Origin of the sequence: Komarekiella delphini-convector SJRDD-AB1 (genome assembly GCF_014831675.1) — a bacterium.
Taxonomy (GTDB): Bacteria; Cyanobacteriota; Cyanobacteriia; order Cyanobacteriales; family Nostocaceae; genus Komarekiella.
Genome location: NZ_VJXY01000028.1, coordinates 57,672 through 102,147, shown reverse-complemented (window position 1 = coordinate 102,147; position 44,476 = coordinate 57,672). Strand labels below are relative to the sequence as shown.

The following is a 44,476-nucleotide window of genomic DNA, read 5'->3' as shown; positions in this document are numbered from 1 at the left end:
GTTTCAACGAAAATATCGCAGGCTGGTAGTTCGATGGGAGAGAATTTCTGCCTGCTTCAACGCTTTTCTTTCTTTAGCCACAATTCACATTTGGATTCACAGAATTTTATTAGTGGGATAGATTCTTTAAAGATATTCCTGCTGCTCTAAATAAATGGTATCGTTTTCTCAAAAATGGTCGAGTCGTCGGATTTTCTTGTTGCTCTGAGAAATCTTGTGAAGCACCATTTATAATTGAGATTTGTGATAAACATAATATTCTGTTGACAAATATAAATGAGCCAACTGGAACCCCAGAAAAATGCCGTCAACTGCTAGCAGAAGCTAGTTTTCAAGAGATTGAAGTGAAAATTCAACAACTAGGTTTTTACCGCAGTTTTGAGCAAGCTAGAGACTGGAATGGAGAATGGTTTAATCCTAGAGAAAATCCTTTGTCCCAGGTTTCGGCAGAGCAAATGACACAATTGAAAGCAGAGTATCGTAAAAAAATTGAAGCAAAAGCAACTGAACAAGGTGTTTGGTACGAAAATCTGACTTTTTTCGTAACTGGTCGAAAGCCATGAAACTATTAGTAATTTAAATTTACATATATTAAAATACCATCAAATAAAAAGACTTGGAGTTAGATAACTTCCAAGTCTCAAATTTAACTTTTATTGAAATCGTACTTTTAATTACAGTGTTAAAGATTGAGGATTTGTCTCAATCAACTTCGCTAAATCTTGTAAAAATGCGGCAGCATGAGTACCGTAAATAATGCGGTGGTCAGAAGTTATATTTACCTGCATTTGTTGCCGCACGCCAAATAAACCGTCGGCTGTTGCCACCACTTGCGGACGAGATGCGCCGATCGCTAGAATTGAACCTTGTCCTGGCGGTAAAATCGCATCAAATTTATCTACGCCAAACATTCCTAAGTTCGACAGGGTAAAGGTACCGCTGTTGTATTCTTCGGGTTGGAGTTGTTTGGCCCTAGCGCGGTCTACTAAAGACTTCCAAGTGCGTGAGAGAGAATAAATATCTACTATGTCTGCGTTCTGCAATACTGGTGTAATTAATCCACCATCATCCATCGCCACAGCTACGGAAATATTAATGCCAGAATGATATACAGTGCCCTGGTCTGAATAGCTAGCATTTAGTAGTGGGTGTTTTTGCAAAGTCACCGCTACAGCTTTCGCTAGCAGCGCTGTCATTGTTACGCCTTTGGATTTAATTTGTTTGTAAAGTTTATCTAATCCATCTGTGGTAATTGTATAACCCACGTGGAAGATGGGCACGGATAGGCTAGCTACCATATTCCGTACTACGGCATTTTGCAGTGTAGTTAGGGGCACTACCTGACCAGGAACAACTGCTACCGTTGGTGCTGGTGCTGGTGTCCGAGGGGGTGGGGGCGCAACTGGGGTAGTTGGTGTAGGTGCTGGCGGAGCAACTAAGGTGGTAGCGGGTTGCTTACCTTTATTGACAGTTGCCTCTACATCCTCGGCAACAATACGACCGTGGGGGCCACTGCCTTTGAGAGTACTTAAATCAACTTTTAGTTCTTTAGCCAACTTGCGAGCACGGGGTGAAACCACAAGCCGTCCTTCTCTGTGGTTAGACCCATTTTGAGACGCCAAGGTAGGTGTTCCAACTGAAGCTGTCGCTGGGATTGGTTCGGGAGAGGAGGTAGCACTAGCAGCAGCGCCACCTGAGTTGGCAAGAGATTTTGCGGTTTCAATTTCAGCTTCCGTTTCCGCTATAAAGGCGATCGCAGACCCCACCGGGGCGGTGTCACCAGCTTCCACTATGATATGGGCAATGTATCCCTCATAAAAGGATTCCACATCCATATCTGCTTTATCTGACTCGACCACCACCACTGTTTCGCCTTTTTCCACTTTGTCGCCTGGCGATTTCACCCAGGAGACAATTTTGCCTTCGGTCATGGTGGAACTAAGCGCCGGCATAAATACTTCGTGAATGCTCATAGGGTGGTTTTAGAGGCAATAATTTATGGACTTTAACAGCTTTTACCAGATCGAATTGTATCTTGACAGGAGAATTTTGGTCGGGAGATTTTATATTTTAGGCTGAAGAGTAGGGGAGTGGGAGCAGGGGGGCTGAGGGGCAGGGGGGCAGGGGGAGTGGGGGAGAGAGGCAGGGGGAGTGGGGGAGAGAATAATTAATGATCAATAACTCTTGACTCTTAACAAATGACAAATGACAAATGACACCTATGATCCCAGGAACCTACATATGAGTTACAGGTCTATATACTAAAGCTATCCTCAATGGTTAGTTCAGTATGCCGTTTTCGTCGTTAAATGTTGGCTTTCAAAAACCACCATGAGTTTCTCATAACTCAACTAGGATTGCTATATATATTTATATTCTTCATAATTACTGTTCAATATACACAAGCTTCGTAACAGTAGAGGATGTGGGGTAGAAGTTAAATCTAGAATTCAAGATTGCTAATTGAACTTTTTGAAATTCCTGTTTAATTTTATGTCGGTAAAGTTGAAGTTGTTTTGGATTTTGATACTAAGTATCTTTGCCACTGCTGGTGCTGGACTTTATCTCACCCAGCACCAGCTATCTCCACCAATTTTTGAGACTAGTAGTGGGCAATCTCAGCAGATGGAAGCAGTGCCTCAGTCTCAGGAAGTTGTGGCATACTCAGAGCGTTCCGATTATAAAACTATACCTTTAGAAAGTATCAACTCAGGTTTACAAGGTAGCGATCCTGCTACTCTCGCCCTAAATGCTTTTGATGACATCGCGTCGGCGAGAGGAACGCGAAAGGTAGAGGTAGTTTATCCGCAACGAAATCATGCTTCAGTGACGATTACGCAAATCAAGCAGAGTGATGATTCAGTTGGTGCGATTAAATATCGGGTTGAGATGACAACCTTTGGGCGATCGCTTTTTATCAGCTCACCTCCGGTTTGGCAAATTGTCTGGGCTGGCTCCCAGATACAATGTTTGCCTGGGAGCCGTGCCCACAAAAAAGTAACACAAAGCTGTAATTAGTCATCTGTCATTGGTCATATAACAAATGACAAATGACAAAGCGAAAAGTTCTGCAGGAGGGTTTCCCTCCGCAGGAAACTTTTAAAGAGAGGACAACTGACAAATTTAAATATCGCCGCGAATTTCTTCTACAATGCCATCGCGCAGAACGATTTCGACCTGCATTTTGCTAATCAAGTTATCACCTGGTTCTACCCGGAAAAAGCCTTCCATTTGGAATTGATTGACTTCCTGATCTTGCTGGAGAAACTGCACTTGCTGGAGGTTTTGTAGTAATTGATTCTTTTGCTCTAACAGTTCACTTTTCTTTTGATTGACTTGGAGTTGGATATTGTCAATTTGTTGGAGGGTCTGGGGGCCAGGTGGTTGCAGACTTTGCTTTTGAATTGCGGCGATCGCTCTTTGTCCTTCAACGTCTAGCTGTTGCAATTGCTGATCACTTTGATTGATCTGCGCTTGTAGTTGCTGTTGAACTTCCTCTTTCCAGAGGGGAGTGACGATGACTTTGACATTAACGACGCGTTTTAGAAGCAATTGAGGTTTGGAGACATCCATAAAAGTTTCACGTTCACTCTATAGTTTGCGGGTGGAATTATCAGGCAAACATGCCGTCAATAATATCGCGATAGCGTTCGGTGACGATGTGTCGCCGAGTTTTCAGTGTTTGTGTCATCATGCCATTTTCAATGGAAAATGGCTCTAGAATGAACCTGAACGGCCCGATGCGATCATCAGGTCGATAGCCTGGACGGTTTTGCACTTCCTGATTTAGTTCTCGGCGAAACAAATCCTGGATTATTTTACTCTCCAGATCAACGGTAGTGGTGGATTCTGAGGAACTTGTTTCGGGTAGACGCAATTGCAGATTTTGACTTTGTGCCCATTTTTCTAAAGCTTCGAGATTGGGGACAATTAAGGCTCCAATACTACGTTGGTCTTGTCCAACCAGCATAATCTGATCGATGTAGGGCGATCGCAAACACGCATCTTCAATCGGCTGCGGCTCGATGTTCTCCCCATTACTTAATACAATCGTATCTTTTGCTCTACCAGTCAGCACCAAATCGTTTTGTGGTGTCAACAAACCCAAATCACCACTATCAAACCAACCTTCAGCGTCTATTGCTTTGGCTGTCGCTTCTGGATTTTGGTAATAACCTTGCATGATTTGGGGCCCCCTCAGCAGCACTAATCCCCGCTTACCCACTGGTAAAGGCGCTTTTGTTTCAGGATCTATAATTTTAGCCTCTGTAACAGGAAGTGGTTGTCCTGATGTACCAATCATATTCCGCCAAGGACGACGCACATGGGTGACAGGAGAAGTTTCTGTCAAACCATAACCTTGCAAAATCTGCACACCAATAATTTCAAAAAAGTTATCTATATGCCTTGGAAGCGCACCACCACCGCTAATCACTTGCTTGATTCGTGCTCCCGTTGCTTCCCGTACCTTGGCATAAACCAGTCGTTCTCCCAAAGCATGCAAAGGAAATAAAGCAGATGCCAGTATCTTAGCTGCTAATCGCTCGACAGATGAGGTATGAAGATTATCTAAACTCAACCCTTGGGCAATTCGCCGCGCTTTGATATATTTCTCACTAATACCCAGTAAAAAGTTAATTAGACGTTGCTTGTTTGCTGGTTGTTCGCGGAATTGCTTTTGCACTCCTTCATAAATTGATTCCCACAAGCGCGGTACAGCTACCATATAGTGGGGTTTAAATTCTTTTAAATCTCCTTTGAAAGAGCGCAAGTTAGTATAAACTTGCGTACAACCTTGAGATAGTAAATAATACTCAACTGTTCGTTCGTAGCTGTGCCAAGACGGTAGAATACTAAGAACAATGTCCCCCTTTTGCGGTTGCACTACTGTGCCAAAAGTTGTCACTTGGTGCATCAAATTGTTATAGGACAACATTACGCCTTTAGGTTTACCCGTTGTGCCAGAGGTATAAATTAGAGTTGCCAAAGCATCACGTTTTTGCCTGACTGGTACAAAATCATGGTTTGCTCCAATTTCTATCAACTGTGAAAAATTCAGCACCTTTATAGTCTGCTCTGCCGGTGGTGCTTCATCCGAAAGTAAAACTACTAGTTGAATGGGCAAATCGTTGAGGCGGTCTTGCAGTTTATTTAATGTTTTTAAATCCTCAAGTACCAGCGCTGTACTGCCGCTATTGGCTATGATAAACAGCAGTTCTTCTCGTTCTGCTTGGGAGCTACGCACCGCATCAACTCCTCCAGCAGTCATTATACCTTGATCTGCAATAAACCACCGAGGACTGTTGTCAGCAATTAGGGAAATGCGATCGCCAACTTTTACCCCTAATGCTTGCAACCCAGCAGCAAATTTTTGAATTTGCTCTGCTAATTGAATATAAGTAATTGTTACTTCTGGTTTCGCATGGGGGTTGTGGAGAACAACGGTATCACCAAATCGCTTTGCTGCTAAAGGCCAAATTTCTGGTAGTGATTCCACATTTGTATAATCTACCAAACGCTCTAAGGCCTGGCGTTCTCGTTGAGTAATGTTAGATAAAAAAGAATATCCAAGTTGATTTTTTGACATAGCACCGTACCAAAATCTACTATTTTGCTAGTTTTCTAGCTAATTTTGTTATTACGCTACAATATACGTCCTCATTATCCACATTGTCTTTTGTGTTTAATAATTTCAGGAATTCATTTGTTATATTTACAAAAATTTATGTTAAGATTCATTTATATAGATTGCAAGCAATAAATTGCCAAAAAATCGATTGCATATAGTTTTGCTTGCAGCTGATCACAGCTGCCGCCTATTTCTCGCAGGGGGTGATTACCTATGAACTTAATGAATGCGATATTGTTAACACTAATCAATACTGCCGCTTGTTTAGCATTACCTAGGCTCTTAACTATTGTTCTAGCTCCTAAGCCAAAATCTGCTGAACTATCACCGAAGCGTTTAAAACTACACAGAGCTAGAGTAGAACTTACCAACTTCCCATATTGTACAGTTTACACATTGACGGGTAGCCAATTTTGTAAGTTTAGTCCTCATTTTTGTGACAAGTGTTCTCCAAACTGATGGATAGTTGATAAGTAAAATCTCTACACTTCTGACTAATTATCAATTATCTCTTCAGGATGGATTCATTTTTGTTGTTTAAATTCAGTAAAGTATAGAGTCAAAGAGTTTTTTAGAAAATTACTATATAAAACTTATCATTACTATAGTTATGCTCATCTCACCCCTAAAAGGGGATGGGATAACACGAAAGACAGTTAACTGTTAACCGTCAACTGTCAACGGCGTCGGGGCGTCTTTCATCACCTACCGAAAAGGAATGGGTTTTCCCGACACCTTTTTATAAAAAATATATTTAGTTAGCTTATATCTGATAAAAGAAATATAAAATATTGCCTTGAAGCAAGTGTACTAGTTATGCCTCAAACTAAGAAATAGTACACACTGAACTTTTTTCAGGGGGCATTAGCTATGAATTTGATGGATGGTATATTTCTGACTCTACTAAACACTGTTGCCTGCCTTGCGTTACCAAAGCTACTGTCTATAATTTCGTCTGCTAAAAGCCAAAGCAATAAGCGATCGCAGTCTATCATGAGTTCACAAGATTCTAACTCTGAAATCCCCAGTTTTTCATAATATTAAGGAGATGCGATCGCCTAGTTGGTAGATTAGTGGTTGATAGTCAAGCTAACAACTTTTGCAAAGTCATCAGGGTGCTATCAATGTCCTCATGTATATCAACAGCCTTGACTTCAGCTTCGGCTAAGCGGGGAAAAGTATATGCCAACCCCAAGAAATAGAGCTATTTGGCTACTAGAACCTCATCAAATGCAGTATTAACAGAAACTTCTTTCCAAGCATCCAGATCTCCTTTTATAAACTCCAGTGCATTATCAATAATCTCTACTGCATCTGCTCCCAAAGCTAATCTTTGTGGTGGGTTATCACTATCAACTACTTTAATCATTGCTAAAGCAGCTTTTTTGGGATCACCTGGTTGTTTACCATGATCATCCAACATATCTTGACGACTTTGATTAACCAATTCTTTGTAGTCATCTATTTGACTATCATTGGCAACAAAAGAACGTTTAATAAAATCTGTCTTAAAACTACCAGGCTCAACTGCTGTGACTTTTATCCCAAACGGCTCAACTTCGTAAGCTAAAGAACCGGAAATTCCTTCTAGTGCCAGTTTACTACTGCCGTAAAATCCACCGGTTGGTTCTGCCATAAAGCAAGCTGTCGATGAAATATTTAGGATATGCCCACTGCGTTGCTTTCGCATATGAGGTAGTACTGCTCGAAGCGTTTCTAACACGCCAAAAAAGTTGATTTCAAATTGGTAGCGAACTTCCTCATCACTAACTTCTTCGACTACCCCTGCAACCTTATACCCGGCATTATTAACAAGTACATCAATACGTCCAAACTTGGCAATTGCCTGTTTTACTGCTTCCCGTACTTCTTCGGGTTTGGTGACATCAAGTTGTAGCGCTAATGTCTGATTTGGAAAGCTTGCTGCTAAATCTTCTATCTGCTGTGGGTTCCTTGCAGTTAGCACCACAGTTTCACCCCGCTCAAGCACTGTTTCTGCTAACGCTCGACCTAAGCCACTTGATGTACCCGTGATAAACCAGATCCGTGTTTGAGAAACTGAAGATGTTACCATAGAAATTCTCCATTTTTAACAAGCGTTACTAAGCTAAAAAAACTTGACATTGCAGCAGCAGAAAAATGCTTATATCTTGTGAGTGAGCATACAAAGCCCATCCAGTTCAGCAATCTCAATGTATATCTGTTTAAATGTTGCTAGATTCTTGCATTTTTTTCCGAAGACTAAGCGGCCTCATATCAGTCCAGACTTCTTTTATGTAATCTAGACATTCTTGCTTTAAACCATTTTTTCCAATATCCTTCCAACCAAGAGGGCTATCTCGCTCAGATGGCCAAATGGAATACTGTTCTTCGTGATTAACTACAACTTTGTAAATTGTTGTGTCTTCTTTGTCGTTTTGATACATAATTAACCTCTTGATATTTAATTAAATAAATATGTCTTGTAATCTGGCACTAATAATTACTGAGCCGAAAATTTTAATTATTATACTAGTTTTATATATAGCTATTTAATCTCTTTAACTTTAAGCAAATTCAAACTCTGAAATTCCAAAACTGTTAGTAATAATATAATTAACATAAATAAAATATCTGCTAAAAACATTCCATAATATATGCCTCTGACACCTGATATTCTTGAAAAGAATAGTATCATTGGCACAGTTAGGACTATACTTTTTAGCAAAATTACTACCAACACAGTTCTACCTTTGCCTATAGATAAAAAAAGAGTATTGCTAAAGAATGCTAAAGGCCATATTGGCATTAATATACTGAGGATTCTAAAATTTAACACGTCATCTTGTGTAAAATTTACGCTTGGCAGAATTAAATTTAAAAATGTTTTTGGTGATAATTGGAAAGGCAACCAAATTAATACTAATAAAATAGTTCCAATGATTGCAAAAGTCAAATATGCTTTTTTGATCCTGTCATAATTTTTAGCACCATAATTCATTCCAATTATAGGTTGTAATGCTTGTGCAAAACCAATAATGGGAATAAACACAATTGAAGTTAGTTTTCCCGTTGCTCCAAAAAAAGCGATATCACTGTTTGTTCCGTAATCAGAAATTGAATTAAAAATTACAAAATCTTGAATCAATATTGTTATTGGATAAAATAATTCTGATATTCCAACCGATATTATTTCACGTAGTAAATCTATGGCGATCACTAATTTTTTAAAATTAACTAAAATCGAACTTTTACCAGAAACAAAATAACTTAAGTTGGCAAGACTATAAACAACCATAGCCATAACTGTTGCCAGAGCAAGTCCTTCAGTTCTCCAATGAAATACACTGATAAATATATAGTTTAATATAATGTTAATAATTACAAAAAGCCAGTCAAATATTGTGCTTAGCCTAATCTTTCCTTCCGATTTTATAACTTGATTACAAGCTTCCGCTAGAATCAAAAATACTGATCCTAGGATATAAATCTTAAAATATTTTGTCCCTTCTAAAGCAACTTCACCACTTCCTCCAATAAATACAATTAATTCTTCACCAAAACTGTAACCAATAATTGTGATGAAAAATGATATGGCAACACTCATCACAATTAAGTTGCCAAATATTTTGGACTGAGTTTTGATATCTCCAGAACCAATAGCTCGACTGATAACAGAAGCAGAACCTACCCCAACTAACAGGGCAAATCCATTTATTATGCTTGTAAATGGTAGTGCAAGTGAAATACCAGCCAAAGCAGTTTCACCAATGAATCTTCCTGCAAACAAAGCATCAATAAAAGTGTTTAAACTAAGCATCAATATCCCCAAAGTACTGGGAATAGATAACTTAAACATTAGCTTAAAAAGATTACCTTGAAGGATTTCATTTGTAATTTGAGATTGTTTTTGTGAAGTCATTTTTTAATTTTCGGATCATTTATGTTTGCTTAACCTTAATCAAACGGCTAACGTGATACTGCCTTACTGCTTCTAACTCCATCTCTTTTGCTGAGTTAAATGCACTCATGACCTCACCACAAACTTCTACTCTGGCTTCGTAAGTACCTGATGTACTACTATCTGGAACTGCAAAATCAATACGAACTTCTACCCAGTCAGCATCCTGTTCTTGAGCAACCTCTTGCATCGCCAGTACTTTGCCTGCTTTCAAGTAATCTAGCCAACTCCAACCAGACTGCATCCAAATTTCGCGTTCAGCATTTTGCTCAAATTTGTTTAAACCAGTCCATCCTCGATAGTATTGACGCAAACCAAGAACTGAACCATTTCGCTGCACCAATAAATCCAATACATCTGGCTGTAAGTGTCCCCACAAATGGCCTTGGGGTAAATCAACTAAGGTAGGAGCAAACTGATGACCACCAAAATGAGTTGTTTGCCAAACTCTTAATTTTCCATTAGAAGCAGGAGCATATTCTTTACGTAATTGTCGATAGATGGGAGTTCCAAATCTGCCACAAGCAAGGTCAACTTGAGCATGGGTGCAAACCATAAGTTCACGAATGTGACTAGTTTGTTGTTGATATTGCTGAAATTCCGATAAATCGTTAGGTTGGTGCATTAAATGCTTGAATATTGCTGTCACCAAAGCAACGGCTTCGCTTTTTGGAACAACAAACTCCTGTTTCTCAAACTGAGAAAACAGCTTTGCAGGACGGTAATAGTAGAAAAGGCGGGTAAAGCTAGGATGAGAATACTCGCCATCAGGAGCAATTAGCATCGGTTTCAACTTGACCCCATGCTCAAAAATTAACTCTTCAAATAAACCCATCAATGACTGAATAGTTGGATTTTCTTGAAATATTTCTTGCGGCCAAGGTTGGGGAACTTCCATAATCAACCAATAATCGTAAGTACCTGCTGTCCCAATTGGATCTTCTCCATTGGCTTTAGAAACCAAGGAACAAAAACGACAGTCACTTATGGGAAATTGGTGAGGATGTTGAGTTGGCATCTTTACTATGTTTGCTCTAGTTGTTCTTCAAAAACAATGAAATAGCAGTAAATTACTAATCAAATCCCATTCCTTTTTGCATATCCTTATACAAGTTGTCATAAAAATATTGATGCGGTACCAATCTTTTATACAAGGCATATAGCCTAAGTTCCCATGATGATTGGGTGACAAAATATTGTCTTTTAGGTTTTTGAGCTTCCAGAGCCTCCAAAATCGTATTTGCCACTTTTTCAGGTGGTAAACCTGTGCTACGATTGTCCTCTACTGCTCCTTGCATATATATTTTGTAATTCTTGCCATATATAGCTTTAGTTTCGGGTGACATATTAGCTAATGTTTCCTGGTAACTAACTTCTACTTTGTCAGCTTGTTCTGGGGTTACTATTCCCCCTGGTAAAATGGAAATAACCTCAATTCCACTAGAAGATAATTCCATTCGTAAAGAATCTGTAATTGCCTCGATCGCAAATTTTGAAGCAGATAAGAGACTTCTATAAGGTAGAGCTAATCTGCCGCAAATCGCGCTGATATTAATAATTCGACCTTTAGCTTGTCGGATCATTGGTAAAAATGCTTGGGTAACTGCAATTTGACCGATAACATTTACTTCAAAGTTCCATCGGATATCATCTATGGGAATACATTCGAGTGGCCCATCTACTGCTACAACTGCATTATTAATTAAGGCAAATAATCCTTCATCGCCAATTGCTAGTAAGACCAATTCGGTAGCAGATTTTATTTCCTCCGCTTTTGTGATGTCCATAATAATTGGTGTTAAATTACCAGATGCAGCCTGCTTTAGTGAATGTGCATCTTTCTCAGTGCGGACTCCAGCAAAAACGCGATATCCTTGCTTGGCTAATAAAAGTGCAGTTACTCGACCTAAACCTGTGGATGTTCCTGTGATAACAACTGTGCCTTTATGACTGTTATTCATGTATTTTTATGCCTGAAAAAGGTAAATTTAGAAATATAATAAACAAAGTAAAAAATCCAATTCACTGGCTAAACTAAACCAGCAGCTAATGATTGCGACTGTCCTTGATCTTGACGGCGATCGCGCACGACCATTTTCACACCACTTGCAGGAGAACAAATCAAACCTGCAAATTTGGGACGTTCTGGACGCTTGCTAACTAACTCTAATTGATAGTGTGAAAGAATTGTTGCTAGTATAAGTTTCATTTCAAATAGGGCAAAATTTGCGCCAATGCATACACGAGAACCGCCACCAAATGGCAAGAATTCATAGGGAGAAAATTGCTTTTCTAAAAAGCGCTCTGGCTGAAATTGTTTTGGATTTGGATATAAATCATCACGCTGATGCGTCGAATAAATATTGCCAATAAGTATTGTTCCGGGATGCAGTTCGTACCCCATGATTTCAACGCTCGATTCTACCAACCTAGGAAATGTAAACAACTGGGTTGGATAAATTCGCAAAACTTCATTACACACAGCACTCAGGTAGGGGAGTGCAACAATACTCATAGGGTCTGGATTTTGACCAAGACTATCAAGTTCTTTTAGTAGTTTTTCTCGAATACCTCTTAAACAGTGAATCCAGTATAAAGACCAACTAATCGCAGTTCCCGAAGCATCACCAGCTGCAAATATAGGTGATAATAAAAGGTCACGCACCTCTTCATTGCTTAATGGTTCACCTGTTTCATCACGAGCCAATATCAGATCACCAAGTATATCTGTGCGTGAAAAATCTGCTTGTTGACGACGTTCTTCCACCTCAGTTGATAGTAATTGAAAAAGTTCTCGCCGTAAGTGAAGGAGGTATCCTTGTGGACTCCATCGACCTAAATCTTTTTCTCCAAAAATATTGCTAAGAATCTTAACTATAAGAGATTGTCTATCGAGTTTAAGCAAAGACGCAAATAAATGCTTAATTTTGTCATAGCGCTCTCCTTCGTGTAAACCGATTACCCGCTCTATACCCACTTGAAAGGTAATATCTTCAATGGTTGGGTATGCAACGAAATGTTTTCCAACCACCTGTTTACTCATCATCTTTTCTGTGAGTTCGCAGATACCTCGTCCACAGGCTTGCATCCGCGCTCCATGAAAAGCCTGCATTAGGAGCTTACGCCGATTTTTATGAATTAAACCATCAAGTTGCAAAACTCCTTGATTTCCGGTTATCAATGCGAAATCTTGGTTTAATGCACCTGTAGCAGAAATTTCCTTAGTATTTGTGAAAATCTCTTTTATTCCTGAAGGATTGCTAATGTAAACAATTGGTGCAGAACCAGACATTACAGTCACAATATCACCATAACGTTTGGAAATAGCATCCAAATAGCCAAAAGGATTAACCTCGAATTGCAGACCTAGCAACCATAAGGGTGTTTTCGGCCCTGGGGGTAGTTTCATCAGCCTTTTTTACTCCCATTGTTTATTACATTGCACATAGCATGATCAATACAACTTCTCAAATGTTTGGCTAATTCCTGAATATGAGGTTCAATGAAAATCGAGAAATGATCACCAGGAACTTCCATGACTTGAATAAGTTGATTAGAACATTTACCCCAACCTAGTAAGGAGTCATTAGTATGAAATTCCGAACTTTCAAAGTCATGAATAATCTCTTCTTTTGCTCTAAATAGAGTTATAGATTGAGGATAAACTAGCGGTACATAATCTCGCATAGCTTGGACATGAGCCTTGAAAAGCTTGTAATAACTGATAAATTCTTTAATTTCTGTCTCACTGAAGATAAAGTTTACTTTTTGATTAATCAAATCAAGTTGCTGATTAAGTGATAAATCCCGAAGTTCCTCAAAAGAAATTGAAAAATCTATATTATTATCGGTTTTTATTGATTCAGCCATGCGAAGTAAAAACTTTGCATCATCATCTTTTGTAGATTCAATGCGTGTTTCTGAAAGGATGGCATCAATAACAACTAACAAATCTACTGTTTCACCTTGTCTTTGTAATTGCTGCGCCATTTCAAAAGCAAGTATACCACCGTAACAATGACCACCTAAAAAATAAGGGCCATTTGGCTGCACTTTACGAATTTCTTCGAGATAGTTTTTTGCTGTATCTTCTACTGATATGAGTTCAGGTTCTTCTTGGTTAGGAGTATGTTCCAAGGCATAAAATGGATAGTCTTCACCAAGCCTTCTGGATAAATTAATATACTGATTAATACCTCCACCAGCACCATGTATACAAAAGAAAGGTATTTTGGAACCAGAAGAGTTAATTGCTACTAGAGGAGAATTAGAACTCTCGCGGAATGGCTGACTGACAATTGCAGCTAGTTTCTCAATTGTGGGATTTTCAAAAAGAGTAGATAGGGTAAGATTATGCCCAAATCTATCTTGGATTTGAGCCATTAAGCGTACAGCTAAAAATGAGTGACCACCCAAGTTAAAGAAGTTATCTGCCACCCCAATAGGGCTAGTATTTAGCAGCTTTTCCCAAAGTTTTGCTAATGATAATTCTGTGAAATTACGAGGAGCAATGACAGATTTAGTGATATTTGTCCGAATAACTTCATTTGTAGGAAGAGAATGCTTATCTACTTTGCCATTAGGTGTAAGTGGGAGTGAATCTAATACTACAAAGGCAGATGGTAGCATATAATTAGGCAATTTTTGTTGCAAATAGGGTAACAAATATGTAGCTATATCCTGTTTTTCTGTGACAACATAAGCAATTAAAGATTGATTTTCTTGCTCCTCATTACTGACAATTACCACAGATTCTTGCACATCTGGATATTGTGTAATAGTTGTGGCAATTTCATTCAACTCTACTCGAAAACCTCTGATTTTTACTTGTTCGTCATTACGACCTAAATATTCAAGATTACCATCGTTGAGATAACGCCCCAAATCGCCTGTTTTGAAAAGCTTTGTTTGGGGAACAAAGGGGTTATCAATAAATTTTTGCTGGGTTAATTCAAGACGATGTAAATATCCCCTCGCTAATCCATCACCACCAATATAAAGTTCGCCAATAATTCCTACAGGTGTTGGTTGTAAATTGCGATTCAACACATAGACTTGAGTATTATCGATAGGACGACCGATGGGGACACTATTTACTTGGTCTTGTAATAAACTGGTGTCGTAATAAGTGGCGTTGGCGGAAACTTCCGATGAGCCATAAAGGTTGATTAGTTTTGCAAATGGTATCAATTCTCTGAAAGTTTTAGCCAACTTAACAGATAGTGTTTCTCCGCTAGTTATCCAGAGTTTTAGTTGCAATAATTTCTTGGTCAGATTATGGTAGTTATCTAAAAGTAAGCGCAGTAATGAGGGTACAAGTATAATACGGGTAACTTTGTGATGTGCCAAATCTTCGATGAATAACTGCGGGTCTAGTATAGTTGCATTGCTGATAATTACTGTAGGAATTCCCTGAAGTAAAGGAGCAAAAATTTCCCATATAGAATCTACAAAGCTGATAGCTGTTTTCTGACAACAAACTTCTCCTGGGGTAAAAGGATAAGTTTTCCATAGCCAGTGTAAGCCATTCACTGTACCGCGATGAGTGCCAAGAACGCCTTTAGGAGTTCCAGTTGAGCCAGAAGTATAAATAATATAGGCAAGATTATCAGATGAAGAGATGTTAGTGGGATTTTCTGGACTTTCTTGAGCAATTTCGTCTTTGTGGATATCTAAGCAAACAGTTTTAGTCGAAGATAATGATAGTTTTTCTAATATTACTTGCTGGCTAATCAATACTGATGCTTGAGAATCAGAGAGCATAAAATTCAGACGCTCAACTGGATAACTCGGATCAAGGGGAATGTATGCACCGCCAGCTTTGAGGATAGCTAAAATTCCCACGACCATATCTACAGAACGTTCAAGACATAACGCAACCAGTGTTTCTTTCGTGACGCCTTGTTTTTGTAAATAATGTGCAAGTTGATTAACTTGATGATTAAGTTGACGATAGGTAATGTTTTCTAACTGGCTAACTAATGCTAAAGAGTCAGGCGTTAGTTTAACTTGCTGCTCAAATATTTGATGCAGAGTTGCATCTTGATAGTCTATATGATGATTAAATTTAAATAATAATTGCTCTTGCTCAGAAGTGGTTAGTAGTGATAATTCACAGAGGCGTTGCTCTGGATTAGCAACTATATTTGCTAATAAAGTCTGGAAACTGGTAATAAATCGGGTAATTGTTATTGAGTCAAAAATATCTGTATTGTACTCCAAGCAGCCTGTTAAACCCTCTTGAGATTCAGACATCGATAGAAAAATATCAAGTTGAGCCGTACCGCTATCAAACTCTAAAGCACGCAAGGTTAATCCAAATACCTCCTGCAAAGATGTTGGAGTATTTTGCAGGACAAACATGACTTCATAAAGTGGATTGCGGCTTAAGTCTCGTTCAGGTTGTAATTCTTCTACAAGTATCTCGAAAGGCAAATCTTGATGTGCATAAGCATTGAGAGTCACCTCACGAACTCGATGTAGAAGTTCGCGGAAACTGGGATTACCACTGAGGTTATTACGCAATACTAAAGTATTAACAAATAGACCCAGCATTCCTTCTAATTCGGCTCGGTTGCGGTTGGCAATTGGAGAACCAATTAAGATATCTTCTTGGTCTGTGTAGCGGTATAATAAAATGTTAAACGCTGCCAGCAAACTCATAAATAAAGTGGCATCTTCTCGCTGGCTTAATTGTTTGAGCGCATCAGTTAAGGCTGTTGATAACGTAAAGTATTGCTTAGCACCGGCAAAAGTTGTGACAGTAGGTCGCGGACGGTCTGTGGGTAACTGTAGTATAGAAAGCTCACCGCTTAGTTGTTGCTTCCAATAATTTAAGTTGGTTGCGAGGAATTTACCTTGGATGCGATCGCGTTGCCAAATGGTAAAATCTGCATACTGAATCGGGAGTTCGGGTAAACCAAAAAGCTGATTTGTAGAGAAAGCCGCATACAGCGTTGACAACTCCCGCAGGAACACACCACAAGACCATCCATCCGTGATGATGTGGTGCATGGTCAAGAGCAAAATGTACTCTTCTTCACTCAAGCGTAGTAAAGTTGCTCTGACTAAAAGTCCTTTAGCTAAGTTAAAAGGTTTTTTTGCATCTTCTGCTACAAGTTGTTTTACTTCTTCTTCCCAATCTTTACCAGACAAATGCTCAAGATTAATGATAGGTAATTCCCAAATTAATTTGGGTGTAATTTCCTGTACTGGCTCTCCATTTACAAGCCTAAAGTTTGTGCGCCAAATTTCGTGACGATTGAGGATTTCATTGAGGCTTTGTTGAAGTGCTGTAATACTTAGTTGTCCTTTTATATGAAAAGCAATGGGAATATTGTAAAAAGAACTCCCGTGATAGAGTTGGTCTATAAACCATAGTCTTTGTTGAGAGAAAGATAAGGGGATATTCTTAGATGTTTGGCGCTTGGGAATAGTATCAGCTTGAAATTTTCCTCCTTTCCATTTTTCTAAAAGGGCTTTTTTTGCGGGTGATAAATTTGAGTGCTGTTTGTCCATTGCTAGTATGTAATTAGATTACTAATTGCGATCGCAGTCCTATTTGATTTATGAAGTTACTCGCAGAGTAATCACAAATAATTTAGGATTGCTGTATTACTTAAGGGAGGTTTTCTGGCAAACAAAGCAAGCTATGTCTTCGCTTTCTCCAAAGTCCCTGGTATTATAGTAGTTAAATTCTGTGAAGCCCGCTTCTTTTAAAGCTGACTCAACTTCTTCTAAAAAGTGATCTTTTCTTAACCAAACGGTGTCTGAACGCTGCCAATTATTTTCGATCAATTCAAATCCTGTGACTTTGATTTCCCACATCCTTTCTTCAGGTTTATAGTAGAATAATTCCATTAATGAGCATTCATCATTCACATAAACAATATTAAAATTGTTGTTTTGAGCAGCTTCATGTAGCCAATCTGTTATTGGTATGTTGAACACAAACATACCATCATCTTTAAGCGCAGTATATACGTTTTTGAATACCGTTTTCAAATCTTCGTTGTTTAGAATAAAATGAATAACATCATTTGCTAAAACGGCATCAAAGGTAGGTGTTAGCTCAAAATTACGTATATCACTCAGGATAAATTCGCTTTCAGGTGCGTTTTTTCGAGCGTAGTCTAGTATCCTTTTAGAAGCATCGATTCCAGTAACTTTATATCCTTTAATGTTAAGCTGTTGTGCTAAATGTCCACAACCGCAGCCAAGTTCAAGAATATGCGCTCCCGCAGGAAGTTGTGATAATAATATTTGCTCTAAAGCAGGTATTATACCTTTTAGCAAATCTTCGGCTGTATTCTTGAATTCGTTCTGTAACCGAGCAATAGGTTCATAGTTGGGAAGATTACTGAGCAGAGACATAGACTATTTTTCCTGTTGTTAAGTGAAGGTTTGAAATTAAATAATTTAGTCGCTATTTCTTGAGTACGTTTGTAAATTTTAGACAAGCTAGATCATATATATGTGGATATCAATTGATTCCTGATCTCCTAAAATATAGGTTAATATTTGTTAGCTAAAAGAGCTTCTACTTCTTCCTCAGATAGTTCTGCAATTTTTTCCAACAGAAGTTGCTCAATCATTTCTGCTTGTTTAGCTGGTATCATTGCTTGCAATAAAAGGTCACGCAGTGGTAAGTCTATAGGAAATTTTGCTCGCAATCGAGAAACCAGTTGAGTTGCAATTAGAGAATCTCCGCCTAACTCATAAAAGTTGTCGTAAATACCAACTTCTGCAATTCCAAGCACCTCTTGCCATATTTCTGTAATTTGTTTTTCCAACTCATTTGTCGGAGCAACATAGGAATTAATCAGTTGTGGTCTGGAATAGCGTGGGGATGATTCTGCTTGATTGGAAGATTGTAAATTTGCTAGAGAATCGAGGTTAAATGCATATTTATGCCTAGCGTTTAAATCTACTGTAGAAACAATAATTTGAGTTCCTATCTCTAGAGAAAAGATTCTTTTAAATACTTCTATAGTTTCTGTTGGAGTAATGCCTAATTCCACCCCAGGTGCTTGTTCTCGTGTTTTTGGTTCTTGAGTGAAATTTAGCTGTAATTTATCCCAATTTATAATGTACCAGGGTAAAGAATTATTTCGGTTACGTCGGTTAGTAAAGCTATCTATTAAATGATTAGCTGCCGAATATAAACCTAAGCCGAATCCTCCTAAAATAGAAGATAAAGAAGAAAAGACAATACAGAAATCTAACTTTCTATTGTGTAATATTTGTTCTAATATAGTAATCTTACGGCGTTGGAAGTTAAATAAATTTTCTAATTCTATTTTACTAATTTCTGGAATCGAACCAAATAGTTTTTCGCGATGGATTCCAGTTGAATAAATCACCCCGTTAATTTGTCCAATATTTTCATCTGATAAACTTTTATGCATTTGTTCATGATTAGTTGCATCTGCACGGATTATCAAAACTTTTGCACCTAATTTTTCTAAGACTAGCAATTGTTTAATTTTGCAATTTACTTCATCTTCTTGAGTGTGAGTTTCAAGCCATTTAGAGAAGTCATTCTTTTCTGGAAAAGTTAAATCTTCGATAAATATGATTTTTGCTTGGAAAGTTTTTACTAAATATTCTGCAAGTACAATTTCAATACTTTCTAGCCCACCAGGAAATAAGTAAACACCCTGTTTGACCAACGGGATTTTTTCTTCAAATACTGTCTCTAAGGGAACTGGCTCAAATGTTTGTACCCAACGATAGGAACCACGATAAGCAACAACTAAGTCTGAGGATGCAGATGTTAACTCACTTAAAAGCTTGCCAATAATATTAATTTCACAGTCGTCTTGTTTCTCTATATCTAGGTGAGCAGTTAAAGCAATATCAATATTCCGACAGCTTATATTAGGATACTCTTGAGAAATTGTCTGACATAAACCTAATACTGTTGCTTTCTCTGGGTCTAAAATTTCATTTCCATTGACTTCTCGAATGTTATTCGATATGACCCAAAGTTGCAAGCTTTCATTAGTTTGCAATTTACTGAGGCTTTGTGATAAAAACAATAGACTATTGAACTCTACATAATTCTCTCTTTGAGTATTTTCAAGTTTACTGACGCTCCATAGGAAAACTATATTTTGTGGGGTTTTACCTAATCTAAGTAACTCTTCAAATAATGCATCATAATCTTTAGTTTTGCCTGAATTAATCGTATAAATATTTTCAGTTAGTTTATTAAAATCTTCTCCATGCTTAACTATAATAATATTCTTACCTTGAGTGCTCAAGGCATTAATTAATTTTTCGCCTAATCCCAAATTATCAACAAAAAACAACCAATATTCCTGGATAAATTCTATTTTAGAAGCAGATGAATAAGTAAGGAAAGAGCGTTTCCACGAAGGAATATAGAACCAGTTAGCAATATCTTGTTTATTATCTAATGTTGCTAGCTTACTATTTAAAGAAGGTGCTGAAGTCGTATCAATCCAGTATCTTTGTCGTTCAAAAGGATAAGTAGGTAAAGGTAGACGATGACGCTGCTCGTGGGTATAAAATCCTGACCAATCTATATCAACACCAAAAAGCCACAATCGGCCTAATGTCTGCAATAAAAAACTCACATCCGATTGTTGCTCTTTGACATGGCGTAAAGAGGTTAGTACGTGTTGTTTAGTATTGACATCTAAATGCTGTGTGGTGAACGTGCTTAATGTTCGTCCTGGCCCCACCTCTAGAAAAACACCTGCAAACTGCTCTAATAGTTGAGATATACCATCGGAAAATTTGATAGTTTGTCGTAAATGTTGGCCCCAGTAGTCAGGATTTGTGGCTTGTGCATCTGTAATCCAACTACCAGTTACATTGGAAATAAAGCCGATGCGTGGTGGATTGAGTTGAACTTTTTTGAGCAACTGCACAAACTCGTTTAATATTGGTGACATCATTTGAGAATGAAACGCATGAGATGTATGCAATAGCCGACATTCAACATCTTGAGAGGATAGTTGATTTTGTAGGGTTACGATCGCCTCAACTGTCCCAGAAACTACGCATGACGTTCGGGTGTTAATCGCTGCGATTTCTAGATTTTGAGTTAGCGATCGCACATCTTTTTCTGGAAGCGGAATCGCCAGCATACTCCCTGGAGGTAACTGTTGCATCAGTTGTCCCCTTTTTGCCATAATGAATAGGGCATCTTCGAGAGTAAATACACCTGCGATCGCAGCTGCGACATATTCCCCAATGCTATGACCAATCATTGCTTGTGGGTGTACTCCCCATGACATCAATAACTTAGCCAGGGCGTATTCAATCACAAATAATGCTGGTTGGGCGTAGATGCGAAGCAGCTTGTCGTCAGACATCGCTGTTTGTTGGAGTTTTTGGCTAGCTGCTTCAATTCCTTCTGATGGAAAGAGTAGATGACGGATATCAAGACCGAGGTGAGGTTGCAAAATTTCGGCGCAAGTATCTATATGTCTGCGATACGTCGGTTCAACTTCATATAGTTCTCGACCCATATTTACATATTGTGACCCTTGTCCTGAAAACATGAAAATAACAGGCTGTTCTCTATGCTCCTGACATACAGTAAAAATTCGTTGCTGCTCTTGTGTTTCTAAGACGCTAACAGCATCTTTAACACTCTGACACACTAACATTCGACGATAATTAAAAGCTCTACGACCAACTTTTAAAGTATGAGCAACATTAGCTAGATTTATATCTGGTTGTTTTAAATACGTAAATAAATTTGTAGTTGCAGTTTCTAAGGCTGTGTTAGTTTTGGCTGAAAGTAACAACAATTGCCAAGGTCTAGAGTCATCAAAATATTTTATTTCAGGCGCTTCTTCTAGGATGACATGAGCATTAGTTCCACCAAAACCTAACGAACTAATTCCTGCCCTCCGGGGAGTATTATTAGTTTTCCAATCAGTTAGTTTAGTATTAACATAAAAGGGACTATTTACAAAATTAATCTCAGGATTAGGAACTTCAAAATTGATACTAGGAGGTATTTTTTTAGATTTTAATGCTTGTACAGTTTTGATTAAACTTGCTATACCCGCTGCTATATCTAGATGTCCGATATTCGGTTTGACTGAACCAATAGCACAGAAACCATTTCTTTGTGTAAAAGCACGAAAAGCTTTAGTTAGTGCAGCAATTTCTACTGGATCTCCAGCAGCAGTTCCAGTTCCATGAGTTTCTATATAGGAAATATCATCAGCATCTATTCCAGCATTTGCTAAAGCTTCTACAATAACTTCAGCCTGACCAATTACACTAGGTGCTGTATAGCTAACTTTTAATGAACCATCATTATTGATTGCTGAACCTTTAATAACTGCATGAATGTAATCTCTATCTGCGATCGCATCTTCTAATCTTTTTAAAACGACTATTCCCAGTCCACTACCGAAAACAGTACCCTGTGCTTTAGCATCGAAGGCTCGACAATGACCATCAGGAGATAAAATTCCGTCTTCTTGATATAAATAACCTGACTTTTGCGGAACTATAATCGTAACTCCACCTGCTAAAGCGATGTCACATTCTTGATCTAATAAACTTTTGCAAGCTAAGTGTAAAGCAACTAATGAAGTAGAGCAGTAAGTTTGAATCCCTACACTTGGCCCTTTTAAATTTAATTTATATGAAATATTTGTGGTCAAAAAATCTTTGTTAAAAGTATAGTTATTGGAAAGATCTCTTGAATCAACATTTTTATATACATTGTTAAAAAAGTAAGTATTTGTGCTAACACCAGCATAAACCCCAATCAAACCTTCATAAGTTTCTGGGTCGTATCCAGCGTTTTCAAGAGCTTCCCAGGCACATTCGATAAAAAGGCGATGTTGAGGGTCAATTAGTTCAGCTTCTCTAGGAGTGTAACCAAAGAATCTGGCATCAAAATGCTCAATATCTTCTAATATAGGTGCTGCTTTAACATAATTCGGGTCGTGTAAAATTTCCTCTTCTAGATTTAAATTTGCTAAATCATTATTGGAGAAAAATGAGACAGACTCAACTCCATTTGTGAGATTATGCCAAAACTCATCGATATCCTTTGCACCAGGAAAACGACCAGACATCCCCACTATTGCTATGTCTATATTTGCTGTTTGTTCTTGTACTTCGGTACTCATGATTTTACTAACCAGATAAATTAATGGATTTTAGTTAGTTTGCATTTTCATTTGTCTTCTTCTTTGTCCTCGATTTAGCCTTTGTTCAAAAGTTTTTTCCTGAGAGTCTTTAGGAGTAAAAATCTTCGCCATAGAGCTGATGTTTGGGCATTCGTAAAGTTTGGCGATCGCCAAATTTGAATTAAATGCCTTATTTACAATTGTAATTAATTGAATACCTATGAGTGAATCACCACCAAGTTCAAAGAAGTTATCATAAATTCCTATCCGTTCAATACCAATAACTTCTTGCCAAATATCAACTAGCTTTTGTTCAATTTTACTTCGAGCGGCAATATAATCGTTACTTAGTTCAGGTCGGGGATATTTTAATTTGGATGTATTGACAGTTTCTAAAAATTCTAGCGATTGTATTTTTTTATCAGAATTGTACTGTTTTAAAATATCTAATAAATCAGAAGTAGATATTACAACTTGAGGCATTGTATTTCCCAAAATTCTGAGAAAGACATCTACACCTTCATTAGTTAATATACCTTGCTGAAGATTTTCTTTTCGTAATTCTTGGAGTCGTTGGGGTAATTCTGTATTTACTGCCATTCCAACCTCTTGCCAAGTATCCCAATTGATACTTGTAGTAATACCATTCGTAGCATTATGAGCAAAAGCATCAAGAAAAGCATTAGCTGCACAATAGTCTACTTGTCCAAATTCCGCTACGATTGAGCTATTTGATGATACTAGAATAAAGAAATCTAACTGAATATCTTTGACAATTGCATCAATAACTAGTGTCCCCTTTACCTTCGGAGCCAGAATACTTTCTGCTTCTTGTTGAGTTTTTCGCTGTATTACACCACCTCCAGGAACTCCAGCGGCGTGGATAACGCCATTTAGTTGACCAAATTGTTCTTGAGCTTGAGCGATCGCACTTTGCATTTGTTCTGTGTTGCTGACATCAGCAGCGATCGCTAAAACTTCTGCACCCAAATCTTCAAGTTTTTGAACTTTGCGAATCTTGCAGCTAATACTATCAGTCTCATCATGAGTAGCAAGCCATTTTTCCCACTCATCTTTTTTAGGCAAAGCAGAACGTCCTACTAACAGTAGTTTTGCCTGTACAGTTCGAGCTAAGTATTCTGCTAAAACAAGTCCTATACCTCCGAGTCCACCTGTAATGAAATAGACTCCCTTTTCTTTTAATCGAGGTTTTTCAATTTTAACTTTATCAAAGCGCACTGGCTCAAAACTCTGCACCCAACGATTCAAACCTCGGTAAGCAATTAACTTTTCAGGCTCATTAAGAGTTAGTTCTGTCAGCAATTTTTCTACAAGTTTTTCTTCTTGCCAACTACCGTTAGCAGGAAAAATAACATCAATACTACGACAGTTGATATTTGCATATTCTTGAGGAATAACTTTAATTGGGCCGAGCAAAGTGGCTTTCTCTGGACAAAGTGCTTCAGTTCCCGTCACTGGCTGTAGATTGTTAGAAATAACTGTAATTTGAATATCAGTAGTTTCTTGTTTTCCTAAAGCTTGGGCAATAAATAGTAAACTATAAAATCCAGTTTCTTGAGCTTGAGTAACTTTTTCAATTTCTACTTGGTTACATATAGGTGTGACATTCCATAAATGAACTATCATTTTTGGCAACTTGTTTTGCCTGAAAAGTTCTTGAAATAAAGTATCATAATCCTGATGATTTTGAGGATTAATAGTATATTCATTGTCTAGTGTGGTAAATTTGTCACCAATTTTTACGGTAACTACATCCTGGTTTAGTTTCTCTAGTTGTTTGACCAAGTTGATACCCAAGCCACACTCATCAATAAATATCAGACAAGATTTGTCAGTTTTTAAATATTGGCTATCGAGTTGTACTGGGGGTAAAGAAGGCTTCCAGAAAGGAATGTAAAACCAGTCGGCTATATCAGGTTTTTTACTCAATAATGCTGGAGTATGACTATCATTTTTTCCTTGCTTCGCATCAATCCAATATCTTTGTCGTTCAAAAGGATAAGTAGGCAAAGGCAGACGATGACGCTGCTCATGGGTGTAAAATTCTGACCAATCTATATCGACACCAAAAAGCCACAACTGCCCTAATGTTTCCAATAAAAAGCTTACATCCGACTGTTGCTCTTGAGCATGAGGTAAGGAAGTCAGTACATGTTGTTTAGCATTGATATCTAAATGTTGTTTAGTTAATGTGCTTAAATTTTGTCCCGGCCCCACCTCTAGAAAAACGCCTTCAAATTGCTCTAACAGGTGAGAGATACTATCGGAAAATTTCACATGTTGTAAATTTTGGTTCCAGTAGTTAGGATTTGTGGCTTGTGCATCTGTAATCCAACTACCAGTTTCATTAGAAATAAAGCTAATGCGTGGTGGATTGAGTTGAACTTTTTTGAGCGATCGCAGTCCTCTGTTTGCTACGATTCTTAAAGCATCTTCGAGAGTAAATACACCTGCGATCGCGGCTGCTACATATTCACCGATACCATCACCAATCATCGCTTCTGGGCATACTCCCCATGACATCAATAACTCAGCCAGAGCGTACTCAATCACAAATAATGTTGGTTGTAGTTGGTTAGCTGCTGTAATTTCTTCTGACGCAAAGAGTAGATGACGGATATCAAGACCGAGGTGGGGTTGCAAAATTTCGGCACATGTATCTACATATCTGCGATACGTCGGTTCAACTTCGTATAGTTCTCGACCCATATTTACATATTGTGACCCTTGTCCTGAAAACATGAAAATCACAGGGCAACGGCTTGGTTTATAGTGGTAACTAAAAACACGTTGTGGGTCTTCAAATTTAAGTAATTTAACTGCATCATTTCTGTCTTGACAAACTACTAAACGCCGATGGTCAAAAGCTCGACGACCAACTTGTAAGGTGTAAGCCACATCAGGCAAATTGATATCAGGATCTTGCTGGAGGTAAGCCGCTAAATTTGCAGTCGCACTTTCTAAGGCTGTGCTAGTTTTGGCTGAGAGTAATAGCAATTGCCAAGGGCGAGAAGCACTGGATGTTTCTATTACTGGAGCTTCTTCCAAGATTACATGAGCATTAGTGCCGCCAACCCCAAAAGAACTTACACCTGCTCTACGAGGTAAACCGTTAGTTTTCCACTCTGATAATTTGGTATTGACGTAGAAGGGGCTGTTAGCAAAGTCTATCTCTGGATTGGGTTTTTCAAAGTTTAAACTAGGGGGTATTTGTTGATGTTTTAATGCTTGTACAGTTTTAATTAAACCTGTCACACCTGCTGCTGTATCTAGATGTCCAATATTAGTTTTTGCTGAACCGATAGCGCAGAAGTTTTTTCGATTTGTGCTAGCACGAAAAGCTTGTGTAAGCGCCTTGATTTCAATTGGATCTCCTAAGGGAGTTGCAGTACCATGAGCTTCAATATAAGAAATAGTATCGGGTTCAACACCAGCTAAGGCAAGGGCTTCTAAAATTACTTCTCTTTGACCATTAACACTAGGCGCTGTATAACCAACCTTTAAAGAGCCGTCGTTATTAATAGCTGAACCTTTAATTACAGCATGAATAAAGTCTCCATCAGCAACAGCATCAACCAATCGTTTCAACACTACAATTCCTAAACCATCGCCAAACACTGTTCCTTTAGCTTTAGCATCAAAAGTCCTACAATGTCCGTCAGGTGAACAAAGAACTCCCTCTTGATACTGATAACCAGATTTTTGGGGTAACTTGGCGATGGAAACACCACCAGCCAAAGCTATATCACTTTCACCATTTAGCAAACTTTGACAGGCTAAATGTACTGCTATTAATGATGTAGAACAGTTATTCTGAACATTTATACTTGGCCCGGTAAGATTTAACTTATAAGAAGTTTGTGTGCTTAAATTGTCTTTTTCATTACCAATAAAAATATTTAAAGCATCTACCGACTGCATTAAGTCTTGATTTGAATATAAGTTTGTAAATAAATAATTACTATTAGTTACACCAGCGTAAACCCCAATTTTACCGTTATAAAATTCGGAATCATAGCCCGCCGATTCTAAAGCTTCCCAGGCAGACTCTAAAAAGATTCTATGTTGTGGGTCTGTGATTTCGGCTTCTCTAGGAGTAAATCCAAAAAATGCAGCATCAAATAACTCAATACCTTCCATTATGCTGCCTGCTTTAACATAATTTGGGTCATTGAGCAAAGTTGGCTCTATACCCGCAGTTAGCAGTTCTTCATCTGTAAAATGAGAAATTGATTCTACTCCATCTCGCAAATTTTCCCAAAACTTGTCAACATTGTTTGCACCTGGAAAGCGGCCATTGATGCCAATGATGGCTATTTCATCGTTATCATCAAAGTTATTAAATTCCTGAAAATTATTCATCGCAAAAATACCTAATTTAACTTATTTACAGCAACTATGCTCGGCTCTGAGTAGGTTCTAAAGAATCTGATATTGATAAATCTAAAGCAATCTGAATTTGGTCGTTCAGCACTGCATCAATATCATCTTTAGTTGTGAGCGGATTAGCAATTACCGCACGCAGCGCCGTAACTGAAGTTTCTTTTTCTAAATAGGTAATTGTTTTTGTTGTCCGCGAGATAAAAGTACGACCAGCTTGACGTTGAGTTTTTTGCAGGCGCTCATTAAATATATTGATTTGTTGATTATCAGTTTCGGTTAACTGCTTTTTAACTGCAAGTTCTCTGAGAGATTCTGGGATATAGCGATAAAGAAGCAGATTTATATCTGGTTGAGATAGTAATTCAAATTCGGACATGGTAGTGATTTGAGCAGCCATATATTGTGTCTTTTCAATACCTGCATCAATCAAAAATTCATAACCTTTAAGTCCGATCAGATGTAGCCCAGCATGTAAAAATAATGCCATACCAGCTCGAGAACCTTCTAAAGCGCGTTTACCCAAATCGAATGAACCCTTACGCATGGTGTAGCTAGCATTTTTTTCAATGGATGAAGCTAAGTACGGTTCGCGCATGAATACCATACCAATACCCATTGGTAAATACAGCTGTTTATGTCCATCAATGGTGACTGAATCAGCGCATTCAATACCAACAAGTTTTTGCCGATGTTGTTCGGAAAATATCAGTGGGCCACCCCAAGCTGCATCCACGTGAAAATGAACATTTGCAGCTTGGGCAATTTCTGCTATGTCTAAAAGTGAGTCTATATTACCAGAATCGGTAGTACCAGCAACGCCCGCGATCGCAATAATATGCAAATTTTTAGCATGACAATCTGCAACAGCTTGACGTAAAGCTGGTAAGTCTACTTGGTTATTAGCATTAGTAGGAATTTTGATTAAACTATGTGTACCTATACCTAATAAATCTGCGGCTTTGTCAAAAGAATAATGCATCAATTCAGAGCCAATTACCACGGCTCCTTGATAACCGTAGTAATCTAGAGCTGCTGCTAAACCTTCTTTCTCTACACCTGCAAAACTATTTTTTGCACCCAAGGATTTATTACGGGCGCACCATAGTGCGATAATGTTTGCTGCCGTACCTCCAGAAACCAATATGCCTAAAGTGCTTTGGCTATTTTGGATATGTTCGCTATAAAATTCATTAGGAAAGTTATAAATTAATCTATGCATCATTGCCAAAGCCTGACGTTCATAAGGACTAAAAGCTTTGGCTGTTTCTATTTTGACAACATTTTGGTTCATTGCTGTCATCAATTTAGCGATCGGTCGCACAAAACAAGGCAGTGCAGAGGTCATGTGACCGATAAATCGTGGCGAAGATGTATGTATTGAATGATTAATAACATTATTTGCTAAATAATCAAGGTAGCTATCAAAATTAGTCGGATTAATAGGAACCTGACTATCAGCAAAGGTTTCTACCAAGTCGTTAAAATTAATATCAGAGTTAGTGTTGATTGCACTTAAGAAATCATCAACTAAAGTATCAGTTTGAACACCCATCTTAGACTCTATAGATAAGTTATTAGATGGTGCAAATAATTGCATGACTTCATTCGCGACTGCATACTGTGGTGTTAGCTCATTCTCAAGAAAGAAATTTTGCTTGTTTTTTTCTTGTCTTTGCTGACTCAATGCCATTTTATACTCCAGAATATATCTTGATTCTTAATTGACTTGCTGCTAACTACCACCAAAAAGACTAGATTCAAGTTTGTAGTAATGACTTTAGTCATTCTTTGCTAAGCACTAAAGTGCTTACTACAAACCCTTGACTAGCTTTGAAAATTTATGATGTTCTGCGATGATTTTGTCTGGCTTGTTTGCGGCGCTTAATTGAGGCAGACCTCGTTTGAGTGCGGTAAGAATCTTTTTGCAAATAAGCTTGTTCATCGCTACTTAAAAATTCAGATAGCGAACTGATAGTTGGTCTTTCGTAAATACTAATTATCGGAATATGAGCATTTAATTCTTTTTGAAGCTGTGAGATTATCTCAATACCAATTAGAGAACTACCTCCCAAATCAAAAAAGTTATCATAAATACCAATCTTTTCAATTCCCAGAACTTTTTGCCAAGTTGTAGCAACTATTTGCTCTACATTGTTGCTAGCTGGGACATACTCGCTTTGTAGGTTTGCTCTGGAATGGAGCGATAAACTCTCTCGATTATTTGATGATTCCTTATTTCGTAAAAAGTCTCGTTTTATCCATTGCTCAATTCTCGGTTGCAATTCTCCCGCTGAAACAACAATTTGAGGAGTTTTAGTTATGGATAATACACGGCTAAAAACTTCTATACCTTCTTGCCATGTCATGCGTAATTTTTCTAACGCTACTCCCACTGTCAGATCTTCCATGTCGTTTTCTTGAGATTGCCAGGTATCCCAGTTCACACTAATACAAGGAAAATTGATTTGGTTGTGCTTGTGAGCGTAGGTATCCATAAAAATGTTAGCAGCAGAATAGGAAGTTAATCCTAATCCTCCTAAAACAGATGAAGAAGAAGATGTCAATAAACAAAAATCTAACTTTTGACCTCGCAAAACTTTTTCTAATACAAATAGTCCATATACTTTGGGATTAAATTGTGATTGACTTTGGGTTTTAGAACTTTCTTCAATAGTGTAATAGGCATCGTCATTAATTCCCGCTGCGTGGATTACACCATGAATTTCACCAAAACTTTCATTCACTAATGCTATAGCTTGTTGCATTTGTTTTTCATTAGCTACATCAGCTGCGATCGCCTGAACTTGAGCACCTAATTTCTCAAGCATCATCACCTTTTTAATCTTCTGGCTAACTTCATTAGATTCATCATGAGTTAGTAGCCATTCAGACCACTGATGTCTTTCTGGTATGCCTTTTCTGCCGATCAAAATTAACTTAGCTTGCATTGTTTTTGCTAAGTATTCTGACATTGCTAAACCAATGCGACCAAGCCCACCAGTAATTAAATAAACACCCCCTTTTCTCAATTTAGTTTTGGCGGTAATGCTTTCATCTAAATGTACAGCTTCATAAGTTTTAATCCAGCGATGATTACCACGATAAGCAATTAAGTTATCAGTTATTGGTGCTGTAAATTCTGTAAGCAGTGAGTCTATTAATGTTTGTAATGGCTGCTCAGATTTTGGCAGGACGAGATCAAAGCAACAGCAAGTTATGTTGAGATACTCTTGTGGAATTACATTACATGCCCCTAATATAGTTGCCTTCTCAGGGCATAAATTCTCGCTGCCAGTTATATCATGTAGATTACTAGTAACAACCATCAGCTTCATTGGCTCAATTATATTCTGTTTTGCCAAGGCTTGTGTTAGAAATAGCAGACTATCAAAACCGAGATTTTGACAATCTTCAAAAAACTGATGTTGTGTTTGTGGTTCTAGCTGTTGACTAGGTAAGATGTCATCAGGGGTAACGCTCCAAAAATGTGCAAGATGCCATCCAGTACAATTCTGTTCTTGTAATGCTTGCAGTAAGGCATCATAGTCATCCCTTTGTTGGGGATTAATTGTATATGTGTAGTCACTAAGTTTTGCAAATCTATCTGCGACTCTCACGACAATCACATCATGACCTTGTTGTTTGAGTCGTTCGATAATTTCTGATCCAACTCCATAGTTATCAACAAACACTAACCAGCGTGATTGTTCTACCAATTTGTCTTGTTGGAAAAACTCAAGTGGTGTAGATTCTTTCCAACGAGGAATGTAGAACCAGTCAGCAATATCTGGCTTTTTGTCTGAAGTTTTTGGCGACATCATTGCCAAAGTCGCGTTTCGATTTACCTCAATCCAGTAACGCTGACGCTCAAAAGGATAAGTAGGTAAGGGTATGCGATGGCGCTTTTCGTCTACATAAAAACTTGACCAATCAATTTGAACTCCTACTAACCAAAGCCTACCCAAGGTGTTAAGTAAAAACTCTACATCTGATTGTTGCTCTTGAGGATGTCGTATGGAGGTTAGTGCTATGAGTTTATCTGTTTGATGTTGTTTAGCCAAACTACTTAGCGTGCGTCCTGGCCCAACTTCCAACAGTATTGGTTCTGGCTGGAGGAGCAATTCAGTGATTCCTAAACTGAAGCGGACTGGCTGCCTTAAATGTCTAGCCCAATAGTTAGGATCTGTTGCTTCGGCTGCGGTAATCCAAGTTCCACTGACATTAGAAATAAATGCAATTTTTGGGGAATTGAGTTTTACTTTTTTTAAAGACTGGATAAATGTCTCAATGATGGGTTCCATCATTAGAGAATGAAAGGCATGAGAAGTATGCAAGCGCCTACAATTTACACCTATTTGTTGTAGCTTCTGTTGTAATTTCTCTATTGCTTCTGTCGCACCGGACACCACACAAGAAGAAGGTGCATTACTCGCAGCTAAAGAGATTTCCTTTTCTAGTAATTGTTGTACTTCTTGTTCTGGAAGCTGAACTGAGAGCATAGCACCACTAGGTAACTGCTGCATGAGTTTTCCTCGCATTGCAACGATCGCCAAGGCATCTTCTAAAGAGAAAACTCCAGCTAAAGTTGCAGCTACATACTCTCCTATACTGTGACCAATCATCATCTCAGGGCATACACCCCATGCCATCCACAATTTGGCTAGAGCATATTCAATCACAAATAATGCTGGTTGAGTAATTGCTGTTTGCTGTAACTTTTGTGTTGCTGTTAAAGCTGTTTCGGCGTTGGGATAAAGAATTGTACGCAAGTCTAATTCCAAGTGAGGTTTGAGTAGTTCGCAGCAGTAATCAACTTGTTTTCTAAATACGCTTTCACTCTCGTATAATTCTCGACCCATATTTACATATTGCGAACCTTGACCAGAAAACATAAATACAATTGGGCGATTACAAGGTTCTTGGTAATGAGTGAAAGCTATTTGAGGGTCTTGCAATGCGTTGATTGCATCTTCTTGGTTTTGGCAAACTACCATTCGGCGATGATTCAAAGTCCACCGACCTAATTGTAAGGTATAAGCAACATCCGCAAGGTTTAAATCTGGATTTTCTTGTAGGTAATTAACCAGATTTTCTGTTGCAGTTTCTAGTGCTGTACTGGTCTTTGTTGAAAGTAATAATAATTGCCAAGTCCGAGAAGGACTAGAAGATTTAATTATAGGAGCTTCTTCTAAAATCACATGAGCATTTGTCCCACCAAAGCCAAAGGAACTCACACCTGCACGGCGAGGAGTGCCGTTAGTTTTCCACTCAGATAGTGTGTTGTTGACATAAAATGGACTCTTGTCGAAATCAATTTGGGGTGATGGTTCTTCAAAGTTCAAACTAGGGGGAATTTGTTGATGTTTTAGGGCTAGTACGGTTTTAATCAAACCTGCGACGCCAGCAGTTGAGTCTAAATGCCCAATGTTAGTTTTTACAGAACCAATGCCACAAAATCCTTTGTTTTGAGTTTTAGTACGAAAAGCTTGTGTTAAGGCAGCGATTTCGACGGGATCACCTAAAGAAGTTCCGGTTCCATGCGCTTCAATGTAGCTAATGCTATCAGGTTCGACCTCAGCCATAACCTGAGCTGCTCTAATTACTTTGGCTTGACCATCAACGCTGGGTGCTGTGTAGCTAACTTTATTTGACCCATCGTTATTAATCGCAGAGCCTTTGATAATAGCATGTATGCAATCTCCATCTGCGATCGCTTCTTCTAAACGCTTTAAAACTACAAGACCTAAACCCCTTCCTTTTACTGTTCCCGCAGCCTTAGCATCAAAAGCACGGCAATGCCCATCAGGAGATTCAATACCTCCCTCTTGATACAAATAACCATCTGCTGTGGATATTGAAACTCCTCCTGCTAAAGCAATATCACACTCACCACTGAGCAAACTTTGGCAGGCTAAATGTACAGCAACCAATGAGCTTGAGCAAGTAGTTTGAACTGCATAACTTGGCCCTTGCAAATTTAATTTATAAGAAGCAAGTGTAGTAACGTAATCAGGAGAAGTTCCTTTTTCTATCTGCTTATCACCCACAGAGGCTATCAGCTCATAATTAGAATAAATGTTAAGTAAATAACTGCCAAAACTTGTTCCAGCGTAGACCCCAATCGGTTTTCTATAAATATTTGAACTATAACCAGCATTCTCAAGTGCTTTCCATGAATACTCCAAGAAAAAACGCATTGAAGGATCCATTACTTCAGCTTCTCTGGGGCTGATGTCAAAGAATGAAGCATCAAACAAGTCTATACCTGCGACTACACCCTCTGCTTTAACATAATTGATGTCGCTCAATAAAGCCGCATCTACACCTAAATCTTTTAATTCTTGGTCATTGAATCGATGTATTGACTCTACTCCATCTCGGAGATTTTGCCAAAATTGCTCAATATTTTCAGCCTGCGGGAAACAGCCACTCATGCCAATAATAGCTATTTCCAAACCAGTTTTGTTACTTAATTCTGAATCTTCCATAAGTAATCTTAATTCTTAAAACTATTAATTAAACATTCTGTTGTTTCTTTTGTAATAAGCGTTGCTTTAATCTTGACTTACCAACCTCTAACTGTTCATTTAATTCATTGCTTTGATTTGCAAAACTATTATCATCTTCTTGAGTTAAATATCGTGATATAGAACTGATTGTTGGATATTTAAATAGGTCAGTTATTACTAAGTCTGCTTTAAAAAGTTCTCGCAGTTTGCTGTAAACCTGAAGCACATTTAGCGAATGACCACCAAGGTCAAAAAAGTTATCTTGAATGCCAACTTTTTCCACTTTAAGTATCTTTTGCCAAATGTCAGCAATTGCGTGTTCCATATCATTTCGTGGCAATACGTAAGCTGTTTCTAATTCCGGGCGAAGATTATCTGGTTTGGGTAAAGCTTTGCGGTCTACCTTACCGCTAGGTGCTAGCGGTAGATTTTCTAGCATCACAAAGGCAGAAGGTAACATGTGGTCAGGTAACTTTTCTTTTAAGAAGCTACGTAATTCACTAATACTAGGAATTGCTTGTGTCTTAGCAACCACATAAGCAATTAATTGCAAATTACCTGGTTCATCCTGATGAACCACGATTACATTTTCACGTACATTCGGGTGCTGACCCAGAAATGTCTCAATTTCCCCAAGTTCAACCCGGAAGCCACGAATCTTTACTTGATGGTCAATACGTCCGAGAAATTCTATATTTCCATCAGGAAGCCATCTTCCTAAATCTCCAGTTTTATAGATTAAATCTCTACGATTTCCTGGTAAATTCTGACTAACATTTGTAAACGGATTGGGAACAAAGCTTAAATTAGTTTTTTCTTGATTTTTCCAGTATCCATCACCTACACCAATTCCTGATACACAAATTTCTCCAGGAACACCAATAGGTAATAGTTGCATTTCCCCATCCAGAATGTAGAGATTTAAGTTGGCTAATGGTGTACCAATTGGAACTGTTCGCTGATTTTCTGGCAAAGGCTTGCTAACAATAAACTGGGTAATATCATCAGCAGCTTCGGTAGGGCCATAAGCGTTAACAATTTTGATTTCAGGGTACATCTGGAGCCACCTATTTACCCAGTTTACTGATACTGGTTCCCCCACAACCATCATCCATTTTAAATCAGGTAATTCTCTGGCGTGGTTTGGTAGCTGAGAGATATATTCAAGCAAGCCGCCAAATAATGCTGGTACTAATTCAACAACTGTAATTTTTTGCGATTTTAGTACCTTAAATAGTTTATCAGGAATAGCAACGGTTTCTATATCTACAATTACTGTTTTTCCACCTATTAAAAGTGGTGCTAAAAATTGCCATACAGAAATATCCGTTGAAGAAGGAGCGCTTTGGAGAAAACAAAATTCCTGTGTTAAATCCAACTCATCAAATTGAGCATAAATATGATTAATTGCACCATCATGCCTGACAATTGCCCCCTTTGGTAGTCCTGTAGACCCGGAAGTATAAAGCATATAAGCTGGGTCAACAGCATCATTAATATGTTCTAAATTCTCATTAGGCAACTGCTCAAAATCAAATTGGCTATATATTTTTAATCCCGTTTGTTTAGCAAGCAGGGTATTTTGATTAATAATGCTATCTAAACAAATAATAGATGATAATTGTGAACAACCTTCTACCAAATCGGATAAAACATTAAATAGGGATAAATCTGTTAATATAAATCTAACTTCGCTGTTAGCCAGCATGTATTTAATTCGATTTGGTGGGTAAGTACTATCAATAGGTACGTATGCTCCACCTGCCTTGTATATAGCAAGAATAGCAATAAGAAAATTGATATCACGGTCTTTAAAAATGCCGATAAATTCACCTTTAGCGACTCCTAATTCTCGCAAGATTCCAGCTAAATGATTAGCTTTTTGATTGAGTTCATGATACGTTAATTTGGTTTGTTGATGAATGACAGCGATATTATTTGGAGTTTGAGATACTTGCTTCTCAAATAAGCTATTTATTGTTTGTTCAACTGGATAAGTTTTAATATTATTATTAAACTGTGTTAATAACTGTTGTTTATCAAAATCTTTCAAGAAAACAGCATCTAATATTTTAATATTGATGTTATTTATAAGATTTTCAATAACATTAGTATAATATCTAGCCATTAACTTTATATTTTCATCTTGAAATAAATCTGGTTTATAGTCTATATCAGCACTAATATTTTCACCGTTAACTGTAAAAGAAATTGTTATGTCATTATTGAGTTGATTTAAATTACTTTTGAGATGAATATTTTCTAAACAAACTACTATGTCAAAAATTGGATGACGATTATGACTTGTTGGTAACTTTAATAAATCAACTAGTTCATCAAAATTGTAGTTTAGATGGGTGTAAGCTGCGATCGCAGCATCTTTGACTTGAAAAAGAAAATCTTTGAATGAAAGTTGAGGTATGACTTGAGTACGCAAAGGAATAACTTTGGTATTTACGCAATCTATACCAATTTTTTCATCTACTGGTATACCAATAATAACATCATTATTTCTAGTATATTTTTGTAGTAATATATTCAATGCAGATACAAGTATCAAGTAAATTGAAAAATCAGAGCCTTTAGCTAGCTTAATGATTGCTTGAGATAAATCATTTGATAAATCAAAGTTAAAAGATTTTTTTTCATCACTAGATAACAAAGGTCTTACACAGTCAAGCATCAGATTTGTTTCTGGTAATTCTCCCGATAGTTTATTTATCCAGTAAATTTTCTCAGAGAATGAATGATTCGATAGATGTATACTCATATTTCTCCTTGTAACCAATTACTTGCCGAGTTATCCTATTATGCCAATCTACTTTGATATGCAATCATTAAAAGCTTCTTTGATAATTGAGCATCCTTTTTCTAAAGTGACCAGATCAATTATTAAAGGCGGCAAAATTTTAATAACAGTATCATTTCTACCTGCTCGTTCAACTATTAACCCCAGTTCAAAACAACGGGAGGTGATATTTTTAGCTAAACTGCTACCGCCAAAGTTTTTCATATCAATCCCCCAAATCATCCCAATTCCACGGATTGCTATTTTTTCACTAATTGGCAATATTTGTTGAGTTAGAAAATTTTTCAGGAAAAGCTCTTTAGCTTTAACATCTTGTTCAAAATTACAACTTTCTCTATACTCTAAAGCAGCTGTGGCTCCTACAAATGCCAATTGATTACCCCTAAAAGTACCATTATGTTCGCCTGGTTCCCATACATCCAACTCTGGCTTAATCAATAATAGTGACATGGGAAACCCATATCCGCTAATAGATTTAGAGAGGACTACCATATCGGGAACAATATCTGCTCTTTCAAAAGAAAAGAAAGGCCCTGTTCGACCACAGCCGACTTGAATATCATCACAGATTAATAAAATATCATTCTCGTCACATAAATTTTTTAGTCTTTGCATCCACTCAATAGGAGCTACAACAACTCCACCTTCAGCTTGCACTGTTTCAAAAATTATTGCTGCTGGTTTTTCAATTCCAGAATTTATATCATTTAAAACTGATTTTATATATTGTATTGTGTCAAAGCTTTCCATAAATCCATAGGGATAAGGCATAAATGTGACATTATTTGATGTGCCAATTGTCCCTGCTCGAATTCCGACATTACCACTAATTGAAAGGCTACCCAAAGTCATGCCGTGATATGCTCCCATGAAGGAGAATATACCTGATCTTTGTTTGACTTTTCTGGCTAACTTTAAAGCTGCTTCAACTGCATTTGTTCCTGTTGGCCCGCAAAACTGAACACGATAATCTAGTTTTCTTGAACTTAGTACTACCTCATCAAACTTGGCTAAAAACTTCTCTTTAGCTGAAGTATACATATCCAAACCGTGTGCAATTCCATCGGCGTCTAAATATGACATAACTTTTTGTTTTATATAGTCATGGTTATGTCCATAATTTAAAGCACCTGCTCCTGCAAAAAAATCAATATATTCTTTACCTGAGTCAGAATAAATTATAGAACCTTTAGCTCTATGAAATATATCAGGAAAATTACGGCAATAGCTTCTAACATTGGATTCACACTTTTCAAATATATTCATAAGATGCTTTTGTTTGAATTACAAACTGATTATTTCCACTGCATAATTTTTAAGAAACATAATTTAGATAAGACTTATAGAATTTAAAAATAATCTGTGGAGGTACTTTTAACACTAAACCCATAGCTAATAAAAAGTTATAGTATAAATTTTGAATTGGCATACCTTTTCTAATAGCTGCTATGGCATTCAATGAACTTTTCTGAGTATGCCAATCGATATTAAAAGAAATAGACATATCTAAACTCCGAACATGATGCAGCGTTCCGGGAGGCATATATACAATATCCCCAGGATTTACAATAAATTTAATCGGTTTGGCATTTTTGTATTCAGGATATTTCTTTAAGTCTGGGTTTTCTGGATTAACAAGAAACCATCGCCAGCCTTGGCGATAACAATATTTAGCATCTTCATGCAGTAATATAGTGAATTGTTTTCTTCCGACAACTTGAAAAAAAATATTGTTAGTCAAAAGGCAATCAAAATGTAGTGGTGTAATACTATTAGAAGAACCTAAGAAAAACTGGCAATAACGCCACCACTTGTGCCAATACCATGCAGGCAAATAATCGTAAGGAAATGGTTGAGCATCTTCTATTAAAGAAGGTATCAAGCTAAATAAAGGTAGGTCATGGCAATATGGCGGTCGAGCATAATTCTGAGGATCTTGTTCATAATTTTCTATTAGTTCTATATATCTTTCCATTGTGAGACTACATATCTCGATTCCTTTCTCACTAAATTTCTTTGCGTAAATATTTAGGGAAGGGGATAAATCTTTGAAGCGTTTTAAAGACCATTTATCAAAACCATTCCAGCTTGGAATTACTCCAGAAATTATGACTGGTTTTCCTAATTCAACATAATCTTTCTTAAATTCATCACTTGAGAGTTTATATCTTCTTTCTATTGCAGATGAAACAATCATAGTTTTATCCTTTCAAAACTTGTCAACTCTTATAAAAATGATCAATATTTTTAATAATTGGCGTTTAAGTCCTCTACTAATCCCCTCACTAAGCCATCATTTTCATGAGATTAAGTTAGTCTACTATTCACTTACTTACAACATTGGAGCTAATTCCAAATCAAATGATGCTAATTTTTCTAAAGCTATTGATATTTGCTGTTGCTGTGGTGTCAAAAATGATAAGTCCTTAATTTGAACATAAGGATTAATCATTATTTCTTGTAACAGGATTTGAAAATCTCTAATTATTCCAGTAATTGTCGCAATATCAAATCTCCGAGAATCATACGAAATTGCCACGATGATTTCGGCTTCTGGATATATAACTAAATTCAAGGGGTAGTTATTTCTATAATAAGTTCCTGTCTGTTTAAACTTTATATTTCCTTGCCAGTTGTGCACAAATTGACTGACTGGGAGGTTCTCAACTACAACAATAGTTTCAAACATAGGTAAATTTCGAGGTACTTCACTCCAACCTTGAATTTGTGTCAGGGGAGTATATTCATGGTGACGCGCTTCTACTAATTGAGTCTGAAAATCTTGTAACCATGACAACAATTGTTGCTCAGGATTCAACTTGACATTAATTGGTAAGGTATTTATAAACATACCAACTATTGAATCTACTTCGGCTAAATCAACTGGTCTTCCTGTAACAGTACATCCATAGATTATATTGTTCCGACAAGTGTAACGACCTAAGAGAATAGACCAGATTCCATGAACTAATGTGGCAAGAGTAAGACGATTTTTTGTTGCAAAAGATAACAGGGATTTAGTAGTTGCTTCTGATAGTTTAATTCTTTCTTCATCGTACCTTTCTTCTAGATTAGATAATTGATTATTTTCTATATAAGTTAGAGGTGTTGGTGCTTTGACTCCTTGTAAGGCTTGACGCCAAAAATTTTCGGTTTTAGCTATATTCTGTTGCTGTAACCAGTCGATATAATTCCTAAAAGGACGTGCTGGCGGTAAGGATACTTCTTTGCATTCACAAAGTGCTTCGTAAATTTGTAAGCATTCTTCTAAGATGATTGGGCCAGACCATCCGTCTGTAGTTATATGGTGATTGCTCCAAATAAATTCATAGCGTTCATCAGCAAAACGAATTAAAGTTAAACGCATTAAACATGGTTGAGAAAAGTCAAAACATAATTTGCGATCGCTCTCTAGAAATGATTTGAATCGCTCTTGTTGTTCTGCTTCTTCAAGACCCCGCCAATCGTATTTATTTAAGGTAATTTTTACTTTTTTATAGACAACTTGTAACGGATTATCAATGTCTTCCCAATAAAATCCTGTCCGCAAAACTGTATGTCTATCTACAACTTGCTGCCATGCTTGTTCAAAAGCTTCTACATTTGGATTACCATACAAAGTTAAGGTATGGTGAAAAAAGTATAATGCTGATTCACTTGCATACAAACAGTGAAATAGCATCCCCTTTTGTACAGGTGTAAGTTCATAGATATCCTCAACATTTTCTACTTTCATTGTGCTTTTTTCTCACTTGCGCGGTTAATTTTTGCCAGAAATTTATCTAGATCTTGTTGGCTCAAGTTAGCTCTGGGAAAGTCAGAAGGTGTATATCTTTCTGTTTCCTTTTGATCAGGGAACCGATTCTGAATAGATGTTAGATATTTTTCTTCAGTGATTAAACTATTTTCAGTCTGGTTAGTTTCAGCTACACATGCTACTGTTGCTAATTCGGCAATAGTCTGATGCAGAAACATTTGTTGAGAAGTTAGCTTCAAACCTAATTGGTTAGCTTTGGCAACAATTTGAATTGTAATAATTGAATCTCCTGCTAATTCAAAAAAATTGTCATGAATCCCAACTTTTTCAATTCCCAAAAATTGTTGCCAAATGTCAGCAAGGGTCTGCTCGATTTCGTTACGAGGAGCAATATAAGCATTTGCCAAGTTTGGACGTGGATGACTAAGCTTGGAAAGATTACTTTGTGATGTCTCTGATAAAAGCGCTAATTCTTGTTCTACATAATTGAAAGAATTGTTCTGATCAATTACCGTTTGCAAATCTTGGGGGGAGACAACAACATGGGGCAAGCTACTTAGCAAAATGCGATTAAAAGCTTCAGCACCTTCTTGAGGTAATATTCCTTTTTTGATATCCTCTTCACGTTGGAGTTTTAATTGTTCTGGTAGTATTGTTTCCACTGCCATCCCTACCTCTTGCCAAGTACCCCAGTTGATAGCAACTGTAAATTGGTCAGATTTAGAAGTACGAGCATGTGCATAAACATCCAGAAATGCATTAGCTGCACAATAATCAACCTGTCCAAACTCACTCAATATAGAACTTTGCGATGAACAAAGTACTAAAAAATCTAAATTAATCTTTTGTAAGTTTAAAATCTCCTCTAATACTAATGTGCCCTTAACTTTTGGTGCTAATACGTTGTTTGCTATATCCTGTGTTTTTAGTTGAACAATACCACCGCCGGCAATACCAGCTGCATGGATGACACCATTTATTTGACCAAATTTTTCTAAAGCTTCAGCAATGGCTACCTGCATTTCTTTGTAGCTAGCTACATCGGCACTTTTAACCTCAACCTCTGACCCCAACTTTTCAAGCGCTAGTATTTTTTGGATCTTGCGGCTAACATTATCTTGACTATCATGAGTTTCTAGCCATTGCTGCCACTGCGATCGCTTAGGTAATCCCTTTCTTCCAATTAAAATTAACTTAGCTTGTACTGTCTTCGCTAAATATTCCGCCAGCACCAAACCTATACCACCAAGTCCACCAGTAATTAAGTAAACTCCTCTTTGCTTTAACTTAGTTTTACCTGGGGTGCTTTCATCCAGACGGATAGTTTCAAAGGTTTGAATCCAGCGATGATATCCACGGTAAGCAACTATATTATCAGTTTGCTGTGTTGTCAATTCAGTAATCAGATAGTCAATAAACTTTTGTGTTGGTGAGATGTTAGAAGCAGGAATTACTACATCAATGAGACAGGAATTAATATTGGGATATTCCTTGGGAATTATCTTACATGGCCCTAAAATTGTTGCCTTCTCAGGGCATAAACTTTCATCGCCGATGACATGATATAGATTATTAGTTACAACCCTCAACTTTAGGGAATTGCTAATATTTTGCCTGCCTAATGCCTGGGTTAAATACAATAAACTCCAAAAGCCGAGAGCCTGACAATTTTCAAAAAACTGATGTAATAATTGCTTTTGTTGTTTTAACTCATTGCCAGGTAACGTATCATTGGGCGTAATGCTCCAAAAGTGAGCTAATGCATTTGGAATCAAACTCTCTTTTTGGAGTTCTTGAAGCAACGCATCGTAGTCATCACTTTGCCAAGGATTAATAGTATATGTATATTCGTTTAGCTTAGTAAATTTATCTGCAACTCTAACTGTAACAACATTAGAGCTTTGCTGTTTGAGCTGTTTTGCAACTTCGCTTCCAACTCCATATTCATCAATAAAAATTAACCAGCAAGTGTTTTGCTCAGTTGCTAATTCCTGACCTTGGAAAAACTCAAGTGGTGTAGATTGTTTCCAAATTGGCATATAAAACCAATCTGCAATATCTGGCTTTTTACCTAATGATTTTTGCCATGCCTCTGATAACGCATCAGGGTTAGCCTCAATCCAGTAGCGTTGACGCTCAAAAGGATAGGTAGGCAAAGGAATATGTCTGCGTTGCTCTTTTGCATAAAAGCCTGCCCAGTTTATTTGCAATCCTGATAGCCAAAGCCGAGAGAGAGTATTGAGCAAAAATGCTACATCAGAAATTTGCTCTTGGGGATGTCGCAACGAAGTTAGAACTATAGCTTGGGAAGCCAACTGTCGTTTGGCTAAGGTAGTTAATGTTCGTCCCGGCCCAACTTCCAATAATATTCGTGGCTGTTGCAGTTCAGCGATTCCCTCGTTAAATAATACGGGTTGTCGTAGATGTCTAGCCCAGTAGTTAGGAGAAGTCGCCTGCTCTGAGGTTATCCAAGTTCCCGTAACGTTGGAAACAAAAGGAATTTGAGGTGATTTTAGATCGACTTCTTTAAGATGTCGTACAAATGGTTCTAAAATCGGCTCCATCATTTGGGAATGAAAAGCATGAGATGTATGCAAGCGGCGACAATCAACACCTTGCTCTGTCAAACGATTTTGTAATACTTCTATCGCATGAGTAGCACCAGAAACCACACAAAGAGATGGGGCATTGCTAGCTGCTAAAGAAAGTTCTGAACCCAACAGAGGTTGTATTTCTTTGGCAGAGAGAGAAACAGAAAGCATCGACCCTGGTTCGACTTGTTGCATCAGTCGTCCGCGAATTACTACTAAAGTCAATGCCTCTTCTAAAGAAAAGACACCTGAAATACAAGCGGCTACATACTCGCCAATGCTGTGACCAATCATCGCTTGCGGATGCACACCCCACGCCATCCAAAGTTTAGCAAGGGCATATTCAATTACAAATAGCGCGACTTGCGTTAAGGAAGTTTGTTTAAGTTGTTCTTGTGTAGTTTCTACTATCGAGGGATAAAGTATATCTCTGAGGTCTAATTTTAAATATGGTTTGAGTAACTCACAGCATTCATCAACTTGTTGCCGAAAAATTGGTTCTATTTTATATAATTCCCGTCCCATGTTTACATACTGTGCTCCTTGACCGGGAAACATAAACACAATTGAATGGTTACGGGTTTCTGAGAGATTACTCAAAACTCCTTGTTTGTTTGGCGCTGTTAGTATCTTGATAGCATCTTGAATATTCTGACACAGCAACACTCGACGATGGCTAAAATTTCGGCGACCAACTTGTAAAGTATGAGCTACATCAGCAAGATTAGTGTCAGGATGCTCTGCTAAATAATTAGCAAGGTTAGTTGTCGCAGACTCTAAAGCCGTTTGAGTTTTTGCAGAGATTACTAATAATTGCCAAGGGCGAGAAATACTTTCTTTGGGTGTAACAACTGGAGCTTCTTCTAAAATTACATGAGCATTAGTACCCCCAATCCCAAAAGAACTTACTCCTGCACGTCTAGGATGTTTACCTGTTTTCCATTCAGAAAGTTTGTTGTTGACATAAAAGGGACTGTTGGCAAAATCAATTTGAGGATTTGGTTGCTCAAAGTGCAGGCTAGGGGGAATTTGTTTGTGTTTAAGAGCTAAGACTGTTTTAATTAAACCTGCAACACCAGCAGCAGCATCTAAGTGCCCAATATTTGTTTTTAAGGAACCAATTGCACAGAAGCCTTGCTTTTTTGTACTGCTTTGGAATGCTTGAGTTAGTGCAGCGATTTCAATCGGATCTCCTAAAGATGTACCCGTTCCGTGAGTTTCAATATAAGTTATTGTTTCTGGTTCTAACTCTGCAATAACTTGAGCCGTTTTGATAACTTTTGCTTGACCTTCTATCCGCGGTGCTGTGTAACTAACTTTGTTGGAACCATCATTATTAATAGCCGAACCTTTAATAACAGCATGTATAAAATCTCTATCATTTAAAGTATCTTCTAATCTTTTTAAAACAACGATTCCTACGCCTTCTCCACACACAGTACCTCGCGCATTAGCATCAAAGGCACGGCAATGTCCATCAGGAGAATTAATACCTCCTTCTTGATAAAGATAGCCAGCTTTTCTTGACGCGCTCATAGAAACACCGCCAACTAAAGCAATATCACATTCACCGTTTAGTAAACTTTGGCAGGCTAAATGTACAGCTACTAATGAGGTTGAGCAAGCTGTTTGAACTGTATAGCTAGGCCCGGTTAAGTTAAGTTTGTAAGAAGTACGTGTAGCAAGGTAATCTTTATCGCCAGCGAT

The 44,476-nt window shown here is 37.7% G+C and carries 22 protein-coding genes (1 of these 22 running past the window's edge); 2 read left to right on the top strand and 20 right to left on the bottom strand.

What is annotated here, in order from left to right:
* The first annotated feature begins 263 nt into the window (after nt 1-263).
* The gene (locus FNW02_RS22880; RefSeq protein WP_191759790.1) at nt 264-563 is read left to right on the top strand and encodes a hypothetical protein; all 300 of its coding nucleotides are present in this window, start codon (nt 264-266) and stop codon (nt 561-563) included.
* A gap of 111 nt (nt 564-674) precedes the next feature.
* On the opposite strand, the gene FNW02_RS22875 is transcribed toward FNW02_RS22880, so the two are convergent.
* On the bottom strand, nt 675-1,973 hold the full coding sequence (locus FNW02_RS22875) for a dihydrolipoamide acetyltransferase family protein (protein ID WP_191759789.1): 1,299 nt from the start codon (nt 1,971-1,973) through the stop codon (nt 675-677).
* A 520-nt stretch (nt 1,974-2,493) separates the two neighbouring features.
* On the opposite strand from FNW02_RS22875, the gene FNW02_RS22870 reads away from it, so the two are divergent.
* Nucleotides 2,494-3,018 (top strand): hypothetical protein, encoded by a 525-nt coding sequence (locus FNW02_RS22870; protein ID WP_191759788.1) that lies wholly within the window; start codon nt 2,494-2,496, stop codon nt 3,016-3,018.
* Nucleotides 3,019-3,123: 105 nt separating this feature from the next.
* On the opposite strand, the gene FNW02_RS22865 is transcribed toward FNW02_RS22870, so the two are convergent.
* The 19 genes from FNW02_RS22865 to FNW02_RS22775 all read right to left on the bottom strand — a co-directional run.
* Nucleotides 3,124-3,573 (bottom strand): YlqD family protein, encoded by a 450-nt coding sequence (locus tag FNW02_RS22865; protein WP_162394967.1) that lies wholly within the window; start codon nt 3,571-3,573, stop codon nt 3,124-3,126.
* Between the two features lie 40 nt (nt 3,574-3,613).
* The gene (locus tag FNW02_RS22860; RefSeq protein WP_191759787.1) at nt 3,614-5,587 is read right to left on the bottom strand and encodes an AMP-dependent synthetase/ligase; all 1,974 of its coding nucleotides are present in this window, start codon (nt 5,585-5,587) and stop codon (nt 3,614-3,616) included.
* 1,246 nt (nt 5,588-6,833) lie between these two features.
* Nucleotides 6,834-7,703: an oxidoreductase gene (locus FNW02_RS22855; RefSeq protein ID WP_191759786.1), complete on the bottom strand. Its 870-nt coding sequence runs from the start codon at nt 7,701-7,703 to the stop codon at nt 6,834-6,836.
* A gap of 130 nt (nt 7,704-7,833) precedes the next feature.
* Nucleotides 7,834-8,055: an MbtH family protein gene (locus tag FNW02_RS22850; protein ID WP_191759785.1), complete on the bottom strand. Its 222-nt coding sequence runs from the start codon at nt 8,053-8,055 to the stop codon at nt 7,834-7,836.
* Nucleotides 8,056-8,156: 101 nt separating this feature from the next.
* Nucleotides 8,157-9,530, bottom strand: a complete 1,374-nt coding sequence (locus FNW02_RS22845; protein WP_191759784.1) for an MATE family efflux transporter — start codon at nt 9,528-9,530, stop codon at nt 8,157-8,159.
* A 19-nt stretch (nt 9,531-9,549) separates the two neighbouring features.
* Nucleotides 9,550-10,587: a sucrase ferredoxin gene (locus FNW02_RS22840; RefSeq protein ID WP_191759783.1), complete on the bottom strand. Its 1,038-nt coding sequence runs from the start codon at nt 10,585-10,587 to the stop codon at nt 9,550-9,552.
* Nucleotides 10,588-10,642: 55 nt separating this feature from the next.
* Nucleotides 10,643-11,530, bottom strand: coding sequence for an SDR family oxidoreductase (locus FNW02_RS22835; protein ID WP_191759782.1), 888 nt, complete (start codon nt 11,528-11,530; stop codon nt 10,643-10,645).
* A 68-nt stretch (nt 11,531-11,598) separates the two neighbouring features.
* Nucleotides 11,599-12,978, bottom strand: a complete 1,380-nt coding sequence (locus FNW02_RS22830) for a cytochrome P450 (protein WP_191759781.1) — start codon at nt 12,976-12,978, stop codon at nt 11,599-11,601.
* The gene (locus FNW02_RS22825) at nt 12,978-17,087 is read right to left on the bottom strand and encodes a non-ribosomal peptide synthetase (protein WP_191759780.1); all 4,110 of its coding nucleotides are present in this window, start codon (nt 17,085-17,087) and stop codon (nt 12,978-12,980) included. The genes FNW02_RS22830 and FNW02_RS22825 overlap by 1 nt, the downstream gene beginning before the upstream one ends.
* A 96-nt stretch (nt 17,088-17,183) precedes the next feature.
* The gene (locus FNW02_RS22820; protein ID WP_191759779.1) at nt 17,184-17,942 is read right to left on the bottom strand and encodes a class I SAM-dependent methyltransferase; all 759 of its coding nucleotides are present in this window, start codon (nt 17,940-17,942) and stop codon (nt 17,184-17,186) included.
* Nucleotides 17,943-18,082: 140 nt separating this feature from the next.
* A complete protein-coding gene (locus tag FNW02_RS22815; protein WP_191759778.1) occupies nt 18,083-22,699 on the bottom strand; it encodes a type I polyketide synthase in 4,617 nt (1,538 codons plus the stop codon).
* A gap of 30 nt (nt 22,700-22,729) precedes the next feature.
* Nucleotides 22,730-27,082 carry a type I polyketide synthase gene (locus tag FNW02_RS22810; RefSeq protein ID WP_191759777.1) on the bottom strand — a complete coding sequence of 1,451 codons (4,353 nt, stop codon included), beginning with the start codon at nt 27,080-27,082 and terminating at the stop codon, nt 22,730-22,732.
* A gap of 34 nt (nt 27,083-27,116) precedes the next feature.
* Nucleotides 27,117-28,793, bottom strand: coding sequence for a pyridoxal-dependent aspartate 1-decarboxylase PanP (panP, locus tag FNW02_RS22805; protein ID WP_191759776.1), 1,677 nt, complete (start codon nt 28,791-28,793; stop codon nt 27,117-27,119).
* A gap of 148 nt (nt 28,794-28,941) precedes the next feature.
* Complete coding sequence (locus tag FNW02_RS22800) at nt 28,942-33,591, bottom strand: type I polyketide synthase (protein ID WP_191759775.1); 4,650 nt, start codon at nt 33,589-33,591, stop codon at nt 28,942-28,944.
* 28 nt (nt 33,592-33,619) lie between these two features.
* Nucleotides 33,620-36,382, bottom strand: a complete 2,763-nt coding sequence (locus FNW02_RS22795) for a non-ribosomal peptide synthetase (protein ID WP_191759774.1) — start codon at nt 36,380-36,382, stop codon at nt 33,620-33,622.
* 48 nt (nt 36,383-36,430) lie between these two features.
* The gene (ectB, locus tag FNW02_RS22790; protein ID WP_191759773.1) at nt 36,431-37,687 is read right to left on the bottom strand and encodes a diaminobutyrate--2-oxoglutarate transaminase; all 1,257 of its coding nucleotides are present in this window, start codon (nt 37,685-37,687) and stop codon (nt 36,431-36,433) included.
* Nucleotides 37,688-37,736: 49 nt separating this feature from the next.
* Nucleotides 37,737-38,618 (bottom strand): cupin-like domain-containing protein, encoded by an 882-nt coding sequence (locus FNW02_RS22785; protein ID WP_191759772.1) that lies wholly within the window; start codon nt 38,616-38,618, stop codon nt 37,737-37,739.
* 135 nt (nt 38,619-38,753) lie between these two features.
* Complete coding sequence (locus tag FNW02_RS22780; RefSeq protein WP_191759771.1) at nt 38,754-40,157, bottom strand: condensation domain-containing protein; 1,404 nt, start codon at nt 40,155-40,157, stop codon at nt 38,754-38,756.
* Nucleotides 40,154-44,476: the 3' portion of a type I polyketide synthase gene (locus FNW02_RS22775; RefSeq protein ID WP_191759770.1), read on the bottom strand. It continues 465 nt past the right edge of the window; the window shows 4,323 of its 4,788 coding nt (coding positions 466-4,788); the start codon falls outside the window, past its right edge; it ends in the stop codon at nt 40,154-40,156. Before FNW02_RS22775 ends, FNW02_RS22780 begins: the two co-directional genes overlap by 4 nt.

Coding starts and splice junctions, on each gene's coding strand:
- FNW02_RS22875 (WP_191759789.1), bottom strand. CDS start 1,973: ATGAGCATTCACGAAGTATTTATGCCGGCGCTTAGTTCCACCATGACC.
- FNW02_RS22870 (WP_191759788.1), top strand. CDS start 2,494: ATGTCGGTAAAGTTGAAGTTGTTTTGGATTTTGATACTAAGTATCTTT.
- FNW02_RS22865 (WP_162394967.1), bottom strand. CDS start 3,573: ATGGATGTCTCCAAACCTCAATTGCTTCTAAAACGCGTCGTTAATGTC.
- FNW02_RS22860 (WP_191759787.1), bottom strand. CDS start 5,587: ATGTCAAAAAATCAACTTGGATATTCTTTTTTATCTAACATTACTCAA.
- FNW02_RS22855 (WP_191759786.1), bottom strand. CDS start 7,703: ATGGTAACATCTTCAGTTTCTCAAACACGGATCTGGTTTATCACGGGT.
- FNW02_RS22850 (WP_191759785.1), bottom strand. CDS start 8,055: ATGTATCAAAACGACAAAGAAGACACAACAATTTACAAAGTTGTAGTT.
- FNW02_RS22845 (WP_191759784.1), bottom strand. CDS start 9,530: ATGACTTCACAAAAACAATCTCAAATTACAAATGAAATCCTTCAAGGT.
- FNW02_RS22840 (WP_191759783.1), bottom strand. CDS start 10,587: ATGCCAACTCAACATCCTCACCAATTTCCCATAAGTGACTGTCGTTTT.
- FNW02_RS22835 (WP_191759782.1), bottom strand. CDS start 11,530: ATGAATAACAGTCATAAAGGCACAGTTGTTATCACAGGAACATCCACA.
- FNW02_RS22830 (WP_191759781.1), bottom strand. CDS start 12,978: ATGAAACTACCCCCAGGGCCGAAAACACCCTTATGGTTGCTAGGTCTG.
- FNW02_RS22825 (WP_191759780.1), bottom strand. CDS start 17,087: ATGGACAAACAGCACTCAAATTTATCACCCGCAAAAAAAGCCCTTTTA.
- FNW02_RS22820 (WP_191759779.1), bottom strand. CDS start 17,942: ATGTCTCTGCTCAGTAATCTTCCCAACTATGAACCTATTGCTCGGTTA.
- FNW02_RS22815 (WP_191759778.1), bottom strand. CDS start 22,699: ATGAGTACCGAAGTACAAGAACAAACAGCAAATATAGACATAGCAATA.
- FNW02_RS22810 (WP_191759777.1), bottom strand. CDS start 27,082: ATGAATAATTTTCAGGAATTTAATAACTTTGATGATAACGATGAAATA.
- panP (WP_191759776.1), bottom strand. CDS start 28,793: ATGGCATTGAGTCAGCAAAGACAAGAAAAAAACAAGCAAAATTTCTTT.
- FNW02_RS22800 (WP_191759775.1), bottom strand. CDS start 33,591: ATGGAAGATTCAGAATTAAGTAACAAAACTGGTTTGGAAATAGCTATT.
- FNW02_RS22795 (WP_191759774.1), bottom strand. CDS start 36,382: ATGAGTATACATCTATCGAATCATTCATTCTCTGAGAAAATTTACTGG.
- ectB (WP_191759773.1), bottom strand. CDS start 37,687: ATGAATATATTTGAAAAGTGTGAATCCAATGTTAGAAGCTATTGCCGT.
- FNW02_RS22785 (WP_191759772.1), bottom strand. CDS start 38,618: ATGATTGTTTCATCTGCAATAGAAAGAAGATATAAACTCTCAAGTGAT.
- FNW02_RS22780 (WP_191759771.1), bottom strand. CDS start 40,157: ATGAAAGTAGAAAATGTTGAGGATATCTATGAACTTACACCTGTACAA.